The sequence below is a fragment of the Anaerococcus sp. mt242 genome, assembly GCF_016798225.1.
Lineage (GTDB): Bacteria > Bacillota > Clostridia > Tissierellales > Peptoniphilaceae > Anaerococcus.
Genome location: NZ_JAEUYX010000003.1, coordinates 1 through 57,671, shown reverse-complemented (window position 1 = coordinate 57,671; position 57,671 = coordinate 1). Strand labels below are relative to the sequence as shown.

Genomic DNA, 57,671 nt, shown 5'->3' with positions numbered 1-57,671 from the left:
CATCTACAATTGATGCAATAGGACCATTTTTTGAAGCAAATCCTTCTGCACGAGCAAGGATTACACAGTTTACTACTATAAGTGGGATAAATATACCAAGAGATTTGTATAAGGATGGTACATAAGCCCTAAGTACTAATTGAACTATGGTTACAAAACCTGCAATAATAACGATAAAAGCAGGGATTCTAATTTCATCTTTAATAAAATTTCTAAGTAGTGATACTACTAAGTTACTCATTGTAAGTACAAATATTACTGATAATCCCATACCAATAGCATTTTGCATAGTTGATGAAACCCCTAGTACCGAGCACATCCCAACTAATTGGACAAATACTGGATTATTTTTAAATATCCCATCAGAAAAAACCTTACCTAGGTTTACTTTCTGTTTTCTTTTACTATCTACCTTTGCATCTTCATCCACAAAAGGTCTATCTAATTGTTGTTCCATAAATAACTCCTAATTTAGACTAGCTAGAACTTCTCTAGCATCGTTAATTCCTTTTACAATAGTTGTAGTAGAAATAGTAGCTCCAGAAATTTTTACAATTTCATTTTCGCCACCCTCATCAGAAAAACCAACCTCATTATCCATGTTTACTCCAACCGTACCTTCTTTAAAGAAGTCTTGTTCCATTTCAGCACCAAATCCTGGTGACTCTGAGTGAACTAATGGAGCAAATCCTGTGATTTTATTTTCAGGATCAACACCGATTAAAAATTCGATATCTCCACCATATCCACCTGGAGAATTGATTTGGAATACATATCCATCTCCATCAGCTGTTGTTGCCTTGTAAACATTTTGAATTGTTTCTGGTTTTTCTACATCTATTTCTTCATAAGAATCTGCTGGATATACCACAGAAAGTGATTCTTTTAGTTCTTGAGCTTGATTTTCTGCAACTACTGGAGCAGTTAGGCTATTTGTAAAAGCTAGAGCCAATCCTACTACTGCTGTAATGGCAAATAATCTTAAACCTAATTTAAAATTATTCATTTGCTACTCCTTTTTTCTTGCTATAATCAACACCAAATACTTTTGGTCTTGTGTATTTTTCTATAATTGGCACCACAAGGTTTGATAAAAGTATAGAATAACTTACACCTTCTGGATATCCTCCAAATGCTCTTATTATCGCTGTTAATACACCAGCTAAAACTGCATAGACAATTTGTCCATTTGGTGTTACTGGGCTAGTTGTATAATCTGTAAGCATAAAGATTGCACCAAGTAATAAACCACCTGATAAAACATCTTTTAGGATATTATCAAAACCTGTAAATAATCCTGAAAGTAATGTTGCTGTTGCTATGTAAATAAGTGGCATTTTTATATTAATAACTCTTCTAATTAGTAAGTAAGCACATCCTAAAAGTAGGGCTAGGGCTGACACTTCACCAAGAGAACCAGGTATATTTCCTAAAAATAAATCCATTACAGAATAAGATTGTGGTTCTGAAAGTGGTGTTGCAGCAGAAAGAGCCGAGATAGTACTAACTGATTTTAAAGTTGCTACTCTTTGTGGTGGCACAAATGTTGACATTGACTCAGACCAAGAAGCAAGTAAAAATGCTCTTGCAGCTAAGGCTGGGTTTACAATATTTTGACCAATTCCTCCAAAGGCCATTTTTACAGCTACAATTGCAAAAACTGCACCTATTACTATTTGCCAAACAGGTAGTGTAAATGGCACATTGTAAGCGAGTAATATACCTGTTACAACTGCTGATAAATCTTTCACTGTTTGTTTTCTTTTTGTTGCCTTATTAAATAAATACTCTGATAATACACAAGCTAATACTGATGCCAATATTAAAATTAAGGCTCTGTATCCAAAATAATATACTGCAGCTATACCTGCTGGTATTAAAGCGATAATTACATCTCTCATCTCGCTTTGAATAGTATTTTTACTTCTCACATGAGGAGAAGATGTAACTAATAATTTTTCTCTATTTTCCATTTATCTACTCCTACTTACCCTTTCCTGCTTGTCTTATTTGACGTTTACCAAATCTAATCGCTTCAACAAGAGGTCTCTTAGATGGGCAAATATAAGAACAAGATCCACATTCTATACAATCCATAATTCTATAATCTTCGGCCTTTTCAAATTTTTCATTTAAAGCAAATTTGTGAATATAAAGTGGAAGAAGATTTACTGGACAAACATTTACGCAACGAGAACATCTGATACATGGTTCGATGTCTGCTGGGATTGCTTCTTCTTTTGTTTGTACTAAAATACAGTTTGTTGCTTTTTCTACTGGATTTCCTGAATTTGGTTGGGCAATACCCATCATTGGACCACCACTAATTAGTTTTCCAATTTCACCATTTAATCCTCCAACTGCATCTATTGCATAGTTAAAAGATGTACCTACTTTTACTAGAACATTTTGAGGATTTTTAACATTATGACCTGTAACTGTCATTACTCTTTCATAAAGTGGTTTGTCATAGTAGATTGCTTCATAAACAGCATTTACAGTAGAAACATTAGAAACTATAACACCTGCATCCATTGGTAAACCACCTGATGGTACAGTTCTATTTAGAGTAGCGTCTATAAGTCTCTTTTCATCCCCTTGTGGATATTTTGTAGCAAGTTTTACAACTTTTAAATCTGGCAGATTTGTAGCATTATTTGAGTATTCATTTAAGAATGCTGAAACTGCGTCAAAGGCTTTTGGTTTATTATCTTCAATTGCAATAATTCCTTGTTTTGCACCAGATGCTACTACTAATATCTCAAGGCCTTTTACGATATTTTCCGGTTTATTTTTTAGAATATAGTCATCGCAAGTAACGTATGGTTCACATTCAGCACCATTTACAATTACTGTATCGACTTCTTTTGCCGGTGTATATTTAATATGAGTTGGGAAAGCTGCTCCTCCCATACCAACAATTCCAGCTTCTTTAATTTTTTCTACAATCTCTTCTTTGTTTAAGCGAACGTTTTCGTTAAGTATGTACTCTTTTTCTTGATCGTAGCCTTCTGTATCTATCACAACTGCTTGAGCGTTTTTACCGGATGCTGTTTGTATATCGATTATGTCTTTTACAACTCCATTTCCAGATGAATGGATATTTGCTGAGAAATTACCAACAGCTTGCCCGATTAAATCTCCAATATGTACTTCGTCTTTTTTATTAACAAGACATTTACTTGGTGCACCAATATGCTGAGTAAGCGGAATCACTAGCTCATTTGGTGTAGGTAAGGTGTAAAGTTCACTATTTTCAGAGAGTTCTTTAAACTCATCAATGTGCACACCTTTCTTAAATGTCAAAGCATTTCCTGCCATATGCATCTCCTTAATATTTTTTTGTTCTTTTCTATTATAAATGAATTTGTGACATTCATCAACAATTATGCAATATTATATAAAAGTTCGCTGATGAATGTCATAAAATTATTATAGCTTAATTGTCCAATATCTGACAGTTCAGAATTTGTTGGTAATCCATCCTTATAAAATGTTTTATAAACATCATAGGTGGATTCTACCTTTGTGACATATTGTCTAGTTTCTTCAAATGGTATCTTTGAAATGTCTGGATTTTCCTTATCCAAAACTCCTTCTTTTATCCATTTATCAACGTTTCCTACTCCCCCATTGTAGGCTGCAAGAGCTAGCTTACGATTATTGTAATATTTCATTAGATAATCATAATATCCTACGCCTAGTTTTAGATTGTAGTCAATGTCGTTTAATTTTTCAGGATAATAGTCCATATCAATTACTTCTGCAGAGTGTCTTGCTGTATCATCTAAAAGTTGCATGAGCCCTTGGGCACCTTGATGACTGTGGGCATCATTGTCAAAGTCTGATTCTACTTTTACAATAGCTGCAGTAAGTAAAGGATCTACATTAGCCTCATCTGAGATTTCTGTGATTTGATCCTGATAGTTAATTCGTGTACGAGAAGTTTGGTAGGCTATTATGCCGTAGGATAGAGCTATTGCTAATAGTATTGTTAGCAGTATATATCCTATTAATTTTCCTATAAATTTTAATACTTTCATAGTAAATCCTTTTGCTTTAAGGTTTTTTTGAGCTCTTTTGTAAGATGCTCCACACTTGTGCTATTATCAAAAACTACATCACTATTTTCCTTCATGGTTAGTAATTGCTCTTGACTTTCTAATTTTGCTTTAGCATATTCAAGGCTGATTTTATCTCTTTGCATCAATCTTTCAAGTTGAATTTGATAATCAGCAACTACTAACCAGACTTCATCTGCATCAAATCTTTCATCCATTTGAAAAAAAAGCGGAATTTCTATAAAAACTACTTTTTCATCTAGGAGTTCTATTTGTCTTTCAATCTCATTTAATATATTTTTGTGAGTTAGTTGATTTAATTTTTTTAACTTTTCTCTATCAGAAAAAATTATCTGTGCTAGCTTTTTTTTATCTAAGCTATCATTATTGAATGCTTTCTCAAATTCATCTGAAGCTCTTATTGCTTCGAAATTTTTCGCTCCCGGAATTAGCAAGTTTCTGTTGACCTCATCAGCAGATATAACTTTAAAATTCATTTGTTCTAAAAGCTTGCACAAGGTTGACTTCCCAGATGCAATTGTCCCAGTGATCACAATTTTATTTGGACTCATACATACTTTCTCCAGTGTCTATTTCAACTAATAAAGGTACTTTAAGATTTGTTGCTGATTCCATTGATTCTCTTAAAATTTCCATAGCCTTCTCTTTATCTTCAATAGACGATTCAAGAATAATTTCATCGTGAATCTGAAGGATGATTTGAGCATCAAGATTTGCTTTTTTTAGATTTTCGTCTGTCTTTATCATAGCAATTTTGATAATATCTGCTGCAGTACCTTGAATTGGAGTATTTAGGGCAACCCTTTCTCCAAAGCTTCTTACATTAAAGTTTTTTGAAGTGATCTCTGGTATATATCTTCTGCGGTTAAATAAGGTATCTGTAAATCCATCTTCGCGTGCTTGCTTGATTATATTATCCATATATTTTTTTACATTTGGATATCCTTCAAAAAATCCTTCTATATAGTCTTTTGCCACAGGTCTTGGAATGTTTAAGTTTTGCGACAAACCATAATCACTTATTCCATAAATTATACCAAAATTTACTGCCTTTGCATTGTATCTTTCAACTTTAGACACTTCATCAAGCGGTCTATTAAAAACTTCTGATGCTGTTTTTGTATGAATATCAACCCCATTTATGAAAGCATCTATCATATTTTCATCTTCTGAAAGTGAAGCTAAGATTCTTAACTCAATTTGAGAATAATCGGCATCTATCAAAACTTTTCCGGGACTTGCTTTAAATGCTTTTCTGATTTTTCTGCCTTCTTCTGTTCTTATTGGTAGGTTTTGTAAATTTGGCTCTGTAGATGAGAGTCTACCAGTAGATGCAATACTTTGTCTAAAAGTCGATCTGATTCTTCCATCTTCATCGATTGCACTTTCAAGACCTTCGATGTAAGTTGAACGCAATTTGTACATTTCCCTATATTGCTCAATTTTAGGGATTATTAGATGTTCATCGCGTAATTTTTCTAAAACCGAAGCGTCAGTTGAAAATCCAGTTTTTGTTTTCTTAATAACAGGCAATGCCAAATCTTTAAATAAAACCTCTCCTAATTGTTTTGTAGAGTTGATATTAAATTCAGAACCAGCCAGTTCATAAATTTCACTTGTAAGTCCTTTTAAAACCTCATCGATTTCAGCTTTCAGCTTTTCTAAAACATTAATATCGGTTACAAAACCAGCTATTTCCATGCTAGCTAAAACTTTAGAAAGCTTGATTTCAATATCTTGGTAAAGGTCATACATTTTATATGATTTTAATTCTTCTTCTAGTTTTTCTTTTGAATTTTCTATTGTATAAAGGACTGATGCCATGTATGAGTTTAGCTCATCTTGGTCAATGTCTTCATATTTTTTAGTTTTTGCACCCTTGCCAATTAAATCCACTTCATTTATCACTTCAAAATCCGAATAAGTTTGGCTTAAAGTTTTTACATCATAAGATGACCTAGATGGGTCAATTAGGTAATGCATGAGCATAGCATCATTATAAGGTAGCGCCAAATCAATTCCTAATTTATCCAATAAAACTACATCTTCTTTTATATCAAATGAATTTTTGATTATAGTCTTGTCTGCGAAAATTTCTTTAAAGTTTGTTATAAAATTCTCATCAGCTTTTATAATATAAGCTTTGCTATTGGCTGTTTTTATAGCTAGTTTATAAATCACAGAATGGATGTAATTTTCCCCATTATACAATGATTTGAAAGCAAATTCTTTATTCTTTTTGATATCATCAATTAAATCAGTATAATCATCAGTTTCGGTAAACTCAAATTCTCTATCAGTATCTGCTAGGTCTACATGACCTTCTATTTTTTCTAAAAACTTATTAAAATTATATTTTGAAAACTTTTCTTTAAGAGTTGGATAATCTGGATCGGTTAATTGCAAGTCAGATAAAGCTATTTCAACTGGAGCATTTTTTACTATTGTTCCAATTTTTTTGCTCATGTAGGCTATAGATTCGCTATCTATTAAAGTTTGCTTGGTTTTTTTACCAGAAATTTCATCAATATGTTCGTATAATCCCTCAATGGACCCGTATTTTTGAATATAGCCCACTGCTTTTTTGGGACCAATTCCATCTACACCAGGAATGTTATCAGATTTATCTCCTTGAAGACCTTTAACATCTATTAATTGTTGGGGTGTCAAACCATATTCTTCTTTTATAGTTGATAAGTTATACTCAACCATATCAGAAATGCCTTTTTTAGTGAGATAAACTGTAATATGCTCATCAACTAACTGTAAATAATCACGGTCTCCAGTTATGATTACAACTTCATAACCTGCATCTTGGCCCATATCAGCATAGGTTCCAACTATATCATCAGCTTCAAAACCATCAAGGTCAGTATAGGCTACTTTCATAGAATCAAGTATATCTTTTAAAATTCCAAACTGATAAGAAAGTTCGCTTGGCATCTTATCACGAGTTGCCTTATAATCTTTAAACTCCTCATGTCGGAAAGTTTTACTAGACCTATCAAAGGCAACTAGAACAGAATCTGGATTATATTTATCAAAAGCATTTTGGTACATAGTTAAAAAACCATACACACCATTGGTCATGACTCCATCGTTGTTTGTAAGGTTTGGAAGAGCAAAAAACGCCCTAAAAATCAAACTAGAACCATCTATTAGCATAAGTGTTTTACTCATTTGTCACTCCTTAGTAATAGTATAACGTAAAATGTGGATATTTTAAAGATTTGATTAAAATAGCATATGATTTTATAGGTTTGTAAAGTCTTTTAAGAAATCATATAAAAAAACCTCGTAATCTAATTGACTACGAGGTTTTTATATATTATTTTTATAGACTCTTGGTCCTATTTTAACCGTATAGGCTTTATTGGTGCCGGTGGTGGGACTCGAACCCACACGCCCTGGTGGACAACAGAGTTTGAGTCTGTCTCGTCTGCCAATTCCAACACACCGGCTCAATGGTTACCTATTAATTATAACACTTTTTACTTTCTTTGCAAATTGCAATTGGCTAGTTTTTTTCTTATGTTTTTGTCAAAATAGATTTTCATTGATAGGATCCCTATAGCAAATCCTATCACAGCTCCTGCTATTACATCTGTTGGAAAGTGAACGTATAAATATAGTCTACTTAAAGCTATGAGCAAGGCAAGTATACCAGTGAATATTTTTATCATTTTTGATTTACTCATAAAAAATATAATCGTAAAAAATGTAAAGGCATATGATGTGTGCCCTGATGGAAAAGATCCATCTTTTAATTTAGGTACTAGTAATTCAATATTATTAACATAATCAAAGGGTCTGACTCTTGCAAAAATATTTTTTAGCAAAAGATTAACTATAATTATATTTAGCATAAATCCTATTACCATGACCTTAGCCATAGACTTGTACTCTTTTGTTGACATAAAAATTATAATAAATGCAATCCAAATTATAGACAGATTTCCAAGATTTGTTATAGTTACCATAAACTTATTCAGGCCTGGTGTCGATAATTTATGAATCGCATCTAGAATTCCTATTTCAAAACTAGTCCAAGGTCCCATTAATAATCTACCTCACTGCTAATAGTCGCCATGGTTGCATCATAGGCTTTTTGTATCCTATCTCTTTGGGACTCGTCAACTTCATCATAATATTTGCCACCTTCTAGGAAATCTTCACATAAGTAAGTTCTTACACTGCGGCCATATTCATTATAAGTCATGCCAACCCAGAGTGGATATGCTTCGATTTCATCTATTGATGTTGTGCCGTTAGCTAAATCTTTTGATAACTTAAAACTATAAGCAACTGATTGTTCTGTTCTGATATCATTTACCGTTTCTAAATTTTGGATGCTAATGAAATTGCCGCAAGCATAAGCTATAAATCCTTTTCTCCCATCCTCAGTTTCATATTCTTCATAAGGCTCTACTACATGTGGATGATTTCCTATTACAAGATCTGCTCCCCAATCAATCATCTTTCGTCCTAATTCTATTTGACTAGGATCTGCATTTGAACGCAATTCTATGCCCCAATGAGGATATACAACAACAAAATCAGTATCCTTTGCTTTTGCTTTTTTGATGTCATCCTTGATTTGATCTTCATGTAAATAATTTACTTCTGGAACTTCCTCACGTACTTGGAATAAATCTTCTTTCCCGTTACAACCAAAGGTGTAGGATAAAAATGCAAGCTTAATATTACCTACTTCTTTTATAATAAATCTAGTATCATCATCCTCAGCACGTGTACCAACATGGTCTAGTCCTGCATCTTGGATAGCTTCAATTGTGGTATTGACTCCCTCAATATCATTGTCTAGCGAGTGATTGTTAGCAGTTGTTACAATATCAAATCCAGCTTCTTTTATAGCGTCCAAATATTCTGCTGGTGCATTAAATCTTGGGTGGCCCGCATATGGAACATTTGGATCTGTTGTTGTCTCATAGTTAGCAATTGCAATATCTGCATCGCTTATAAAATCCGAAATATACATAAACGAATCAGAAAAATCATAAGACCCACCGCCCTTGTTGTAGGCATATTGAGTTTGACCCATATTTGCCATAAGATCTCCGCCGGCTTTTAAAGTAATGGTTTCGATTTTTTCTTCTTTACTTTCTTCTACTTCATCTGATTTTTTAGTATTTTCAGCGGCAACTTCATTATCTACTTCTTTATCATCTTGCTTTGCAAGATCATTTGAATTTAAATTTTCAATAAGGTCAGTTGTTCTTATTGGCTCATTACTTTCTTCCTTTAGCTCTTTTTGGCCACAAGCAGCAAGTAGCAAAATTGAAAAAATAAAGGTGAGTGTTCTTTTTATATACTTCATATTCCCTCCAAATATATACTACATCCATTGTAACCTATAAGCTTAAAATAAAGCAATAAAAAAACACCCATTGCTAGGTGCATTTTAATGTAAGCTATTATATGCGTCTTTTTTACCCTTGCTATATAAAATAATAAATACTGCTATGGCAATAATTAATATTAATATTGAGTTTATATATTTATTTGAATTTGTAGCAAGCATCGATGTTTTTGTGTGAATTAGATAGTAGATAATCGGAACTAAAATTATTAATAAAATTGCAATTATAAGATCTTTTCTAAATATTTTCCTTCTAGATTCTGTCTCTAAATCTATAAATTCACTTGCAGAAACAGTATATTTATTGGCTTGTTTGTCTCTTAATTTTCTTTTGGAAAAATTACTTGCAATTATCATAATCAAACCAATTAAGAAAACTATAATAGATGGTAATATCCTATCTTCTATCTTTTCAGAAGTTATTAGTAAATATGGAATTATTGATACAATAATGATAAAAAAACCTAGGGCAAAAAGTAATGAATAAATATTATGTCTATTTACGTATTTTCTAACTGATTCGGTGTCCTTATATTCTGATTGAAAATTATCGTTCATAATTATCTCCTTTATGGATTTATACCCACAATGGATTGCTAAAGTTAATTATAGACAGCAATTTTCCCATAGGGACCATTTACAATATTTATACTTGTATCAAAAATATTTGTTAATTTATCCCCATCCATTACCTCATCTACAGATCCTTCTAGGACTAATTTTCCATTTTTCATAGCAAATATCCTATCTGAATATTGGGCTGCTACATTTATGTCATGGATTACCAAAACAAAAGTTTTTTTCAAAGTGTCACAAGCACATCTTAGATGTTTCATCATTGAAACTGATCTTGCCACATCAAGATTATTTAACGGCTCATCTAGCAAAACATATTCTGTTTCTTGGGCTAGGACCATTGCAACATAGGCCCTTTGTCTTTGTCCTCCAGATAATTCATCCAAATACCTATTTTCAAGAGCTTTTAAATCAAAAAAGTCTATATATTTTTCAATTATTTTTACATCTTCATTAGTAAGTCTGCCTTGGCTATAAGGAAATCTTCCAAAACTTACTAGTTGCTTTACGGTTAATTTGCTGATAAAATTATTTTCTTGTTTTAAAATTGAAATTGTCTTTGCCATTTGATTTGGATTTGTATTATCAATATCCAGACCACCTACATTTATTTTTCCGGCATCCTTTGGCAAAAGTCTACCAATCATCATAAGTAAGGTAGACTTGCCTGCACCGTTTGGGCCGATTATTGAGTTTATACCGTTTGTTTTTATATCAAGACTAACTGGACCTATACTAACTTCATCGCTATATTTTTTTTCTACATTCTCTAAACTTATCATAATTTTTCTTCCTTAAATATTAAAATAAGGAATGAAATCCCTCCTATTAATTCAATCAAGACTGAAACCACTCCGTTTGCATTGAATATGTGATTCATAATAAAATATGAACCAGCTAATATATCAAAGGCAAGTAGTATTGCCATAATCATCAGGTATTTATGGTCATAAGTTTTCGCTAGTTCATAAGTTAATGTAGCTACTAGAAAACCATAAAAGGTCATTGGGCCAACAAGGGCTGTTGAAATACTAATTAAAATCGCAACTGCTATCAATGATAGAAAAGTTGCTTTTTTGTGGTTTAGACCTAAATTTGTAGCCACATCCTTGCCAAGACTTAAAACATTTAGCTTTCTCATATTTAAAAATACTCCCAGTGTCACAAAAAAGATTATTCCAATTGCTAGGGGGAAATATTCTGTATCAGAATTATTTACAGAAGCAAAAAGTTTTGCTTGCAAAATATCAAATTCTGATGGAGAAAGGAGCCTACGCATAAAGGCTGCTATTGCTCTAAGCCCTTGGCCTAAAATAACTCCTATTAAAAGCATGAGTTCAATATTTCCATCTTTTTTTGCAAAAATCCCCATAAACAAAAATAAGCAAAGGCCAACCATAAGGATTATCTGAAATATAAAATAACCCTTACCTCCTATGACCAAAAATCCTGTTATTCCTAAAAAATACATGATTGCTGTATTTATTGTGGAATAGATAGCCTCAAAGCCTAAAATCGATGGTGTTATAATCCTATTATTTGTTACACTTTGAAAAAGTATGCTTCCAACTGATTGACAGATAGCTGCTATTGCCATGGCAATAATAGCATTTTGCCTGCGTTTAATAATTGGTAAAAATGATGGTGAATCAATTGGGACTGGGTTCTTATAAACAAGGAGCCCATATGTTGTTAAAATAGCTAGCAAAGATAAAATTACCAGACATATAAAATATGATTTTTTTTCTTTTTCTGATCTAAAACTACTCATAAAAGAAGATTTACTTTTCATATCTTAAATCTCCTCATATTTAATAAAATAATTATAAATATAATTGAACCTGCGCTTCCTAAAATAAGTGATACGGGTAATTCAAATGGTGCAATAATCGTCCTTGAAATAATATCTGCTGCTAGCATCACCATCATGGATACCAAACAAATCCAAGGTATATTTTCCCTTAGATTGTCTCCTCTATAGATGGAAACAATGTTTGGCACTATTAGACCTAAAAATGGGATATTGCCAATCACTGCAGAAACTATCCCACAAGCTAATGCAACTAAAATATTAGCCCTTAATATAATCTGATTATAATTAAGACCAAGATTTGTTGTTATATCCTCTCCAAGCCCTGCAATTGTCAGCTTATCAGCATACCTATAAATAACTATTGTAATTATTATTATAAAAAATAAATATTCGTAGCGACCACGTTGGACTGGGGCAAATGATCCTTGAAACCAAACTTCTATTACCTGAGTCATATTGAATTCTAGGCCAATAAAGGTTGAAATTGCAGAAACAACTGCTCCTAGCATAATACCAACAATTGGCACAAATAGGGATGATTTTAATTTTATATTTCTAAGTAAATAAAAGAAAACCATAGATCCAATAAATGAAGCTATGATTGCACCTGTCATTCTTTGAAGCAGGCTAGGCTTTGGAATTAAAATATAAACTAAAACAAGGCCTAGACCAGCCCATTCAATAGTTCCAGTTGTGGTTGGTTCTACCAATTTATTTTGTGATATTAGCTGCATGACAATGCCCGATAGGCTCATGGCTACTGCTGAAAGCATTAGGGCTAAGGTCCTTGGAATTCTTGTTATAAATACCATTTCAATAGAATTACCCTCTTTAAAAATATCATAAGCTCCTGTAAAAACAGAAGCTATGGCAAGGACTATTACTAACCCTAGTGCAAAAATATAGGGTTTTGTAAATATTTTTCTTTTTGTATTTTCCATCTTATTTGCTAAACAATTCTGCTAAACCATCAAATATCTTTGTATAAGTAATGATTGATTCGTTGGTGTAGGTATCATTTGGAGCGTAATAAATTTTATTGTTTTTAATGGCTTCAAGGTCCTTTAAGGCTTCTGATCCTTCAATTACTTCCATAGCAGGTTTTGCATTTTCTTCGCTAGCTACTCCGGCATCACGGTCTAAGACCATTAGATAATCTGGTTTTGATTCTGCAATTGCTTCTACAGAAATATCATCTCCCTTATGGTCTGAAGAATCATTTTTCACATCTAAAGATGGTTCTAGTTCTAATATTTCATAAACCGGACCCCAAACTCTTCCATATTTTGGAGCTGAATATCCAATTTCTCCACCAGAAACTACCATTCCCATTACACTGCCACCCTTGTAGGCATCTTTTGCTTTTTCAATTGATTCTTCAAGGTCTGTTATTAGCTCATTTGCCTTATCTTCCTTAGAAAAGATTTCTCCTAAAATCATTGTAGAATTTGTAAATCCTTCTATAAGATTATTTCCTGGAGAATTTGCTTCTTCTGAGACATCTGTATCTAAATCAATTACAGAAGCATTTGGTACAATAGCTTTAATATCCTCATAGTAATCAGCAAATCTTTGACCTATAATTACTAGATCTGGATCAGTTGCTGCGAGTAACTCTAGATTTAGTTCTCTGTGGTTGCCAATATTTTCTATACTATCATCTTTTAAATAAGAAGATGTCTCTGGCATAACATCTTTTGGTGCAGCTACTAAATCAACTCCCATTGCTTCTAAAACTTCAAAGTTTCTGCTATCAAGAGCAACAACTTTTTTTGGATTGCGGGCTACTTCTACTTCACCATGGGCATCTGTTATAGTAATAATATCTGATTTTTCCATGCTTGATTCAGTATCTTTTGAATTTTCATCAATACTTGGCGAGTCTTTTTCAAGCTCTTGACTAACTTCACTTTTGGGGGCAGGATTTTCTGCTTTAGTATTTTCGGTGCCTACATTATTTTCACAAGCTGATAAAGCCAGTGCAAGTATTGCTATTGACATGATTTTTGTATTTTTCATAAATACTCCTTAAACATATTATTAATGATACTGATTATCATTAGCAAAAGTATAACATACCCTAGTAAACTAGTCAAGATTAAGAACTAATATATTTTGTTACAAAATCTCTCTATTTAGATTGTCAATTAAATTTATTAAAAATACTCTAATTTCAATAAAAAAACTTCCTAAGTCTCTAGGAGATTTAGGAAGTCTACATTTTCTATTAATATAATTTTGCCCCAGCTGGGATATTATTGCTTACCATTAGGACATTTAGTTTTTCTTCACCGTTTTGCTCATGTACTGCTGATAGAATCATACCTTGAGATTCCTCACCCATCATTGCTCTTGGTGGTAGGTTAACTATGGCTACTAAGTTTTTGCCGATTAACTCTTCTGCTGTGTAATGTTTTTTGATACCTGATAGGATTGTTCTTGGTGTGTCAGATCCATCATCAAGGGTAAATTTAAGAAGTTTGTTTGATTTTGGTACTTCTTCACAATCAGTTACTTTTACAACTCTAAAGTCAGATTTTGTAAATGTATCAAAGTCTATATCATCATAGAAATCTTCTGTTTTTACACCTGTAAAGTCTATTACTTCATTAGTTTCTTCAACTGTTTTTGTAGGTGCTATTTCATTGCTTTCTACAGCATTTTTGCCAGTTGGTTTCATAGTTGGGAATAATAGGACATCACGGATTGAGTGTTGGCCAGTAAGCAGCATTATCACTCTATCAATACCTATACCAAGGCCACCTGTTGGAGGAAGTCCTACTTCTAGAGCATTTACAAAATCGTGATCCATCATTTGTGCTTCATCATCACCTTTTTCACGTTTAGCAACTTGAGCTTCAAATCTTTCTCTTTGATCTGCAGCATCATTTAATTCTGAGAAGGCATTTGCTACTTCTTTACCATTAATAAATGCTTCAAATCTATATGTTAATGATTTATCATCATTTTTTCTTTTAGCTAGTGGTGAGATTTCTACTGGGTAGTCAATTATAAATGTTGGTTGGATTAGCTTATCTTCTACAAATTCTTCGAAGAATTCTGCGATAATTTCTCCACGTGCATCTTTTACTTCAACGCCTTTTTCTTTTGCAATTGCAACTGCATCTTCATAGGATGTGATTTCGTTAAAGTCGATACCAATTTCATTTTTAATAGCATCAATCATAGGTATTCTAGCCCATGGAGCTTTTAATTCTATTTCTTGGCCGTCATATTCGATAGTGGTTTTTCCTAAAACATTTGTAGCAACTGTTTCTACCATATGTTCGGTAATTTCCATCATATCTTCGTAATCAGCATAGGCTTGGTAAAGTTCCATTGCGGTGTACTCAGGATTGTGAGTAGCATCCATACCTTCGTTTCTAAACATTCTGCCCATTTCATAAACTTTATCAAATCCACCGACAATTAGTCTTTTTAGGTAAAGTTCGTTTGCAATTCTTAGATACATATCGATATCTAAAGTGTTGTGGTGGGTTATAAATGGACGTGCTGTAGCTCCCCCTGCAATTGTATTAAGAATTGGAGTTTCTACTTCTATAAATCCTCTACCGTCTAAAAATTTTCTAATTTCAGTAATGATTTTGCTTCTTAAGTAGAAAACTTCTTTTACTTCTGGATTTACAATAAGGTCTAGGTATCTTTGTCTATATCTTAAGTCAGGGTCTTTTAGTCCGTGCCATTTTTCTGGCAATATTTGTAAGGATTTTGTTAGTAATTGAGGATTTTGTGTTTCAATTGAAATTTCACCTTGATTGGTCTTAAATACATTTCCTTCTATACCAACGATATCACCAATATCGTATTTTTTAACTTGTTTGAATTCATCACCGATAACATTTTTACGATTTACAATTTGGATTGTTCCAGATTCATCTTGGATATCCATAAAGCTCATGTTTCCGTGACCACGTTTTGCTCTTATACGACCAGCAATTCTTACAGACTTGCCATCGTAATTTTCAAAATTATCTTTAATTTCATTTGCAGGTGTGCGGTCCTTAAAGTTTACAATTTCGTGTGGATCTCTGCCTTCTTGCTTAAGTTCTTCAAGTTTTTCTCTTTTAATCTTAAGCATTTCATTTAAATCTTTGTTGTTATCAGTCATCATTTCTCCTTATTTAATGTCTTTAATAGTGAAATACATTTTGCCGTTTGGAGTAGCTACTTCTACCCTGTCTTCGACTTTTTTACCTAAAAGTGCAGCACCAACTGGTGATTCATTTGATATGAAACCTTTTATTGGATCAGATTCTGCTGTTCCAACGATTTTGTAATCCAAAGTTTCATCAAATTCTTCATCATATACTGTCACTGTATTTCCTACCCCAACTTCATCAGAATTTAAGTCTACTTCGATAGTTTTTGCATTTCTTATCATATCTTCAACTTTTGCTATACGACTTTCGATTTCACCTTGTTCATTTTTAGCTTCATCATAGTCAGCATTTTCTGATAAGTCACCAAAACTTCTTGCAATTTTGATTTTTTCTGCAATCTCTGGTCTTCTTTTGGTTTTTAAGTACTCTAATTCGTCTTCTAATTTTTCTAAATATTCTTTAGAAAGTATAACTTCTTTATTTTCTGCCATTTCATCCCTCTAAAACATTCTTATATTCATCTAATAAATCAAAAATCTCTTCTTTTGTTTTTAATTTATTAACTTCATCTCTAACTTTGCTTGAATCTGGTAAACCCTTGATGTACCAGCCTACATGCTTTCTCATTTGATTTACTACTAGTTTTTGATCTTTAAATTCTAGTGATAAATCGTATTGCTCTCTAATCTGATCTATAATCTCACTTGGAGTTATTGGAGTATAGTCTCCAGTTTCTAGATATTCCTTAATGTATTTAAATAAAAATGGATTGCCCATTGCTCCTCTTGCAAGCATAACGCCATCAGCATTTGTCTTTTCGATAATATTTTTAAAATCATCTACAGTAAATACATCACCATTTGCAATTACTGGTATAGTAAGAGCTTCTTTTAATTTTTTAATATCATCCCAATTTGCAATTCCACTATAATGTTGTTCACGTGTTCTGCCGTGGAGGATGACATAATCTACTCCATTATCCTCGCAAATCTTACCAATTTCAATATAATTTTTTAAAGATTCATCTACGCCTGATCGAAATTTTACATTTATTTTTTTATTAGTTGATTTTACTAAAGTTTTTGTAATCTTATCTACTAGATCAGGTTCTTTCATTAGGGCAGAGCCTTCCCCATTTTTAAAAATTTTGGGTGCAGGACAACCCATATTAAAACTTAAATCGGTAATATTTTCAAGTGGGTTTATCTTATCTTTAATAGCCCTTTCTATTTTTTCTGGATCTCTACCAAAAATTTGGACATTTGCGTGTTTTTCTTTTTCTGAGATAAAAAGTATCTCATCAGTTTGCTTATTATCATAGACCATGGCATTAACACTTGCCATTTCTGTAAATGTTTTATCAGCACCATATTTTTCGCAAATTATCCTAAAGGCTACATCAGTAACTCCTGCTAGGGGAGCTAGCATTAACTCTTTATTTTTTAATTCGGTCATAAATAATTTTTAGCCCATCTAGCATTAGATCAGGTTCTATATATTCGATATATTTTGATTCATGAGCAATTAATTCTGAGTATCCTCCAGTTGCAATTACATTTATTTTCCCACAAAGTTCATAATCATTTACAAGATCTTTTTCTATTTGTTCGATTACTCCATCTATTAGCGAAATATAACCATACACAATACCTGCATTCATACTTTCAGGTGTAGTTCTTGCAATTGCTGTTGTTGGATTTCGAAGTTCTATTTTTGGTAATTGAGCAGTCATTCCAAAAAGACCATCTTGGGCAATTCGGATTCCTGGAGCTATCGACCCACCTAGGTATTTTCCTTCTTTAGTAATTACATCAAAAGTTATTGCTGTACCCATATCAACAATTATCGCCGGACCACCGTATTTGTTAAAAGTTGCAACTGCATTTACAATTCTGTCAGCTCCAACATCCTTTGGTGATTCATAATCATTTATAATTCCAGTATCGGTTTTATAATCAATAATTATTGGATCTTTACCAAACATCTTTCTATTGCACGATTGCCATGCATACATGATATCTGGAACTACTGAAGAAATTATGGTATCTTCAATGCAATTTTTTTTAATCTCATGAATTATGAACATATTAAAAAGGGTAGCTACCAATTCGTCGCTGGTGCGTTTTAAATTTGTAGCCACTCTATATCTGAATTCTAATTTACCATTGTTAAAAACACCAAGCACAGTGTTGGTATTTCCAATATCTACTACTAGAAGCATCTATTCTCCCCTTAGAGTTTTATAATCAAATTTAACCCTAATATGATACGATATTTTTTGTGATATTCAAGCTATTTACCTAATTTATATTTTCTAATTAGATCATTAAGAGGCTTGATATCCTCACTTTTTACTTTTGTTGCTTCACTAGTATCTTGCCTATCTTTTTTTACTGCCATTACAAAATCATTTTTTTCTTTATCAAATCCCCATTTTTTAAGCTCTTTGTAGGTATAAAAAGTAGAATTAATTAAGATTCCATTTTCTGCAACATATAATTTATTTTGCTGAGCCACTAAGAATACAATTGCTAGGACAACCATTACTACTGACATATAGATAGCATTTTGGTTATTTTGTTTAATTCCTGCTATTAAGTTAAAAACTCCTGTTGCAAGTAAAAAGGCTAATAGTACCCATTCAAAAGTGGTAGATGGTCTATCAAATTTATTAATATCTCCTGCAAGTAGCTTTTTATTTTTAAATGATTTATAAATTCTATAAATAAAAAATGCAATAATTGCAATATACATTATCAAAACAAAGTTATCTAAATTATTTTTTCCCTTAAACATAATATCTCCTTAACAAAAAATAGGTCAATTGACCTATCCTTCATAAACTGATCTTTTTAGTACGCCGATATATGGCAAGTTTCTATATTTTTGATCATAATCAAGACCAAATCCAACAACAAATTCATTCGGTATTTTAAATCCATACCAATCTGGTTTTATCTTAACTTCTCTTCTTTCTGGTTTATCAAGCAAAGTTACAATCTTAATATCTTTTGGATCCCTTTTTTCTAAATTGTTTTTAAGTTTCAAAAGTGTATTTCCAGTATCGATAATATCTTCAACTAACAATACATTTTTATCGGTAATATCAGTATCTAAATCTTTTAAAATCTTAACATTTCCACTAGAAGTAGTGCCACTTTCATATGAAGAAACAGCCATAAACTCTAAATTTATATCAAGCTTTATATGTTTTGCAAGCTCTGACATAAACATAACTGAACCCTTTAAAATAGCAACCATTATCAAAGTATCCTCATCTTTGTAATGCTCATTTATGTTTGCTGCTAATTTTTTGATTCGAATATTTAAGCTTTCTTCATCAATCAAAATCTTTTCTATAATTTCGTTTGTATCATTAATCATCTTCAACCTCTATTTTTAAAATGTTTTTTGTACCACTATCGACCTTAAATTGTTCAGAAATTCTGTATCCTACTATCCAAATTATATCATCATTTGATAAAATTATAGGGATTTGATCCCTAATGCTTTTATCTATCTTTTCATCTATAAAAAAGTCTTTTAACTTTTTTTTGTGATCCATGCCAATCGGCCTAAATTTATCTCCATTTTCTCTTGTTCTAATTGTAAGAGGGAAAGAAATTTTGTCCAAATCAAAGTACCCTACATTTCTCGATTTATCTTTTTTTCCAAAAACTATGGACGTTTTAATTTTTCTACCATTAAAAACTATTTCTTCATCCAAATTAATTTTTTTTATGACACTATAATTCTGTTCACGATTTAAAATCATCAATTCATAGCTATTATAATTTTTTTGAAATACTAGTTTATCTTTTATAATTTTCTTTCCAGTTTGAAGATTCTCTATATTTATGAAGTCTTCTATATTCTCCTTAGAAATATTTTTAGTATCTCCTGTAAGTTTAAAAATTGCTATTCTAATTAAGCGAGTTTTTATAGGATAAGATATGTCTTCAAATTTTCCTTTATCAAATTTTACAAAATAATCTTTTTCATTTATTACTATTTCTTTATACTTTTTATCAATAATTTCATCTATAATAGCCAAATCATTTTTTATTATATCTGATAGATTAAAAAAGTTATTTATTGCATTTGGATTAATCTCACTAATTTTTGGAAAGATTTCATTTCTTATGTAATTTCTACTATAATCATTTTCTAAATTAGTTGCATCAATGGCATAGGAAATATTATTTTGATTTAGGTATTCTAAAATTTCTGATTTTTTAAATGATAAAATTGGTCTTATAATGTTTTTATTTTTATAATCCATGCCAGCGAGTCCATCTAATCCTGTCCCACGTGCCATACGAAATAGCATTGTTTCTGCTTGATCGTCCATATTGTGAGCAACGGCAATTTTTGAATTTCTATAAGAACTTGCTATATCATTAAAAAATTCATATCTTAGCCTTCTGCCGGCATCTTCTGGGGAGATTTTATTTGCTTTTGCAAGCTCATCCATACTCGCTTTTCTGACTTCTACCTTTAGCCCTAGCTTTTCTCCAGTATCTATTACTAATTTTTCATCAAAACTAGCTTCTTTTCTGTGTAAGTGGTTTAGATGAGCGAGGATAATAGTAAGATTATATTCATTTTTTATTTCATTGAGAAGATATATAAGAAATTGACTATCTGGTCCGCCACTGGAGCCTATTATTATGGTATCATTTTTATCTATTAAATTATATTTATTTATATTTGATAAAAATCTATTCGTTACTGTCATTATTTGTTTCTTGATCTAATTCTTCTGTTTTTTCTTTATCTTCTTTGTTATCTTTTTCTTCTTCATCTAGTATAGGTTTCTTTCCCTTAACCATTCCTAGTCTTTCTTTCGCAATTTTTTCTTTAAATTGATCAGTATTTCTAATCTCATAATCACTTTCTAGCGATGTTATTTCTTCATTTACTGCATCTAATTTTTTCTTAGTAGAATTTATCTCAGAATTAAGGGTGTTTATCTCTGCATTCATCATATTGTTTAAAAATACATAAGCAATAGTGCTAAGTATTAGTATGAGAAAAATGCTTAATAAAAATCGTCTATTTTTAGCCTTTCTCTTTTTTTGATAAGATTTTGCCCTAGCCATCTATCACCTCATACATTTCTTCTGCAGTTGTTTTTTTAGCTCCATCTATTAGATCTATAACTTTTATTTTTAAATTACTCTTTCCAAATACAATCTCGATTATATCGCCTTCTTCTACCACAGAACCTGGTTTTGCGAGATTTCCATTTATAGATACTCTACCATTTTCACAAGCTTCTTTTGCTACTTGTCTACGCTTTATTATTCTTGAATTTTTTAAAAATTTATCTATTCTCATAGCTTAATTTTACTATAAGGGAGGATTTATATCTAGGCAAAAAAATAAAAGCCCAGGATGGCCTGGGCTTAAAAGATTATTTTTATAGTAAGTTATCGTCTTCTGAATCTACTTCTTTAACATCACCAGATTCAACAACGTCTAATCTTTCTTTTCTAACTGTATCAGAAACTTTTTCGTTTTCTGTAACTGTTTCTGTATTTACATCTACTTCTTCTGTTACGTAAGCTTCTTTATCTACAGATACTTTTTCTTCGTGAATTGGAATTCTAATTTCTTCAGCTGTTTCATCAAATTGGTATCCATCAGCAGCTGTTCCATCTACTGCATGTCTTTCAACTGTTACTCTTTCTTTTTCTACTGGTACTTCGATTTCTTGAGTTTCAGTTACAACTTCTTTTTTAAGTCCGATTTCACCAGTTTGAACTTTTTCTTTGTTAACTCTTAATCTTTCTTCGTGAAGTCTGATTTTATCTCTTTTTGATAGGTCATCTCTTTCTAGTATATCTTCATCAATGTAGTCTTTTCTTTGTTCATAAGCTGTATCTACATATTCTGGATCTTCTAAATAGTCATCTCTTTCGATAGCTAGTACGTAGTTACCACTTTCAACAGCTCCAAGAGCTTCATCAGAAACTGTTCTATCAAATCCAAAATCTCCGAAGTAAGCTGGATCTAAATCTTCACCTGTGTAGTAAGCATAGATTCCGTTGTAGTCTGGATCTAGTGTGTCTCTATTTGCTCTATCAGAAATTCCATAGTATCTTAAGTTATCATTATTAAATTCGTTAGCAGAAATAACTTCAAGTTCACTGTCGCTAAAACCTTGAGCTCTTAGCTGATCAATTCTTGCTAGTAATTCATCTTCTGTTCTAAATGTTTCAAAATTTGCCATTATATATCTCCTTTTGATTTTTAACTTCTTAGACTCTCGTCTATATCGTTCTAGTAGCTATATACCCCCTAGAAAAAATTATTAAACATAAATATCAAACTTTTTTTAACTCTACAGTTATTTATATATGTTTATCAATATCTTCAAAATTTAATTTGGAATCATCGACCTTAAGTACTTCTCTTCTTACTGGTACCGTAATCTTTTGCATTTCTATATATTTTTCACGTTTAATAACTATTTCTTCTACAACTACTTTTTCTTTTTTTACACGTATTCGCTCTTCATGAAGAGGAATAGTAATAGTTTCACCATTTTTTAACTTTTCTAAATATTCATCATTTAAATTTAAAGTTTCCATGTGACATCATCCTTTCGCATCGCAGTTTATTAATTTATACCCACAATTTTAAAAGTATAGTAAATATGGTGATGATATGAATAATATTTTACATATAGATTGCGATGCTTTTTATGCATCTTGTGAAGAAATTAGAAATCCCAAGCTAAAAAATTTTCCTGTAGCTGTTGGCGGACTTACAAATAAATCAATTATTACAACTGCAAATTATAAGGCAAGAAAATTTGGCATCCACTCAGCAATGCCTGTTTTTATGGCAAAAGAACTTTGCCCAAATCTGATTTTAATACCTGTGGATCATCCTTATTATAGAAAAAAATCTGAAGAGGTATTTAATATAATTAAAAAATATGCGGTTAATTTTGAACAGGTTTCTATAGATGAGGCCTATTTGAGAATAGAAAATCAAAATCCATTTGCTCTTGCAAAAAAAATCCAAAATGAAGTTTTTATAAAAACTCAAATTAATGTATCTATAGGTATATCCTATAATAAATTTTTAGCAAAACTTGCCAGTGATTGGAACAAGCCTCATGGCATAAAAGAAATATCTAGGAAAGATGTTCCAGAAATCTTATTAGATCTTGATATAAAAAAAGTCCACGGTCTTGGTAGCCACGGAGTAGAAAAATTAAAAAAAATTGGAATTTATACTATAAAAGATTTACTAAGACTTGATAAAGACTTCCTAATAGGTCTTTTTGGCAAACATGGTTCCTATATTTATGGGGTCATCCGCGGTGAGGATGATAGAGAAATAAATCCCAGCCGTCAACGAAAGTCACTTGGTCGCGAACGTACTTTTAGAGAAAATACAAATGATATAAATATTCTTAAACAGTATCTAAAAGAAATATCTGAAAAAGTCGAAAATGATTTAGAAAAAAAAGATCTGCAAGGCAAAACAGTAAATCTTAAACTTAAAAATAGTGATTTTAAAACAATTACACGAGCTATAACCCTCCAAGAGCCCATTTATAAAAGAGAGGATATATATAAATCAGCTAGCGAATTATTAAACGAGGTTTACAAAAATGAATATATAAGGCTAATTGGCATCTCACTATCCAAATTATCTAATCGCAATAGTAACCAATTATCTTTTTTATAAAAGAAAAAGTACTGGATTTAACCAGTACTTTTTTTAATTTTACACATCTAGGCTTTCTTGAGTATCTTCCTCTTCGAACAAATCGCCTTCTTCTGATTGGCTTAATGATGCTCTTATTTTGCCTTCGATTTCATTCATGATATCTTGATTGTCTTCAAGATATGTTTTTACATTTTCACGACCTTGACCAAGCTTTTCTCCACCGTAGGAGAACCAAGATCCAGCCTTATCAACGATATCCATCTCTACAGCTGTATCTAGGATAACCCCAGACTTTGAAATACCAGATCCATACATGATATCAAATTCTACTACCTTAAATGGTGGTGCCACCTTATTTTTTACAACTTTTACACGAGTACGTGATCCGATAGAATTATCACCTTCTGTAATAGTTTTTATTCTACGAATATCAAGTCTAACTGATGAGTAGAATTTAAGGGCACGTCCGCCTGTTGTGGTTTCTGGAGATCCAAACATTACCCCAACTTTTTCTCTTAATTGATTGATAAATACTACTGTTGTGTTTGATTTTGCAATAACACCAGTAAGTCTTCTTAGAGCCTGACTCATAAGTCTAGCCTGTAAACCTACGTGGCTATCTCCCATTTCCCCTTCAATTTCTGCTCTTGGTACTAAAGCTGCAACTGAGTCAATAATAATTAAATCTACAGCTCCAGAACGCACTAAAGATTCAGCAATGTCTAAACCTTGCTCACCTGTATCTGGTTGGGATAGGATAAGATTATCAATATCTACTCCTAAATTTCTAGCATATTCTGCATCCATGGCATGCTCAGCATCTATAAATGCACACATATGGCCTTGTTTTTGATCTTCTGCAATCATATGAAGGGCAAGGGTTGTTTTACCAGATGATTCTGGACCAAATATTTCTATAACCCTACCGCGTGGGATACCACCTATTCCAAGTGCAATATCAAGATTGATGGCACCTGTAGGTATAGCTGAAACTGCAACTTTTGGAGCCTCGCCCATTTTCATTATTGAGCCTTTACCATATTTTTTTTCAATATTTTTAAAGGCTTGGTCTAATGCTTTTTGTTTGTTATCATCCATATTAATCTCCTATATATTTTCTAAGTCCAAAACTTCTTTGTTTTTGATTATATAATCAAGTCCTGAAATAATCGTTAGGATAACTGCTATATAAAATACATATATTCCTATATTATTTAAAGTAGTATTGTTTACTAATAGTAAAACTAGTGCTATCATCTGGTTAGTTGTTTTTAGTTTTCCCCATTTGCTAGCTGCAATAGTTATACCCTTATCGGCTGCAAGTGTTCTAAAACCTGTTATAGTTAGCTCTCTTGCTATAATAATTATTACCGCCCAAGCAGGTATTATACTTCCTTCTACCAAAACTATAAATGCCGCCATGGTTAATAATTTATCTACCAATGGATCAACAAATTTACCAAATGTTGTAACTAGATTGCGGCTACGAGCTAGGTGGCCATCGAGTGCATCTGTTAAAGATGCAATTACAAATACTATTGCTGCAATATTATATGTACTCCCATACATGTAATACAAAACTAGAAAAACCGGAATTAAAAGTAATCTTAAAACCGTAACTTTATTCGCTATATTCACCTAAATCTCCTTCAAAATAAGACCTATCTACCAAGACTTTTCTTGGTTTGCTACCCTCATATGGGCCTACAATTCCTTTTGCTTCAAGCTGGTCTATTATCCTACCAGCTCTTGCATATCCAATTCTAAGTTTTCTTTGTAAAAGCGAAACTGAGGCTGTATTTTCGTCTATAATTATTTTAGTGGCCTCATCAATTAGTTCATCTTCATCATCTACTTCTTTTACTTGAGAATTTTCTTCAACTGTTTCAATGGCTTCTTGATTGTAATCAGCCTTGGTTTCTTGTTTTATATAATCAACCACATCTAAAACTTCTGTATCAGATACAAAAGCTCCTTGGATTCTTAGTGGCTTCATAGAATCACTTGATGCATAGAGCATATCACCCTTTCCTAGAAGCTTTTCTGCTCCAGATGTATCCAGTATTGTTCTAGAGTCAGTTTGGCTTGTAACTGCAAAGGAAATTCTAGATGGAATATTTGCCTTAATTGTACCGGTAATTACATCAACTGTTGGTCTTTGAGTTGCAATTACTAAGTGGATTCCGCAGGCTCTAGATTTTTGAGCTAGACGCATAATATAATCTTCCACTTCACTAGCGGCCGTCATCATTAAATCAGCAAGCTCATCTATAATAACTACTATATATGGTAAATTTTCCATAGATTCATCAGTTTCAGCTGCTTTTTTATAGCCTTCTATATCACGGACATGGTATTTTTGAAAGGCCTTATATCTTTTTTCCATCTCAGATATAGCCCAAAATAGCGAAGAACTAGCTTTTTTAGGATCTGTAATAACTGGCATTATCAAATGTGGTATGCCATTATAAACTGAAAGCTCAACCACTTTAGGATCTATCATCAATAATTTTACATCATCTGGTGAATGTTTGTACAAGATACTCATTATTATAGTATTGATGCAAACTGACTTACCAGATCCAGTTGCCCCAGAAACAAGTAAGTGTGGCATTTTTTCTATGCCAGAAACTACTGGATCACCAGCAATTGACTTACCCATAGCAAAAGGTATTTTTGACTTGGCATTTGCAAATTTTGATGTAGATATTATTTCCTTAAATCCTACTATTTCTTTGCTATCATTTGGAACTTCTATACCAACATGACTTTTTCCAGGAATAGGGGCTAAAATTCTAATTCCACTAGTTGCTAGAGATAAGGCCAAATCATCCGCAAGGTTTAATATCTTACTTACCTTTACCCCTCTTTGTGGTTTTAATTCATAGCAGGTTACTGTAGGTCCTATGTCAATTTGAACAACTTTTGCTTCTATACCAAAACTTTCTAAAGTTTCTTCTATGGCTAGGGCCTTTTCTTTTATTTCGCCCTCATCAATTGATCCTGCATCTGACCTATCTTCTAGTAAATCAGCTGGTGGATAATTGTAATTATCAAATTCTTTTTTAAAGCTATCATCTAAGTCTTTCATCTCGATTTGCTTTGACTTATAGCTTCTTACTTCTATCTCATCATCTTCTGAAAAATCGTAAGCTTTGATTGGTTTTCTTTTTGGTTTTATTTCTCTTTCAACTGGATGATCAATCTTTTGGGATATATCAGTTTCTGTAATAGCTTTTTCTTCTAAGGTTGGTCCAAGATTGTGGTTGTCATTAGCTACAATAATTTCTTCATCACTTGTATCAGCATTTTCTGTATTTTCTCTTGATAGCTGTCTTTTTTCTTTTAGCCTATTAAAAAATTCTGTAATCTTAGTTCCAATTAGAATTAAAACATCTCTAAACTTTCTAATAAATTCTCCATAAGTCAAAGGACTAATCCCTATAACAAATAAAAATATAGAAAGTACAAACAATATATCAAGTCCCAGGCTTCCTAGAAAACTAATTATATAATATGCAAAAAATCCACCAATTAGTCCTCCAGAGTCAGCTGCATTTTGGATGCTATAATCCATTGACCAGCTTAAATCATTTCTGACAAAAGCTTTTGAGAAAAATGATAAAGTCATTATAAAAAGTAAATACAAAAACAAAAAGTTTTTAATATTTTCTTTGTACTTATCCCTATAAGCAAATAAAAAACTTACAAATATAATTACTGGAAAAGCCAATGCAAGTTTTCCAAATGTTCCTTTAAAAGCATTTGTTATAATATTTCCAACTTTTCCTGTATTTGATGAAAATATAAATATAAATAAAATTAAAGATAGGCCCATCATTACTAATGAAAATACATTAAAATCAAAGGCCCATTCTCTCTTTTTCTTAGCTCTATTTTTTGGAGGCTTATTTGTAGATTTTTTTCTTATTCTATTGTCATTTTTAGTGTTTGTCATAATTACCTCACTATAAATTATATATGAAATGAATAAAAAAATAAACCTTGGTAAAGATAAAAGGCAGCTAGTAAAACTTAGCTGCCCAAAGAATTTATTACTCAGTCTTGGTTTTTTCTACATTCATTTTTGTAAATATGGTTATTATAATAAAAACAATCGAAAATCCAAGTAATATAAAGGTATTAGTATTGAAAAATGAGTAATTTAAATCTGTATTTATATTTTTAATATTTGCCACATAGTAAAAGGAAGGGAATATTTTTCCTAGTTTACTAGCGAAATCGCCTAATAGTTCTTGTGGTACAAATATTCCTGTCAAAAATGATGATCCCAGAGAAAATACATTCATTATTCCTGTAATTGTATTTTGATTCTTTGCAAGTTTTGATATCATTACCGCAAAACATACAATAGTTGCTGTAAATAATAGTGCATTTGCCATCATTTGCACAGTTGGTTTTGAAAACGTGAAATCTTTAAAGAATATACAATAAAAAATCATATAGACTAACCAAATCCCTAGACCACAAACTATATGGCCAAGGATTATTTGTAAATTTTGCTTAGATTTTTTAAGAGGAGATATTAAATTTCTTTTGTTAGTACTTTCTTTATTATAAGTAAGACTTATAATACCAACCATCATTATGATCTGGCTCATAATTACATATCCAAGCATCCTAAAAAAGTATGGTGCATTATCTTTTTGATTTTTTACAAGCGATTTAACTTCCACATCGATATCTTTGTCAAAATTTTCTTTTGCATTTTTTATAGCTTCTTTTGTCGAAAATCCTGCTTTTTCAAATGTATCAATTTGATTTAAAAATGAATTTATTTCATTTTTTGCATAAAGTGTATAGGAATTATCATAAACTTCTTTAAAATCAAGCTTACCATTCTCATCAAAATCTTGAGGTATTGTTAAAGCACAAACTATCTCTTCGTAAAATAATTTGTCATCAACCTTATCATCATCAATTTTTACTAGATTGTGATTTTTATCTATGAAATCTACAAGAGCCTTAGACCTATCAGTATTTGATTGATCATTTACATAAATCGGCAATTTTAAATTACTATATTTATCAACAGGATCACCAGATTTTGTAAATATAAAAATTAATACTAAAAATATTACCGAATACAATAAGAGTGACTTAATATGACTTTTTAATATCTTAAAATAATTTTTAAATACTATCATACTGCTTACCTCTAGTAAATATATATGTTAGGACTATAAAAGATAATGTTACTGCCAAAAGCCAAGCTATATTATTGTAAAATCTGTCAAAGGTGTCGTAATAGTACAAGGAATATATCCCATCACTAATAAGAGCAACTGGATTTAATTTATTTATGATTGAAGCATTATCAGCAATCATTACTTTGACATTCGAAACCATCATGCCAGCTAAAAAAGACATTAATAATGACAAAGCTAAACCAATTCCAGATTTGATTTCAATATTAGCTTTATTGCTAGAACCAATTAGCATACCCAAAGATACTCCACAAAGGGCACCTATGCCGGTAATCAACAATAGTTCTACTAATTTCTCAGAAAAATCAACCCCTAATATTTTATTGAAAATTATTATAGTTACTATTGATATTAAAAAATTTAGAATAAATCCAACACACATGGATGCAAATAAGCTTACTTTTTTATTTACTGGAGATATTGCATTTCTTTTTGCAACTGTAGATAGATTTGCTTCATATTGGTGGATTATTTCAAGCCCCCAAGAATAGCCATATATTAATTGATAAGCAATCAAAGCAAAGAAAAATGTCATCATTGGATCTAATTTTTTTCTAGGACCCTTAATATTTAAGTAGGACTTTTCTTCTAGAATAGTATCGAAATCAGGATTTGGATTTTTTTCAAGGATTGTTTTTATCATTGATTCCCTCATATTATAATATCTTAATAAACTTACCAAGATACTTTCAAAAACCCCATTTTTCTTCACAATAACTTTGTCTTTTTTATCGATGTAGGCCTTGATTTCTTCCTTGTCTAAATCCTTATCATCATCGACTGGAGATATATCTAATATTTCTTCTTCTATCATATTATCAGTGAAGTTCTTAAAATTTTGATCATCCAATAATTTTTCATTTACTGCAACTTTTATAGGCTCAAATTCATCAGCATTTACAATATTTCCAAGTGCTAATTTAAAAAACACTCCAAGAACTAGAGGAAATATTAAGGCCCAGAATAATAAAGATTTTTGTCTAACAAAGACCCTAAATGTCTTTTTAAATTCATGGAAAAACATACTAGTCCCTCAATTCTTTACCAGTTAGTGATAAAAATACATCATTAAGTGAGGGAGACTGGCTAGTAAGACTGTCATAGGCCACTGAATTTTCATTTAAAATACTAATTAGCTTTATTAAATTATCCTTTCCATGGCCAAAGCTTAGATGATAAAAATTGTCCTTAGATTCAAAATTAACAAGAGTTTCCATTGATTTTATTTTCTTTATTACAGAATCATCTAGATTTTCACTAACAAAAGAAACTTTTTCGTTTATAGCAATTATATTTTTTAGACTATCAGAGCTGCCTTTAGCAATGACTTTTCCCCTGTCAATTATTACTATATCATCGCATAACTCCTCGACTTCATCCATGTAATGAGATGTATATATTATAGTAGCCCCATTCTCGTTTAACCTTTTAATGCCTTCTAAAATATTATTTCTAGATTGAGGATCCACAGCTACAGTCGGCTCATCAAAAATTATTATTTCTGGTTTGTGGGCTATACCACAAGCTATATTGAGCCTTCTTAGTAAACCACCTGATAGCTCCTTTGGTTTGAAATTTAAAAAATCATTTAAAGCTACTAAGTCGATAGTTTCGCTGATAAGTTTTTTTCTTTGCTCTTTATCTTTTATGTAGAGGCCACAAAAATAATCGATATTTTCATAGACACTTAGCTCATCATATACACCTACATCTTGAAACACTGCACCAATTTTTTCTTTTATATCATAAGATTCCGGTGTCATTTCTTTGCTATAAATTTTAATTGACCCTTTATCTTTTTTTATAAGGGCTAAAAGGCAATTTATAGTTGTTGATTTTCCAGATCCATTTGGGCCTAAAAGTCCTAGTACCCTGCCTTTTTTCACATCTAAATCCAGATTATCAATGGCTTTTATTTTTTTATAAGATTTTTCTAATCCTCTTATTTCAATTATATTTTCCATAGGCTCCTCCTAGGGAAATTATATCATCATTTAATAATTAATCTAATATATAAAATAAATTTTACATTTTTTAGTGGGTACAAAAAAATCGGCATTAAGTTTTACTTAATAACCGATTTATTTTTTTATTATTTATTTCTTGGATCTTCATCAGCTGGCCATGCCCCAGCTTTTGGATTGTTTTTGTAATCTTCTTTTTCTTCTCTTTCTGGTTTTTCTAAAAGAGCTTTTCTTGATAGGTTAATTCTGCCTTGTTTGTCGATTTCTGTTACCTTTACAGTAACTTCATCTCCAACTGCAAGTACATCTTCTACCTTGTCAGTTCTTGTATGGTCAATTTGAGAAATGTGAAGAAGTCCTTCTTTTCCAATTGCAATTTCGATAAAGGCACCAAAATTCATAATTCTAGTAACTTTTCCTGTGTAAACATCTCCTACTTGTGGGTCAGTAACAATTGCGCGAATCATTTCGATTGCCTTTTTACCACTTGCTCCATCAGTTGAAGCTACTGTTATGTGTCCATCATCTTCTGTCTCGATTGTTACACCAGTCTCATCGATAATTTTATTAATTGTTTTACCACCTGAACCTATTACATCACGTACTTTTTCTGGATCAATATCAATTGTGAAAAGTCTTGGTGCATAATCAGATATATCTTCTCTTGGTTTTTCAATTGTAGATTCGATTAAATCAAGGATTTGCATTCTAGCTTCTTTTGCATTATCAAGTGATTCCTCTAAGACTTCACGAGTAATTCCTGCAATTTTCATATCCATTTGTAGGGCAGTAACTCCATCACGAGTTCCAGCAACTTTAAAGTCCATATCACCAAGGTGGTCTTCTAGACCTTGGATATCTGTAAGAATTGAAATAGATTCGTCTTCTTTAATAAGTCCCATTGCAATACCAGCAACTGGTTTTTTAATTGGAACACCTGCATCCATTAGTGAAAGTGTAGATCCGCAAATTGAAGCTTGAGAACTTGAGCCATTTGAGCTTAAAACTTCTGATACAACTCTGATTGTATATGGGAAGTCACTTTCATCTGGCAATACTGGCACTAATGCTCTTTCTGCTAAGTGACCGTGACCAACTTCACGACGTCCTGGTGCACGAAGTGGTTTTACATCTCCTACACTAAATGGTGGGAAGTTATATTGGTGCATGTATCTTTTTTGAATTTCTTCACGATTTAAACCATCAATGATTTGAACATCCGCTGGTGAACCAAGTGTAGTTACTGATAAAACTTGAGTTTGTCCACGTTTAAATAAACCTGATCCATGTACTCTTGGTAAAAGTCCTGCTTCTGCTGAAAGTGGTCTGATTTCTTTAAGATCACGACCATCTGGTCTGATTTTATCAATTGAAATCATACGACGCACTTCAAGTTTCATGATATTATCGATTACTCTGTGGATTTCATCTTCACTTTCTGGATAATCTGGTAAAAATCTTTCTTTTGCAGATTCTTCTATATTAAACATAGCTTCGCCACGTTCCATTTTATCAGTTGTTCTGATAGATCCTTTAATAGCTTCAGCATATTCTGCTGTAATCTTTTCTTCAAGCTCAGATGGCACGATAACTTCTACCATATTTTTTTCTTTACCGATCTCATCAATTATTCCTTGAATAAAGTCAGAAATATGGCCGATTTCTTCATGGGCAATAAGCATTGCTTCAAGCATTTGTGCTTCAGTTAGCTCATTTGCACCAGCCTCAACCATGTTTATAGCTTCTTTGCTACCTGCTACTGTAAGATCTAATTCAGATTTTTTTCTTTGTTTTTCATTTGGGAATACAACAAATTCACCATCTACAAATCCAACAGAAACAGCTCCTACTGGACCGTTAAATGGTATATCAGAAGTCCCAAGTGCAATACTTGCCCCAATTGTTGATAGGCAATCTGGCTGATTATCTTCATCCATTGATAGAACTGTAGCAATTACTTGCACATCATTGTAATAATTTTCTGGGAAAAGTGGACGCAAAGGTCTATCCATTTGGCGGGAAATTAGGGTTGCTTCATCAGATGCTTTACCTTCTCTTTTTAAAAAACCACCAGGGATTTTGCCAACTGCATATAATTTTTCCTGAAAATCACAAATTAGTGGAAAAAAGTCTATCCCTTCTCTTGGTTTTTCACTAGCTACTGCTGTTACTAAAAGAGAGGTATCACCACATTTTATGTAACATTCGCCATTAGCCTGTTCTGCAAATTTTCCTATTGTTACATCAAGCTCATATCCATGATTTGATGTATAAATATAATTTTTCTCCATCTTTTCTCCTAAAAAATAAGGCGGGATATACCCCGCCAATCTACTAACCTCTGATGCCTACTTTTTCGATAATAGCTCTATATCTTTCGATATCATTATCTCTTAAGTAGTTTAATAACCCTTTTCTACGTCTAATCATTTTGAAAAGTCCTCTTCTTGATGAGTGGTCTTTTGGATTAGCTTTTAAGTGTTCTGTCAAATCTTTAATTCTATAGCTTAAAATTGCTATTTGAACTTCTGGAGATCCTGTATCTCCTTCTTCTAATTGGTATTCTTTAATTAGTTCTGTCTTTTTTTCTTGTGATAACATAATTTTTCCTCCTATATGTTGCATTTGCCTTTGACCGTGTAAAAGTCGAGGTTGCATTTACAAAGCCAAGGTACCTAAGGTATTATACCAATAAAAAAAGCATTTGTAAAGCTTACAAATACTTATTATTTATGGTTTCAATTGCTCTTTTTTTATCCATTTCCATCTGATTTATTAATTCATCAACCGAATCAAATTTCAAATCATCACGGAAAAATTCCAAAAACTCAATTGTTATATTTTCTCCATATATATCCTGATTAAAATCGAGGATATATGTTTCTATTTTTCTATAATCATTTTCAAAAGTAGGATTAGACCCAACATTGCTTAAAGCAAAGTGATTTTTCCCCTTTACATTTACCCTAGTTAGATAAACTCCATCTTTTGGGATTGTGTAAGAAAATTTCATTTTAAGATTTGCAGTTGGGAAATTTAAAGTGCGACCTCTTTTATGACCATCCACTACTTGTCCTATTATTTTATATGGTCTTGCTAAATATTTATTTGCTTTTTTTATATTGCCACTTTTTATAAGCTCTTTTATATTTCCTGATGATATTTTCTCACCATTATCAAGTTCAAAATCTATAATGAATGTCTCATAGGCAAACTCATCTTCAAAGCGAGCTAAGGTTTTTATATTACCTTCAGCATTCTTTCCAAAATGGTAGTCCTCGCCTATGACAATATATTTAGTATTTAGCTTTTTATATAAAATTTGTGAGATGAATTCTTTAGGACTTAGGGATCTAAATTCCTCATTAAAATCAAGGATGCAAAAGGTATCCATGCCCATATTTGCAAGTATTTCAATCTTATCATCTAAACTTGTCAAATAATCTTTTTCATCATGTAATGTTTTCTTGCTATTTTCTTTAAAAAGTAAAACAGATGGGACCAGATTAAGTTGTCTTGCAATCTCCAAATCTTTTTTTATAAGCTTTTGATGGCCTATGTGGATACCATCAAAATTACCTAAGGCTATAGCCTTGGGTTCAAAGTCAGTCATGCCCCTATCTAGGTCATATATTTTAATATTATTTTTCATAAAATACTTTCTCCATTTTTAGAAAATATTTGTCGTTGTCTTTGTGGGTCTTGCCAAGTCCTATAAAATCATCTTCAACATAGACTCTAATCAGTTTATCAAAATGGCACTTATCAATATGCATGGTCATTCCATTTGTAGCCTGTTTAAGATATGATTTATCAAGAACAATCTGTGGATAGTCTTTTAAGGCATAGTCTACTGGCATTAGCTTATCTAAAATTTCCTCTTTGCTCATTTTAAGTAAATCTTCGGAATTAATAGCATCTTCTATATAAAAATCACCAACTTTAGAACGAGTCAAACTATTTACATATGCGAAAGAACCTAAAGATTCTCCCAAATCATCAATAAGAGTTCTAATGTAAGTGCCTTTTGAGCAAGTAATCTTAAATATTGCTTTTGGAAAATCAAAGCCAATTATTTCAAAAGAAAAAATATTTACTTCACGTTTTTTTCTTTCAACTTCGACTCCCTTTCTAGCCAAATCGTAAAGTTTTTGACCATTTACTTTTAAAGCTGAATACATGGGTGGGATTTGTATAATTTTGCCAGTGAAGTTTTCCATCTCATTTTTTAATTCTTCGATAGAAAAAACTTTATCAGAAGTATCCACAACTTCCCCATCATAATCAAGAGTATCAGTTCTTTTTCCAAAAATAGCTTCTGTAATATATTCTTTTTTCTCATCCATTAAAAAATCTGAAACTCGAGTAGCTTTTCCAATTACAATTGGCAAAACTCCACTAGCTTCAAGATCCAAAGTACCAGTATGGCCCACTTTTCTTATATCAAGAGCCTTTTTTACAAGGCTTACGCATTTATTAGAAGAAATGCCTACTTCTTTATTTATGTTTAAAATTCCACTTATCATCTATATATTTTGTAAAATTTCACGCGCCTTAGCCGCTGCAGACTCTAGACTATCATCGAAAATTGAAAAACCACTGGCATTGGCATGGCCACCACCGCCGTTTTCTCTGGCAGTTTTTGATATATCAACGCCTTTTGATCTCATAGAAACCTTGTACTCACCATTACCATATTCTTTTAATAGCATGGAAATACTGATGCCTTCTAAATCTCTTAAGGTATTTGCAATGTGTTCGCTATCGCCCATTTGCACTCCATATTCATCTACCTTATCGATTGAAGCAACAGCAAAAACCCTATCTCCCATAAATTCCGCATTGGCAATAAGGTCTGTTTCAAATTGTAATACATTTATAGGTTTATTTTGATAAAGGGCTGAGTAGATTTTTTCCTTATCTGCTCCTAAATCAATTAATTTTCCAGCAATTTCAAATGTTTCACGATTTGTATCATAATACATAAATCTGCCAGTATCAGTTACAATTCCTGTAAATAATAGGTTTGCCGTTTTTTCATCTAATGGTAAAGCCATTCTTTCGATTATTTCAAAAATTAATTGGCAAGTTGCAGGAGCTTCTGGATGGATAATATTTAAATCTGAAGTGATTTTACCACCTAGGTGATGGTCAACTACTGCAGTTTTTTTAGAATTTGATGCAAGTGGTTGAGCATCTCCTATTCGGTCTAACTCTGATGCATCAAGGATTAAAAGCAAGTCATATGAATCTTTATAATTATTTTCATAAAATTCTAAATCTGGTAAAAATTTCAAATAATTATCGATAGTATCATGGCCTACTACTTGTGTATCTTTACCATAATTTCTAAGTGCTCTTGCAAATGCTAATGATGATCCTAGGTTATCCCCATCTGGATTTACGTGGGAGACAACCCCGATTGTCTCTGCATCATCTATTAGATTTTTAAGTTTTTCGATATTTTCATTACTAATTATCATTTTCTTGGTGAGCCCTCTCATCTTTTGCGATGGTTTCTTTGATTAATTTTTCCATATATGCACCATATTCGATTGATTCATCAAGTTTGAATCTGAATTCAGGCATGGAACGAAGTCTCATTCTATCACCAATTAGCATTTTGATGTAGCCTTTTGCTTGGTTTAGAGCATCTAGGACATCATCTTTTTTGCTAGTATCTCCTAGGACAGAGATGTAGCAATCAGCAAAAGAAAGGTCATTTGTGACCCTTACTTCGATTACTGAAACTCTTGCTGTATCTGATAGTCTTGGATCATTTAAATCATCTCTAATTATTTTTGATAATTCTTTTTGGATTTCTGCTCCAATTCTTTCAGTTCTTATTTTTTTCATTCTTATTCTCTTTCTTTTTCGACTACTTCGTACGCTTCCATAACATCTCCAACTTTGATGTCATTAAATCTGTTTAAGCCGATACCACCTTCATAACCATTTGCTAGTTCTTTGGCATCATCTTTAAATCGTTTCATTGATGTGATATCCCCATCAAAGATAACTACGTTGTCACGAAGAAGTCTAATTTTTGCTCTTCTTGGTACTGAACCACTTGTTACCATAACACCGGCAATAGTTCCGACACTTGGTACTCTAAATGTATCACGTACTTCTGCACGACCTAGGACTTCTTCAACAAATTCTGGATCAAGCATCCCTTTTATAGCTTTTTCTACATCTTCTATTGCTTCATAGATTACGCTATATGTTCTAATTTCAATACTATTATCTTTTGCTCTTTCCATTGCCCCTTGGGTTGGACGAACGTTAAATCCGATAATGATAGCATTTGAAGCTTGGGCTAAAAGTACGTCTGATTCTGTAATACCACCAACAGCTCCAGCTACTACTGAAACTTTTACTTCTTCATTTGAAAGTTTTAGAAGTGATTGGCTCATGGCATCTACAGTACCTTTTACGTCTGTTTTTACGATAATATTTAAGTCTTTTAGCTCACCTTCAGCTGCATCACCTGATATATCTTCAAGGCTTGCACCTTTTGCCATAAGACGTTCTTCTCTTTTTTGTTCTTCAGCACGTTGTGCATATGCCCTAGCAGTTTTTTCATCTTCTACTGCAAATAATTTATCTCCAGCTTCTGCTACATCAGATAAACCTAAGATTTGTACTGGTACAGATGGGCCTGCTTCTTTGATAGCATTTCCTTTTGAGTCAAACATAGCACGGATCCTACCTGAAGCTGATCCAGTAAGTACATAGTCACTTGCATGTAATGTACCTTTTTGTACTAGAACTGTTGCAACTGGACCACGAGCTTTGTCAAGTTGAGCTTCGATGATAAGACCAACAGCATCTCTATCTGGGTTTGCTTTTAGTTCTCTCATTTCTGCTACTAATAGAACCATTTCTAGTAAATCTTCGATTCCTTGGCCAGTTTTTGCAGAAACATCAACTGTGATGGTGTCCCCACCCCAATCTTCTGAAACTAATCCATATTCCATAAGCTCTTGTTTTACTCTATTTGGATCAGATTGTTCTTTATCCACTTTATTTACTGCAACAACTATTGGAATTTCAGCAGCTTTTGCGTGGTTGATAGCTTCTACAGTTTGAGGCATAACCCCATCATCAGCTGCTACTACTAAGATTGCAATATCTGTTGATTGAGCACCCCTCATTCTCATTTCAGTGAATGCTTCGTGGCCTGGAGTATCTAAGAATGTAATAGGTCTGCCATCTAAATCTACAGAATAAGCACCGATATGTTGTGTAATACCACCAGCTTCTCCGCTTGTTACGCGTGTGTTTTTAATTGCATCAAGGATAGAAGTTTTACCATGGTCTACGTGTCCCATAACTGAAACTACTGGTGCACGAGTAATTAAATCTTCTTCTTTATCTTCATAATCTAGGTCCATCGCTTGTTCTTCAATTGCAGAATATTCTTGTTCTAAAGTAATTTCTTTTCCAAAATCCATTGCTATTAATTCTGCCTGTTCAAATTCGATTGGGTCATTTAGACCTGCCATTACACCAAGTTGAATTAATTTTCCTATAACTGCATTTGGATTTTCGCCAATTTTTTCTGCAAAAGCTCCAACATTGATAACCTCAGGGATTTCTATTTTATCATTTGCTTCATTATTCTTAGCTTGTTGGTTATTAGACTTGTTTGATTTTGATTTTCTATTTTTCTTTTTACGATTTTTGTTAGGTTTATTTACTTCATAATCATCGTTGTCATCATTTTCAAAGTTTTTCTTAGATTTTGATTTTTTTTGATTTTTTGATTTATTAGATTTTCCGATTTTTTGTTTTGATCCGTGCATGCTTTCATCATCATCGTATTCATCCATATCATCGTACTTATCATTATTGCTAGTATTGATATTTTTCATATTTGATTTTTTATCTGTAGCCTTATTTGATTTTTGATTATTTTTAAGTTCTGTATTATTGTCTTTATTTTCTACTCTTGGTTTTTCTTTTGAATTCTCTTTATTATCAGATTTAGAATTTTCATTAAAGTACTCTTTAATCAATTCAAGATTATCTCCACTTACATTTGACATGTGAGATTTAATTCCCAATCCAAATTCCTTATTCAAAAGTTCAACCATTTCTTTTGCTGGCATTCCTTGTTTTTTTGCTAGTTCGTAAACTCTTATTTTATCAGCCATCTATTTCACCTCATTTTACTTCATAAGCTTCTAACTCCTCGTAAAGTTTGTCATCTATTTTTTGTTTAAATACACGATTAAGCTTATTATTTTTCCTAACATCTGAAAGACACTCACTATTTTTACAAATATAAGCACCTCGTCCGTTAAGTTTGCCACTTTCATCAATAACAACCCCTAATTCCTTGTTGTTTACAACTCTTAAGAGGTCATTTTTATCGTAAAGATTTCCGCAATTAATACATTTTCTTTGGGGAATCTTTTTTGTTTTTTTCATTTTCTACTGATCCTCATCTTCTTTATCACTTTCCCTGTGTGGGATAAGGTCAGATTCATCAGTATATACTTCATTGAGTTGACTATCATCTACATCGATTTGATTAGAAAGTTCATCGTTTTCTTCATCATAGATTTCTTCTAATGTATCGCTTGTGATGTCTTCTACCTGTTCATCAGATAAATCATCACTAGCATCTTCAATAATTTGTTCGTCAACGCTTGACATATCATCAGTAATTTCGTTTGGATTTTCTACTAAATTTTCATCTATCATAATGTCTTCATCTTCCATTTCTTGATTTAAACCCAAAATTTCATCGATATCTTCATTAGTCATATTATCGAAGTCCTCTTTTGATTTTATATCTATTTTCCAACCTGTAAGTCTTGCTGCAAGTCTTGCGTTTTGGCCTTCTTTGCCTATAGCAAGTGATAGTTGTTGGTCATTTACTACAACTAGTGATTGTTTATTTTTTTCATTTGTCAAAACTTCTATGATATCTGCTGGAGATAAGGCATTTGAAATGAATTCTTCAATATCTTTGTTATAGTTTATGATATCTATTTTTTCATTTTGAAGCTCTTCAACTATTGAATTTACACGAGCCCCCTTATAGCCTATACAAGCACCAACTGGGTCAATTGCTTCATCATTTGAGAAAACTGCAATCTTTGTACGAGAACCAGCTTCACGAGCAATGGAGTAAATTTCAATTACTCCTTCTGTAATTTCTGGCACTTCTAGCTCAAAAAGTCTTGTTACAAGATTTTCGCTTGTACGAGAAAGGATAATTTGTGGTTCTTTTGATGAATTTTTAACATCTTTAATTAAAAACTTCATTCTCTCGTTGGGAATATATTTTTCATTCACCACCTGTTCCTTAACTGGAACGATGCCCTCGATTTTATCAAGGTTTACATAAAGATTGTAGTTATCTTGTCTTTGGATAGTTCCTGTTATCATTTCGTTTTCACGATCTAGGTACTCTCCATAAACAGAATCTCTTTGTGCATCTCTAATTTTTTGGATGACAATATTTCTAGCTGTTTGTGCTGCAACTCTACCAAAGTTTTTTGGAGCAATTTTTATTCTTGCAACATCCCCTATTTCTAAATTGCTATCAATTTCTTCTTTTGCTTCTTTTAGAGAAATTTCGTTTATATTATCATTAACATCATCTACAACTTCTCTTAAGGCAAAAACCTCTATATCCCCAGTTTGTTTATCAACTATAACATCTACATTTTCTGCGTTATCATAATTTTTTTGATAACTTTTTACTAGGGCTTTTTCTAATGCATCTAAGATTACATCCTTATCAATGTTTTTATCTTTTTCTAGCTCCTCTAAGGCTAGTATAAACTCTTCATTCATCAGTTCTCCTTAAAACACAATCTCAATTTTTATTTGTTTTATATCTTCTTTTTCTACTTCTATTTCCTCTTGTTCATTTAAAGAAAATACATAAGTTTTTTCATTTATTTCATCTATATAGCCTACAAAGCTTTCACCATTTTTCATTACTACTTTTAAAAGCTCACCAGCGTTTCTTTCAAGGTCCCTATCAGTTTTTAGGGGTCTTGATAAATCTTGGGATGAAACTTCTAAATAGTATTGGCCTTTTATTAAATCAAGTTCATCCAATTTTTCATCTAAAAATGTACTTACCTTTTCACAATCATCGATTGTAATGCCGTTTTCATTATAGATAAAAAATGTTAAGGTTTTGCCATCCTTTGTTGTTTTAAATTCTATATCAACTAATTCATATCCTAAGTTTTTTATATCATCTTCAAAGGTTTCTTTAAGGTTTGTTATTAAATCCATCTTACCATCCTTTGCCTATACATATTAAAAGAGCGGATACCTTGCCCACTCTTTGATAGAAATATTATACTGCAAAGCTTACTTTATTCAATAATATATAAGCTAATGGAAGCTCAGATTTTATTGATAATTTTTTTACGAAAAATTTGCTTTTATCTGTTAATTGAGTTTATAATATAGCTATATAATACATATTATTTTGATAGGAGGTTTATATGTTATTATTCTTAATTGGTATTTTCATCCTCCTAGTTGGTGGTTACTTTTATTCAAAATACGTTGAAAGCCAACTAGATTTAGATGATAGACCAACACCAGCTGTTTCTAAAGCTGATGGTATTGACTTTGTTGCTATGCCAAAATGGAAAAACTGGCTAATTAATCTATTAAATATTGCAGGTACTGGCCCAATTTTAGGACCTATTCAAGGTATCCTTTTTGGAAAAATTGCCTTTTTAGCAATTCCAATAGGTTGTGTAATTGCAGGTGCCACCCACGACTTTTTAGTAGGTACTATGTCAATGAGAAATGGTGGAGCTCAAGTTCCAAAGCTTGTTGGTAAATACTTAGGTAATGGTACTAGAAAAATTTATAATATAGTTATAGGAATCTTACTTCTTTTAACTGGTACTGTTTTCGTTTATACACCTGGAGACTTACTTGCAAATGATGTTATGGGTCTTGCTGATGGTTCAAAAGGAATTTGGATTATATACGGGATTATTTTCTTATATTACATACTTTCTACAGTTCTTCCAATAGACCAACTTATCGGTAGAATTTATCCACTATTTGGTGCATTTTTAATTATTTCAGCTGTTGGAGTTTTATTTGGAGTTCTTACAAAAGGAGCTTCTCATCTAGAGTTTCAAGGAGCAGGATATTTAAGTGAACACCCACTTGGCCAAAGATTTATACCAGCATTCTTTATTACTGTTGCCTGTGGTATACTTTCTGGTTTCCATGGTTCTCAAGTAACATTAGTTTCAAGAACAGTTGCAAGTGAAAGAGAAAACAGAGCTACATTCTACTCAACAATGATTGCTGAGGGTGTTATAGCTATGGTTTGGGCTGCTGGTGCAATGGTTATATTCTCACAAGGAATTGTTCCATTAGATACAAGAGCTACTTTAATGGTAGGAGAAATTTCAAAATATTTCATGGGTAACATCGGTGGTCTTCTAGCAATTATCGGGGTTATCGTACTTCCAATCACATCTGGAGATACTGCATTTAGATCATTAAGATTAATCGTAGCTGAAGAATTAAATATCGATCAAAAAGTTCCTGTAAAAAGAATTGCTGTTGCTGCAGTACTATTTATACCAGCTATTTTAATCCTGGTTTGGGCTAAAAACGATCCAAACGGATTTAACTTATTGTGGAGATACTTCGGATTTACAAACCAATTAGTAGCAATCTTTGCTCTAGCAACTGCAACAAGCTATCTATTAAATAACCATAACAATTACTGGATTGCATTAATACCAGAATTATTCTATGCATTTATTGTATTCTCATTTATCATTTCTGATAAGGGAGTAGGATTTGGTGCTGATTATAATATTGCATACATCTTAGGAGCAATTATCAGTTTAGTAATAGCTGTTCTAACAGTTAGAAAAGCTCGCAAAAATCAAGATAGAATTGCAAATATTATATTAAACTAACAATTAAATTTGAGGAGATTTAATCTCCTCATTTTTTTAAAGGATTTTAGATGAAATTTATTTATAGTGAAAAAGCTAAAAATTATATAAATAAAAATAATATTAAAAAAATTTTTATAAGAGAAGATATCGAACGCGGAATGGGTTGCTGTGATTTAGGATCTATAAAGTTAAAAATCAGTCAGAAAGGTGGTAATGAAGAAAATTATAAAAAAGAAGTTTCTGATTTAGTTACAACCTATTATGACCCAAGACTTGAATCCTTACTAGTCAATTGTCCTCAAGTAGAGATATCAGTTTTTGGAATTGGAAATAGAAAAAGTTTCTATACCGCAACTGAGTTTTCACCTTTAAATTCATAAAAAATTCCATTTTTAAAAAAATGGAATTTTTTATTTGCTATTTATTTATATCTATAATCCTATCGCATCTTCTAGCTATATCCATATCATGGGTTACAATCAAAATAGTTTTATTATAAGCACTTCTTAAATTTAAAAGTAGAGAAAAAACCTCATCGCTCATAATAGGATCTAAAGATCCAGTTGGCTCATCTGCCAAAATTAAATCTCCTGGTTTTAGTACACATCTAGCCAAGGCTACTCTTTGGGCTTCTCCTCCAGATATAGTATTTATTTTTTGCTCTACTATATCTAAGATATCAAGCTTATCTAAAATTTCATTTATTTTTTTAGATTTTTCTTCATCTTTTATACTTACATACTCCATAGAAATTAAAAGATTTTCTCTAACAGTTTTTTCACTTATCAAAGCATTTGTTTGAAAAAGATAATTTATTTCATTTCTCCTTAGTGATGTAGCTTCTTTACTATTAAGATTAGGAAGTTTTTCTCCCTTTAGTAAGATCTTTCCACTATCATAAGTTTCTAAAAGTCCAATCATATTTAAAAGAGTTGATTTGCCTGAACCACTTTTTCCAACTATCGCTACTATCTCATTTTCATCTATTGAAAATGATAAATCATCTATTATTTTTCTATTACCATAAGACTTAGAAATATTATTTAATTCTATATGTTTCATTTTTATCCCCTATTTTAAAAACTCTACTAACATTTCAAACTGATTTTTATTGGTAAACTTTCTTAATAGTATAAGCTCAATTAAAGCAAAAATGATACCAAAGCATATACCAAATATTGACCCATTAAATATTGCAATTATTAAGTTTATAATACTTGCAACTATCACCATTATATAAATTGGCTTATATATTTTTTTATTATCATAGCCTAAGAACTTTTTGATATTTACTTCTTCTAGGTATATCTCCCTATAAAGGTTTATGAGTGCAGATAATATCGCTGCCGATATCCCAAAAAACAGTAAGCCAACTAATAAAAATGTAAAGATAGCTTGGGTTAGACTTCTAATCATGCCACCTATCAGTTCTCTTATCTGAACAAATTCAGGTTTATTATCATCAATATTATATTTTTTATAGTATTCATTATTTACAAACTTATCATAAGCCTCTTGATTTAATTTTATTTCTGAATTAGTTTCTCCACCAGTTACTAAATTTAATGTTTCAAGAACACTCATATTATTAGTATTAACATAGTTTATAACTGGATTTTTAGATGTAACCGGAAATTCTTCACCAAACATTTCATCATCAATGTTGCTTGGATAGGCAAAATAATCTTTATTATTATCATAGCTAAAGAACTTAATCCCTTTAAACTTTATATCAAAATTTTCCCTATCGCTATCATCAGTGTCATCAAGAAACATTTTTTCATCCATCTCTGTTAAAGATGTCTCCAAGGACTTTCTATCTTCTTTTGAAAAACTTTTTGGTATCAGATAAACTCTATAACCTTCATTAGCAAAATTTTCCATTTCATCTGTCACTTTTACTTGCATATCATCTTCTATATAATTTTTATTAGCAGTAAATAAGAGATAAGAAAAATTAGGTGCATGATTATATAGCCCCATTTCTTTCACTTCTTTATTCCAATTTTTTCTACGAAAGTCTGTACTTATAAATTTAACTCCATCATCATTTTCTATAGACTCATAAAATTTATAAAAATCTCTGTGAAAACTCATAGGAGTACGAGAGTGATCACCCTCAAAATCATCTCCTTCGTAAAAAGAAGTACTTACATAATAATCAGATACATTTTCCCATTCATTTTTAGTAACTATCTGATCTTTTAACTCGATTATCATATTATCTATATCCATAAAGGATAAGGCACTTGTTGAAGTATTAAATATCATAAATAAAATTATGCCAAAAATAAGTAAGCCCTTTTTTGATGTCCTGCCATGGATAGCATCTATTGGCTTAACAGTTCTTAAGATTAGTGATATTAAAAATTCAAAAAGTAAAAATATAGCTAGATTTATTATCCCTGCTAGCAAAAATACCGAGTAAAATTTTAAAGTATTAAAGCTTCCCATAGTTAAGATAAAGCCATAGGGAATAAATAAAAGTGGTGAAAAATATGCTATTTTATTTACAGGTTTATATATACTTTTTATATAAGATTTTTTAGACCAACCTTGAAGGAGGTAAACTCCCATATTCTTTAAGGACGATACTGTTGTAGTAGTTAAAATTGTTATAATTATTAAAGTTAATACTGCATAAATAATTATAAAGGTAAGGGAAGATCCACCTCCCATTATAGCTGATCCACCATTTGAGGTTTTAATATCATCTACACTTAGTCCGGTTACCTTAGATAATCCTTCATAAAATCTATTTACACCTTCATCGTCTAGGCCAACTAGCTTATATTCACCATTAAACCCTCCAATTTTTCCAGTTCCGGTTAAATTTATAAAAAAATAACTATCCCCTAAAATAAATCTAGGAGTGGACTCTATCATACTATAATCTCCTCCTAGCAGACCAATAGTCCCACCCTTATCTAAATTTTTAAAACTATTATCTGAAGCATATTGCTTATCCAAAAACTTTAAATTTAATTTTTCTTTATTAGCCTCATAGTTCCCACTCATCCAATAGCCATGAACTAATTTTTTTCCAGTATAGTCAGTACCTTCGACTTTTTTTATCATTAAGGCCTGGTTTTCCTTTAAAAAATCATCTATGTAATCTCCTACTTCATTGCCTTTAGTTATATCAATATTATTTATAGAGATCTCTTTGTAATCGCTAACTAAATTATCAAAGTTTTCCGTATATTTTTGATCTAAATAAAGGCTTGTTACTACAGCAAATATTATTGATTGTATGACTATCAAAACTATAAGTAACTTGTAACTTGCACTCCTTTTCATAATAACCTCCAAATTCAATAGCACCAGTGTGTTATGTTTAGTATAACACCTTACTTATAGTGAGTCAATCATTTTTAGTTTTATCAAAATATATATTAGAAATTCTAAATAAAAAAATTAAAACAAAAAAACTGCTATTATAAAAATAGCAGTTTAAAACTAAAACATCCCATCAAATAAGCTCATTTGATTTTCTTCTTGGATGCCATCTATAATTCCAAAAGTTTTTAGGCTTTCTAGGGCATTTTTATTTACTTTTGTTCTTTTATTAAAATCTTCAATAGATATGAACTCTCCCTTTTCTCGTTCTTCTACTATATCTAGAGCCATAGCCTCTGATACATTGTCTACAGAACTTAAAGGTGGAATTAAATATCCATTTTCTTCGTTTAAGATAAATTTTATAGCATCTGATTTGTACAAATCAGCCTTATCAATTTTAATATCTCGGGCATACATTTCTTCTGCAACTTCTAATACTTTTCTGATATTTTCATCTCTTGCAGTTAAGTCAAATCTCTCTTTATAACTACTTAGAGCTGTTTGGATAGATCCTAGACCATTTATTATTATTGAATATACAAAATCATTAACTTTTGTATTAAAGTATGTTGCATAAAATGCTGCTGGATAATAAACTTTGTAATAAGCTATTCTATAACTCATCAAGCAATAGGCTACAGCATGAGCTTTTGGGAATAGATATTTTATTTTTAGGCAAGATTCTATATACCATTCAGGTACACCGTTATCTCTCATATAATCTACTTGTTCTTCTGATAAAGCCCTACCCTTTCTAACAATTTCCATGATTTGGAAAGACTTTTTCTTATCAAGACCTTGCTGGATAAGGGAGTTCATTATGTCATCACGGGTTGAGATGATTTCATTAAAGTTTGCAATTTTTGCCATAATTAGATCTCTGGCATTATTATTCCAAACATCTGTACCATGGGATAGTCCTGATATACGGGTCATTTCTGAAAACTTTGTTGGATAAGTTTCTTTAAGCATGCCCCTTACAAAATTTGTACCAAATTCTGGAATTCCCAAGGTACCTATTTCATTATTTGAAAAATCATGTTTTATATCTAAGGGATCCGTTGATGAGAAAATCTTCATTACATTTGGGTCACCCATTTTTATTTTGAGTGGATCTGTACCTGTTAAATCTTGTAAGGCACGGATGATGGAGGGCACATCATGGCCTAGTAAGTCGAGCTTTAATAAAGTTTCATGCATCATATTGTAGGTAAAATGGGTTGTCTTAATATCACCTGCCGGATCATCTGCTGGATACTGGATAGGTGTTATATCAAAGATATCTATATCATTTGGCACGACTATAAGTCCGCCAGGGTGTTGGCCTGTAGTTCTTTTTACATCTTTAAGCCCTCTTTGAAGTTTTCTAATTTGAGCATTGGTAAATTCTTCATGGTATTCTTCAGAATATTTTTTGATATAACCAAAGGCCGTGTTATCTTGGATAGCTCCTATGGTTCCTGCACGAAATACCTTGCCCTCACCAAATAATTCTTCAGTAAATCTATGGATGGTTGGTTGGTATTCACCAGCAAAGTTTAAATCTATATCTGGCTCCTTATCTCCCTCAAATCCTAAGAAAACTTCAAATGGGATATTGTGCCCATCTTTTCTTAAAGGAGTTCCACATTTTGGACAATCCTTATCTGGATAGTCTATTCCGGCCCCTAACCTATCTTCTTCAAAAAATTCACTGTGTTTGCAGTTTGGGCAAACATAATGAGGCGACAATGGATTTACTTCTGTAATATCTGCCATTGTTGCCGCAAAAGAAGAACCAACCGATCCTCTAGATCCTACTAAGTAACCGTCTTCGTTGGATTTCCCTACTAGGTCTTTTGCAATTATATAAAGAACTGCATATCCATTTGAAATTATGGAATTAAGCTCTTTGTTTAGTCTATCTTCTACAATTTTTGGCAGTGGATTTCCATAGATTGAGTAGGCTTTTTCAAAACAAGTATTTCGAAGTTTTTCATCTGACCCATCAATTACTGGTGGGAAAGTACCAGGAGGAATAGGTCTGATATCCTCAATCTCATCAGCAATTTTTTTAGGATTGATAATTACAATATCTCTTTGCGTATCCTTATCCAAATATGAAAAACCTTCCAACATCTCATTTGTAGTTCTAAGATAATATAGTGGTTTGTTTTCATGATATCTAAAATATTGGCCTTTATGAAGGATATTTCTTAATATATAATCATCTGGTTTAAAATATCTTACCCCACCTGTAGCTACCACTAATTTATTATTTGCATTTCCTAGTTCAATTATTTTTTTGTTTATATCTATGACTTGGTCAAGATTCCTAACCCTACCTTTAGAAACTTCATCGGCAAAGATGCCAAGTGGTTCAACTTGGAAAAAGTCAAATAATTCTATTAATTCATCAATCTTTTCTTGTGGATAGCCATCAAGTAGATACTTAAAAAGCATACTTTCATGTCCACCACTACCAATTATAAGACCTTCCCTATGCTCTTTTAAGATAGATATCGGTGTCTTTGCTTCATTATTAAAATTTTTCATCCTTGATTTTGAAATTAGCTTGTATAAGTTTTTTAGACCGATTTCATTTTTTGCATAAACAAGGGCAGAAAAGTTTTCATATTTTGACTTTGGATAATGAGTTTCAAGCTTATTTATAGTTGATAAATCAAGATCTTGCTTCATTATCATTTCATACATTTTTATAAAAATTTGAGCTGTAGCTCTTGCGTCATCACTTGCCCTGTGGTGGTTAAAGGATGGAATATTTAATTTTTTAGCAATCTTATCTAGGGAAAATCTACCCATATCTTCAAAAAGAGCTCTGGCCATAGGCAAAGTATCCATATAAATAGGATCAAAATTTAGCTTTAAGTTTCTAGCGTTTTCTCTTACAAAACCAATATCAAAGTCTGAGTTTTGTCCGACTAGGATTGCATCACCCGCAAATTTTAAAAATTTAGGCAAAACCTCATCGATTTTTGGCTTATCCATTACCATTTCATTTGTAATACCAGTTAGTTCAATAACTTTTTCTGGGATTAATTGTTCTGGATTTACTAGCTCATTAAATTCTTCTGTGATTTCTCCATTTTTTATTCTAACAGCACCTATTTCTGTGATTTTATCGGCAAATCTTGAAAGACCTGTAGTTTCTAAGTCAAAAACTACAAATTCTTGGTCTTTTATATCTTTTGTAGTTGGGACAGGATTAGATGAAAGATTGGTTAAAATTCTTAATTCATCTTCTACAAGCAAAAGTTCAGCACCCGGCAACATTTTCTTTCCAGTCTTACTTATTGCATCGTATAAGTCTGGCAAGCCTTGTAAGGTTTCTGTATCTGTAATACCAATTGCCTCCCATTCCCAATCTGTTAAAACTTTTAAAATATCAGTATTGTCTACAAAACCATCTAGATTTGTCATCTTTGTATGAACTTCTAATTCAATTCTTTTTTCATAGGCGGTATCTGTTTTTTTGCTGATAAGTGCTTCTTTTAAAATATTTGCTGTAAAAATTTCTTCGTGGGCATAATCATCATAATTTAGTACACCCTCAACTTGCACAGCAACGCCATCTCTTAAAAGTCTTAGCTTTTCTTTATTTTTTTCAGATGAGAATATCTTACAAGAAATAGCATCAGTGCTATCCTCTAGGTCAAATGTATAGATAAAATAATGATTTTTGGTTTCAAAAACATCAAGATTATAAACAGTACCGATTAGTGAAACACGTAATCCCTTTTTATCATAAATTTCTGCTATGGGAATCACATCATTTTTTATCTTGCCACCATAATCAAGACCATCAACAGGTTCGATTTCTTTTTTTTCTTCCTTATGGCTAAGGTTTATAGCATGGCTTATACGGGCCTGAAGATCTTTTTCTTTTTGATTTAGAAGATCTGAGACAGCATCTTGCTCACAATTTTCAGAAATATTTTCTACTAGCTCTTTTGGTTTTGAACCTAAGTCCTTATCCTCGATAATTTCTACCTCGTTTATGTCAGGCTCAACTTCATTGCCACATACATCCTCATTAATATCTGGAGATAAGTTTACAAATTCAATTGTGAGTGTTACAAAGGATAAAAAATCATCAAGCTCTACCCTTACCTTATCATCAAAATGATCTAGGTCTGACTCAACAGTTAATTTTAATTCATTGGTATTTTTATAGTATATTGCATTTGTAATAGTGTATTCATTTTCTTTGATGTCAACAAATCTGCTTAAATCAATCTTCATTCTTATAGCTTTCTTTTAATACATCTAAAAGTGTATCTACTATTTCATCTTCCTTTACTTTTTTAATTGTCTTTCCATCTTTAAATAAGAAACCCATACCATTTGCAGCAGAAATTCCATAATCGGCTTCCTTGCTTTCGCCAGGTCCATTTACTGGACAACCCATAATGGCTACTTTGGCGTCGATATTTAATCCAGAAGCTTTTTCTTCTACTTCTGCTACTATTTCTTCAAGGTTAACTGTAGTTCTTGAGCAAGTTGGGCAAGATACAATATCTAAACCATCACGACGTAAATTTAAAGCTTTTAGAATTGCTTTTCCAGCTTTGATTTCTTCAACTGGATCGCCAGTTATTGAAACTCTGATTGTATCTCCAATACCATCTTTTAGTAAAGATCCAATACCTATTGATGATTTTACAAGGGCTTGGTAAAGTGGTCCTGCTTCTGTCACTCCTAAATGAAGTGGATAATCTACTAATGAAGACAATTTTCTATAAGCATCTATCATGATATTTACATCTGATGATTTTACAGATATTTTCATATCATAAAAATCCATATCTTCTAGGATTTTTATCTCTTCTATAGCGCTAGCTACTAGGCTATCTGCATTTACTCCACCAAATTTATCTACTATTTCACGGGAAATAGAACCAGAATTTACACCAATTCTTATTGGAATATTTTTGCTTTTACATGCTTCTACAATTTCACGTACCTTATCCTCGCTACCAATATTTCCTGGATTGTATCTTAGACAATCACAACCATTTTCAACTGCAGCTAGGGCAAGTTTGTAGTCAAATTGGATATCAGCAACAAATGGCAAATTAGTTCTTTTTTTGATTTCACTAATTGCTTTTGCATCATTCATATCATTTATGGCTGACCTTGAAATATCACATCCTGCTTCTTCTAGGGCATTTATTTGGCTGACAACAGCATCAATATCACTTGTTTTTGCAGTGGTCATTGATTGGATAGAAATAGGAGAGTCACCTCCAATTGCAACATCTCCTACATAAATTTTTCTAGTTTCTTTTCTCATTACATCTCCTTAAAAAAGTGTAAATATATCTTTAACTGTGATTATTAATATCAAACTGATTAATATTATAAAACCAACAATAGTAACTCTTTCTTCAATTTTTTTGTTAACCCTTTTTTTCGTAATCATCTCATAAAGATTGGTTACAAGCTTTGATCCATCAAGGGCTGGGAATGGTATCAAATTGAAAACACCAAGGTTTACGCTAATGTAGGATAAGAAATATAAAACATTCATAATCCCACTTTGAGCTTGGTTGCCAATTTCCTTTACTACACCAACCGGTCCTGATAAGGCACCAAATGATAACTTTCCAGTTATAAGCATGCCTAAAATATTAAATATCATTTTGAAATTGCGCCAAGTCTCACTAACTCCTAGACCAACGGCCTCTAGAAAACTAACATTTCTCATTTTTGAAGTGATACCTAAAAGTGGTATATCATTTTCAAAAGTTGGTGTAATATTATAATTTTTAGTCTCTCCATTGTTAGTATCTTTTACTTTAACTTCAACTGCTTTGTCTTTTGCGTTGCTAGCATAATAATCTCTAAGTACATTTGAAATATCAGTAAATTCCTTAATTTCCTTATTGTCTATAGAGACTATCTCATCATCAACACTGATTCCAGCTTCTTTTGCAGGTGAATTTTCAGCAAAACCCCCAACAAAATTTGTACTTGTTCCAGTATTAAATACTACAATAGTAAAAACTATAATTGCTAAAAGTAAATTCATGACTGGTCCTGCAAGTATAGTCAAAAATCTTTTGAATGCAGGCGCATTGTCATAGCTTCTTGGATCAGTCGAAGATTCTTCTTCACCCTCCATGGCACAGTATCCACCGATAGGCAAAGCACGTAGCGAATATTTTGTTTCACCATTTTGCTTGCTAAATATTTCAGGCCCCATGCCAACAGCAAATTCATTTACTTTAATATCTGATAATTTTGCCACAATAAAATGTCCAAACTCATGGATGGTTACCAAGGCTAAAAACATTATAAGGGCAATAATAATTGTTCCCATTTCTCCTCCTTACAAAACAGAAAATAAATAAAATAAAGGAGCGATAAATATCATAGAGTCAAAGCGATCCATGATCCCCCCATGACCTGGAATAAGATTTCCAAAGTCCTTTATTCCTGTCTTTCTTTTTATATATGATGCTACCAAATCACCAATTTGCGATAGTATAGCACCTAGTGCTGAAAATATAATTACTAAACTAATATCTAAATGAAGTCCAGAATAGTGATTATAAATTAAATTTAAAATCACAGCCCCAATTATCCCGCCAATTGATCCTTCCAAGGTTTTATTGGGACTAATATGACTTACTGATTCAATTTTTCTTTTACCAACAAGAGATCCAGTAAGATAAGCAAAGGTATCAGAACCCCAAGCAGTAAGATATAGCATCCATAAATATCTTGTATCATGAGTTTTTACAATAGAGCCCATAAGTCCTGCCACATAAATTAAAATAAATATATGTACTAGTATATCATCTAAATTTCTTTTTTCATCAAAGATTAATATGCCAAATATAATTGCAAATGAAAGGGTGATACTAACTGCAAAAAGTTCTCTTTCCTTGGCAAAACTTGCTGCCATAATTAATAAATTAGAAAAATAAAGCAAGGGCTTATTAAATCTAAATCCTATTTTACAAAAGGCATCTGTTAGCTCTTTTATTGCAATTAGCGAAAAAATTGTAAATCCAATTGCAAGACTGATTTTGCCAAAATATGTGATTGCAAATAACACAAGAAGGATTATAGCCCCACCCAAAGTTCTCTTAATTAGATTCATCAAGTGCTCCAAATCTTCTATTTCTATTTGCAAAAGCCTCAAGAGCCTTGTCAAGCTCGTCTTCATCAAAATCTGGCCACAAAACATCAGTAAAATATAATTCAGAATAGGCAATTTGATATATCAAAAAGTTTGATATGCGTAATTCTCCCCCCGGTCTGATCAATAAATCTGGATCAGGAATACTAGCAGTATAAAGATTTTCAGAAATTAAATTTTCTGTGATTTTATCAGGACTATATCCTTTTTCAACAATTTGTTTTACAGCATAGACAATTTCATCCCTGCCCCCATAATTTAGGGCGATGTTTATAAACAAAGACTTATTATTTTTTGTTTTTTCTAATGCCTTGTTAACTGCATCACGTGTTGCATCTGGTAAGGCAGACAAATCTCCCAAGAAATTAATTCTGCAATCTTCTTCCATAAGCTGATCTATCTTTTTTTCAACAAATTTTATCAACAGCTTCATTAAATAATCCACTTCACTAGCTGGTCTTTTCCAGTTTTCAGTAGAAAAAGCATATAAAGTAAGGTATTTTACCCCACGTTTTTTTGCATGAATTGCAATATCCACGACATTTTCCGCCCCCTTTTTGTGGCCAAAAGTTCTTGGCTTATTTTGTCTTTTAGCCCAGCGTCCATTGCCATCTAAGATAATTGCAAGGTGATTTGGTGTATTTAAAGTATCCATAATTCCCTCTTCTAAAAGTCTAGCAATATTATACCATTTTTTAAAGCAAAATTTGGAATCCACTTTGCAATTATTTACCAATATTTTTTCTTATGTTATAATCGGATTGGTTTAGATTTTTTAGGCAGGATACCTTTGATCCTAGCTAGTATAAAAATTAAAATCAAGAGTTATAAATAGAACGGTATCTATATCGAACCGTATCAGGAGGCAAAAATGAATAAAAAAACTCTATCCAGCAGAAAATTAACTACTGCTGCAGTTCTTGGTGCTATCACTATTGTTTTAGGACTTACCCCACTTGGACTTATTCCTTTAGGGATCATAAATGCAACAACAATGCATATTCCAGTTATTATTGCAGCAATTGTAGAAGGTCCTGTTGTTGGGGGACTTGTCGGACTTATTTTTGGAGTCTTTTCTCTGATAAATGCAGTAATAAGGCCAACACCTATTTCTTTTGTATTTTACAATCCACTGATTTCAGTCATTCCGCGTATTTTAATAGGAATTACTTCTTATTATGCTTACACATCTGTTAAGAAGTTTGATGATAAAAATTTAAAAACTGCATCAAAGATACTTTGGTCCTTACTTTTGATATTTTTAGCTTTTATTTTGTACAAAAATATTAAAAACGGGGCTTCAAAAGTAAATATTATTTTAGTAATAATTTTAATTATAGTTTGCTTAGGCCTATTTTATTATTCTAATAAAACAGCAACCAAAGATTTTCCTATAGCTATCGGTGCCTTTGTCGGATCAATGACTAATACTATATTAGTTTTAACTGGGATATATTTAATTTATGCTCAAAAATATGTAGAAGCTTTAAATATCCCATTAGAAAATGCCAGGTCAGCCATACTTGGTGTATCTATCACATCCGGTTTGCCAGAGGCATTTTTATCAATAATTATTACAAGTGGAGTAATAAAAGCAGTTTTAAAAGCGAGGAGATAAATGTTACTTGCAATTGACATAGATAATAAATTTACTAGTTTTGGGGTATTTGATGAGGAAGGTTTAATAGCAAATTTTAATTTTAAGACCGATCAAGATAAAACCGTAGATGAGCTTAATCTCTTAATTAAGTTGATGTTAAATGAATATAATATTTATTTTATAGATATTGATGATATTATAATTTCAACAGTAGTTCCAGAAATGGCATATACTTTTGAAAAAATTGCTGTAAATATTACAGGAAAAAAACCTATATTAATCTCTTCTGGCGTTAAAACCGGTCTTAACATAAAATGTGAAAATCCAAAAGATGTTGGATCTGATAGGATAATTAGAGCTGTCGGAGTAAATAATTTTGAAAATGATTTAATAATAATCTCTGCAGCAACTATAACCACAATAGATTTTATCAACAGCCAAAATCAATTTCTGGGCGGGGTTATTTTACCAGGTATTGATTTATATGCAAAATCATTAAATGAACAAAGCGCTAGGCTTCCAAAAGTTGAAATTTTAAAAAGTAATAAAGTCTTAGGAAATTCTACAAAAAAGGCAATACAAAACGGGATTTATCATTCTTATAATTTTTCTATAAATGGAATAATAGATAGAATAGTCATCCAAAATAAATTAAAAGTTGATAAGTTAAAAATAATCCTTACCGGTCCTTTTGTAGATATTTTAAATATAGAAAATTATAATTTTGAAATAATAGAAAATCTAGGACTTTACGGCTTACAAAAAATTTATAAATTAAATTAATAAAAAACTGCAGAAATTAATCTGCAGTTTTTTAATACTATTATTAAGCTTTAAAGTCTGGTTCTGGGTTTTTAGGTCCTCTTTCACCAAAGTTAAAGTCTTCTTTGTTTTTACCATAATCTACCATTACTTCTGGTGAATCTTCTTGGTGCATATAAACAGTGATTATTATTCCTTCATTTACATCATCAAGTGTTTTTAAAATTTCTTCAAGTTCTCCTTGTGTTCTTGCCTCAGCAGTTTTCATATTTGATTGACCCTTACTGAATGCTTGTGGAAGTAATGAGTAATCCCATTTTGGTATATCGTTATAATCTCTTTTCATGCCCATGATATAACGTTCAATTGTGTATCCGTCGTTATCGATTAGGAAAATAATTGGATTTTGTTTATTATAAATCATTCTTGATAGGGCTTGAGCACTTACTTGGAAGGAACCATCTCCTATTAATAGTATGTGGCGTTTTTCTGGACTTGCTAGCATACCACCCATTTGCATTGGAAGCATGGCTCCGATTGATCCCCAAATTTGACTTCTTACAAGTTTTACTCCATCAGGAATTTTTATTTCTGTAAGCCCATGACTAGCTGTACCAGTTTCTCCATAAACAACATCATTTTCTTTAAAGTATCTTGCAATTTGTGCATAGAAATCTTCTTGCATAATTAGTTTATCAGCTTCAAATTTGTATTCTTTTTCTTTTGTCTTATTTACACTTTCGATTTTTTCTCTTTGTGTAATGTTTTGTAGACCAAGTTCTACTAAGTCATTTACATAAACCGCTTCAAAGATTTCTTCGCCTACTTTTGTATAATCTGCATTGATAATAATTGCATCTTCTGGTAATTTTGATGTAAATTCCCCATTATTTGCTTGCATAAACACTGGCTCAATTGAAATTAGAAAGTCAGAGCTTTCAACCTTTTCTTGAACACCCTTATCTGATTCTTCACCTTGATAGATCCCTAAATATAACGGATGAGATTCATTATAATATGCTTTTGCTGTTGCAAGAACTGCAAATGGTACTTGGGATCTTTCGATTAATTCTAGCACTTTGTCAGCTACATCATATCTATCAACAGCTTCATCAATTAAAACAACTGGATTTTTAGCATTTACAAATCTCTCTGCAATTTTTTTAGCCGCTGCATCTAGCCTTTCATCATCAGATTTAGTTTTCTTTTTCTCAATTGGTTTTAAATCATCTTCGATTTTAATATCAAGGTAAGCAATATTTGAAGGTAGCTCAATATTTACAGACTTGCTGTATGTTACGGCTCTTTCAATTAACCTATCAATTTCATATCTTGCATTTTCGTGAGTAATTAAAACAGAATCATCCACAAATTCATTCATAGCACGACGAACATTTTCATAATCTCCATCGGCTAATGTGTGGTGGGTCATTTTTCTTTCTCTCATTGCAAATAGAGGTGGAGTACCAGAAATAATTATAATTGGTCTGTGTTCTGCAACAGATCCTGCAATACCACCTAGAGCATTAAGGTCCCCTACACTATAAGTAGTCATTAAAGCTGAAATTCCATTTTCATTTGCATACCCATCGGCCGCAAATGCAGCATTTAACTCATTAGACATACCTACAAATTCTATGTCTTTATCTTCTGAAATTTGCTCAAGGAATTCTAAGTTAAAGTCACCTGGTTCCCCGATAATGTGTTTTATATTTAATTCTTTAAGTCTTTTAAGAATATAATCTCCTATTGTAATTTTCATTATTATTCCTTTCTTTTCGTTGATTATCATTATTAATTACTATACCCAATATAGCAATCTTTACCAAAAAATATCAAGTTAATGAACCATTATAAATTTTAAATATTAATTTTGGCATTAAAAAAACTCCCAAATTTCTAAGGTGACCCCAAAAAGTTGGACTTAACATCAGGCATAGATTTATATCTGTGTCTGATGTTTTTGTTTGTACTTTTCCCTAGGGGAAAATCTATTTTTAAGCAGCATTCCTTCTTCTATATTCTACCGGTGATAAGTATCCTAATTTC

At 31.8% G+C, this 57,671-nt stretch carries 54 protein-coding genes and 1 tRNA gene (1 of these 55 running past the window's edge); 5 read left to right on the top strand and 50 right to left on the bottom strand.

Features of this window, described 5'->3' with window-relative positions:
• The 26 genes from rsxE to JNO63_RS02220 form a co-directional block, all read right to left on the bottom strand.
• Nucleotides 1-457: the 5' portion of an electron transport complex subunit RsxE gene (gene rsxE, locus JNO63_RS02345; protein WP_203126869.1), read on the bottom strand. Its footprint begins 224 nt before the window's first position; the window shows 457 of its 681 coding nt (coding positions 1-457); the start codon lies at nucleotides 455-457; its stop codon lies beyond the left edge, outside the window.
• Between the two features lie 9 nt (nucleotides 458-466).
• Nucleotides 467-1,006: an FMN-binding protein gene (locus tag JNO63_RS02340; protein WP_203126866.1), complete on the bottom strand. Its 540-nt coding sequence runs from the start codon at nucleotides 1,004-1,006 to the stop codon at nucleotides 467-469.
• Complete coding sequence (locus JNO63_RS02335) at nucleotides 999-1,973, bottom strand: RnfABCDGE type electron transport complex subunit D (protein ID WP_203126864.1); 975 nt, start codon at nucleotides 1,971-1,973, stop codon at nucleotides 999-1,001. The genes JNO63_RS02340 and JNO63_RS02335 overlap by 8 nt, the downstream gene beginning before the upstream one ends.
• A gap of 10 nt (nucleotides 1,974-1,983) precedes the next feature.
• On the bottom strand, nucleotides 1,984-3,321 hold the full coding sequence (gene rsxC, locus JNO63_RS02330; RefSeq protein ID WP_203126863.1) for an electron transport complex subunit RsxC: 1,338 nt from the start codon (nucleotides 3,319-3,321) through the stop codon (nucleotides 1,984-1,986).
• A 65-nt stretch (nucleotides 3,322-3,386) separates the two neighbouring features.
• Nucleotides 3,387-4,043, bottom strand: coding sequence for a lytic transglycosylase domain-containing protein (locus JNO63_RS02325; protein ID WP_203126862.1), 657 nt, complete (start codon nucleotides 4,041-4,043; stop codon nucleotides 3,387-3,389).
• Nucleotides 4,040-4,633, bottom strand: a complete 594-nt coding sequence (gene coaE / locus JNO63_RS02320; protein ID WP_203126860.1) for a dephospho-CoA kinase — start codon at nucleotides 4,631-4,633, stop codon at nucleotides 4,040-4,042. Before coaE ends, JNO63_RS02325 begins: the two co-directional genes overlap by 4 nt.
• Entirely contained in the window at nucleotides 4,620-7,262 is a 2,643-nt protein-coding gene (gene polA, locus JNO63_RS02315) for a DNA polymerase I (protein WP_203126859.1), read from the bottom strand. The genes coaE and polA overlap by 14 nt, the downstream gene beginning before the upstream one ends.
• 194 nt (nucleotides 7,263-7,456) lie before the next feature.
• Nucleotides 7,457-7,543, bottom strand: a tRNA-Leu gene (locus tag JNO63_RS02310).
• 30 nt (nucleotides 7,544-7,573) lie between these two features.
• Nucleotides 7,574-8,140, bottom strand: a complete 567-nt coding sequence (locus JNO63_RS02305; protein ID WP_203126850.1) for a phosphatase PAP2 family protein — start codon at nucleotides 8,138-8,140, stop codon at nucleotides 7,574-7,576.
• On the bottom strand, nucleotides 8,140-9,420 hold the full coding sequence (locus JNO63_RS02300; protein ID WP_203126848.1) for a CapA family protein: 1,281 nt from the start codon (nucleotides 9,418-9,420) through the stop codon (nucleotides 8,140-8,142). Before JNO63_RS02300 ends, JNO63_RS02305 begins: the two co-directional genes overlap by 1 nt.
• An 84-nt stretch (nucleotides 9,421-9,504) precedes the next feature.
• Nucleotides 9,505-10,020, bottom strand: a complete 516-nt coding sequence (locus JNO63_RS02295) for a hypothetical protein (RefSeq protein ID WP_203126846.1) — start codon at nucleotides 10,018-10,020, stop codon at nucleotides 9,505-9,507.
• A 44-nt stretch (nucleotides 10,021-10,064) separates the two neighbouring features.
• The gene (locus JNO63_RS02290; RefSeq protein WP_203126844.1) at nucleotides 10,065-10,820 is read right to left on the bottom strand and encodes an iron ABC transporter ATP-binding protein; all 756 of its coding nucleotides are present in this window, start codon (nucleotides 10,818-10,820) and stop codon (nucleotides 10,065-10,067) included.
• The gene (locus JNO63_RS02285; RefSeq protein WP_203126835.1) at nucleotides 10,817-11,830 is read right to left on the bottom strand and encodes an iron chelate uptake ABC transporter family permease subunit; all 1,014 of its coding nucleotides are present in this window, start codon (nucleotides 11,828-11,830) and stop codon (nucleotides 10,817-10,819) included. Before JNO63_RS02285 ends, JNO63_RS02290 begins: the two co-directional genes overlap by 4 nt.
• On the bottom strand, nucleotides 11,827-12,792 hold the full coding sequence (locus tag JNO63_RS02280; RefSeq protein ID WP_203126833.1) for an ABC transporter permease: 966 nt from the start codon (nucleotides 12,790-12,792) through the stop codon (nucleotides 11,827-11,829). Before JNO63_RS02280 ends, JNO63_RS02285 begins: the two co-directional genes overlap by 4 nt.
• A gap of 1 nt (nucleotide 12,793) precedes the next feature.
• The gene (locus tag JNO63_RS02275; RefSeq protein ID WP_203126831.1) at nucleotides 12,794-13,870 is read right to left on the bottom strand and encodes a siderophore ABC transporter substrate-binding protein; all 1,077 of its coding nucleotides are present in this window, start codon (nucleotides 13,868-13,870) and stop codon (nucleotides 12,794-12,796) included.
• A gap of 208 nt (nucleotides 13,871-14,078) precedes the next feature.
• Entirely contained in the window at nucleotides 14,079-15,980 is a 1,902-nt protein-coding gene (gene lysS, locus JNO63_RS02270; protein WP_203126829.1) for a lysine--tRNA ligase, read from the bottom strand.
• 9 nt (nucleotides 15,981-15,989) lie between these two features.
• Entirely contained in the window at nucleotides 15,990-16,463 is a 474-nt protein-coding gene (gene greA, locus JNO63_RS02265) for a transcription elongation factor GreA (protein ID WP_203126827.1), read from the bottom strand.
• A 1-nt stretch (nucleotide 16,464) separates the two neighbouring features.
• Nucleotides 16,465-17,427 carry a tRNA dihydrouridine synthase DusB gene (gene dusB / locus JNO63_RS02260; protein WP_203126826.1) on the bottom strand — a complete coding sequence of 321 codons (963 nt, stop codon included), beginning with the start codon at nucleotides 17,425-17,427 and terminating at the stop codon, nucleotides 16,465-16,467.
• Complete coding sequence (locus tag JNO63_RS02255) at nucleotides 17,408-18,193, bottom strand: type III pantothenate kinase (protein WP_203126824.1); 786 nt, start codon at nucleotides 18,191-18,193, stop codon at nucleotides 17,408-17,410. Before JNO63_RS02255 ends, dusB begins: the two co-directional genes overlap by 20 nt.
• A gap of 71 nt (nucleotides 18,194-18,264) precedes the next feature.
• Nucleotides 18,265-18,768, bottom strand: coding sequence for a DUF5673 domain-containing protein (locus JNO63_RS02250; protein ID WP_203126819.1), 504 nt, complete (start codon nucleotides 18,766-18,768; stop codon nucleotides 18,265-18,267).
• A gap of 33 nt (nucleotides 18,769-18,801) precedes the next feature.
• Entirely contained in the window at nucleotides 18,802-19,356 is a 555-nt protein-coding gene (hpt, locus tag JNO63_RS02245; RefSeq protein WP_203126817.1) for a hypoxanthine phosphoribosyltransferase, read from the bottom strand.
• Nucleotides 19,349-20,710 carry a tRNA lysidine(34) synthetase TilS gene (gene tilS / locus JNO63_RS02240; RefSeq protein WP_203126815.1) on the bottom strand — a complete coding sequence of 454 codons (1,362 nt, stop codon included), beginning with the start codon at nucleotides 20,708-20,710 and terminating at the stop codon, nucleotides 19,349-19,351. Before tilS ends, hpt begins: the two co-directional genes overlap by 8 nt.
• Nucleotides 20,694-21,074 carry a septum formation initiator family protein gene (locus JNO63_RS02235; protein WP_203126804.1) on the bottom strand — a complete coding sequence of 127 codons (381 nt, stop codon included), beginning with the start codon at nucleotides 21,072-21,074 and terminating at the stop codon, nucleotides 20,694-20,696. The genes tilS and JNO63_RS02235 overlap by 17 nt, the downstream gene beginning before the upstream one ends.
• Nucleotides 21,067-21,312: an RNA-binding S4 domain-containing protein gene (locus JNO63_RS02230; protein ID WP_203126801.1), complete on the bottom strand. Its 246-nt coding sequence runs from the start codon at nucleotides 21,310-21,312 to the stop codon at nucleotides 21,067-21,069. The genes JNO63_RS02235 and JNO63_RS02230 overlap by 8 nt, the downstream gene beginning before the upstream one ends.
• An 82-nt stretch (nucleotides 21,313-21,394) precedes the next feature.
• Entirely contained in the window at nucleotides 21,395-22,207 is an 813-nt protein-coding gene (locus JNO63_RS02225) for a YsnF/AvaK domain-containing protein (RefSeq protein WP_203126800.1), read from the bottom strand.
• A gap of 121 nt (nucleotides 22,208-22,328) precedes the next feature.
• The gene (locus tag JNO63_RS02220) at nucleotides 22,329-22,568 is read right to left on the bottom strand and encodes a DUF2382 domain-containing protein (RefSeq protein WP_203126798.1); all 240 of its coding nucleotides are present in this window, start codon (nucleotides 22,566-22,568) and stop codon (nucleotides 22,329-22,331) included.
• A 76-nt stretch (nucleotides 22,569-22,644) separates the two neighbouring features.
• On the opposite strand from JNO63_RS02220, the gene JNO63_RS02215 reads away from it, so the two are divergent.
• Nucleotides 22,645-23,679 carry a DNA polymerase IV gene (locus JNO63_RS02215; RefSeq protein WP_203126796.1) on the top strand — a complete coding sequence of 345 codons (1,035 nt, stop codon included), beginning with the start codon at nucleotides 22,645-22,647 and terminating at the stop codon, nucleotides 23,677-23,679.
• Nucleotides 23,680-23,718: 39 nt separating this feature from the next.
• On the opposite strand, the gene recA is transcribed toward JNO63_RS02215, so the two are convergent.
• From recA to rimP, 16 genes are all read right to left on the bottom strand, one after another.
• On the bottom strand, nucleotides 23,719-24,759 hold the full coding sequence (gene recA, locus JNO63_RS02210; RefSeq protein WP_203126794.1) for a recombinase RecA: 1,041 nt from the start codon (nucleotides 24,757-24,759) through the stop codon (nucleotides 23,719-23,721).
• Nucleotides 24,760-24,768: 9 nt separating this feature from the next.
• Nucleotides 24,769-25,299 carry a CDP-diacylglycerol--glycerol-3-phosphate 3-phosphatidyltransferase gene (gene pgsA / locus JNO63_RS02205; RefSeq protein WP_203126792.1) on the bottom strand — a complete coding sequence of 177 codons (531 nt, stop codon included), beginning with the start codon at nucleotides 25,297-25,299 and terminating at the stop codon, nucleotides 24,769-24,771.
• On the bottom strand, nucleotides 25,283-27,619 hold the full coding sequence (locus JNO63_RS02200; RefSeq protein WP_203126790.1) for a DNA translocase FtsK: 2,337 nt from the start codon (nucleotides 27,617-27,619) through the stop codon (nucleotides 25,283-25,285). The genes pgsA and JNO63_RS02200 overlap by 17 nt, the downstream gene beginning before the upstream one ends.
• A 97-nt stretch (nucleotides 27,620-27,716) precedes the next feature.
• Nucleotides 27,717-28,829, bottom strand: coding sequence for an ABC transporter permease (locus JNO63_RS02195; RefSeq protein ID WP_203126788.1), 1,113 nt, complete (start codon nucleotides 28,827-28,829; stop codon nucleotides 27,717-27,719).
• Nucleotides 28,816-29,913, bottom strand: coding sequence for an ABC transporter permease (locus tag JNO63_RS02190; RefSeq protein ID WP_203126786.1), 1,098 nt, complete (start codon nucleotides 29,911-29,913; stop codon nucleotides 28,816-28,818). The genes JNO63_RS02195 and JNO63_RS02190 overlap by 14 nt, the downstream gene beginning before the upstream one ends.
• Before the next feature lies 1 nt (nucleotide 29,914).
• The gene (locus JNO63_RS02185; RefSeq protein WP_203126784.1) at nucleotides 29,915-30,853 is read right to left on the bottom strand and encodes an ABC transporter ATP-binding protein; all 939 of its coding nucleotides are present in this window, start codon (nucleotides 30,851-30,853) and stop codon (nucleotides 29,915-29,917) included.
• 128 nt (nucleotides 30,854-30,981) lie between these two features.
• On the bottom strand, nucleotides 30,982-33,144 hold the full coding sequence (locus JNO63_RS02180) for a polyribonucleotide nucleotidyltransferase (RefSeq protein WP_203126782.1): 2,163 nt from the start codon (nucleotides 33,142-33,144) through the stop codon (nucleotides 30,982-30,984).
• 43 nt (nucleotides 33,145-33,187) lie between these two features.
• Nucleotides 33,188-33,454 (bottom strand): 30S ribosomal protein S15, encoded by a 267-nt coding sequence (rpsO, locus tag JNO63_RS02175; protein ID WP_203126780.1) that lies wholly within the window; start codon nucleotides 33,452-33,454, stop codon nucleotides 33,188-33,190.
• A gap of 112 nt (nucleotides 33,455-33,566) precedes the next feature.
• A complete protein-coding gene (locus tag JNO63_RS02170; RefSeq protein ID WP_203126775.1) occupies nucleotides 33,567-34,505 on the bottom strand; it encodes a bifunctional riboflavin kinase/FAD synthetase in 939 nt (312 codons plus the stop codon).
• Nucleotides 34,495-35,379, bottom strand: coding sequence for a tRNA pseudouridine(55) synthase TruB (gene truB / locus JNO63_RS02165; RefSeq protein ID WP_203126774.1), 885 nt, complete (start codon nucleotides 35,377-35,379; stop codon nucleotides 34,495-34,497). Before truB ends, JNO63_RS02170 begins: the two co-directional genes overlap by 11 nt.
• A complete protein-coding gene (locus tag JNO63_RS02160; protein ID WP_238390457.1) occupies nucleotides 35,380-36,336 on the bottom strand; it encodes a DHH family phosphoesterase in 957 nt (318 codons plus the stop codon).
• The gene (rbfA, locus tag JNO63_RS02155; RefSeq protein WP_203126772.1) at nucleotides 36,326-36,709 is read right to left on the bottom strand and encodes a 30S ribosome-binding factor RbfA; all 384 of its coding nucleotides are present in this window, start codon (nucleotides 36,707-36,709) and stop codon (nucleotides 36,326-36,328) included. Before rbfA ends, JNO63_RS02160 begins: the two co-directional genes overlap by 11 nt.
• A 2-nt stretch (nucleotides 36,710-36,711) precedes the next feature.
• Nucleotides 36,712-39,012: a translation initiation factor IF-2 gene (gene infB, locus JNO63_RS02150; RefSeq protein WP_203126770.1), complete on the bottom strand. Its 2,301-nt coding sequence runs from the start codon at nucleotides 39,010-39,012 to the stop codon at nucleotides 36,712-36,714.
• Nucleotides 39,013-39,022: 10 nt separating this feature from the next.
• A complete protein-coding gene (gene rnpM, locus JNO63_RS02145) occupies nucleotides 39,023-39,289 on the bottom strand; it encodes an RNase P modulator RnpM (protein ID WP_203126769.1) in 267 nt (88 codons plus the stop codon).
• A gap of 3 nt (nucleotides 39,290-39,292) precedes the next feature.
• Complete coding sequence (gene nusA / locus JNO63_RS02140) at nucleotides 39,293-40,666, bottom strand: transcription termination factor NusA (protein ID WP_203126767.1); 1,374 nt, start codon at nucleotides 40,664-40,666, stop codon at nucleotides 39,293-39,295.
• 9 nt (nucleotides 40,667-40,675) lie between these two features.
• Complete coding sequence (rimP, locus tag JNO63_RS02135) at nucleotides 40,676-41,119, bottom strand: ribosome maturation factor RimP (RefSeq protein ID WP_203126765.1); 444 nt, start codon at nucleotides 41,117-41,119, stop codon at nucleotides 40,676-40,678.
• A gap of 215 nt (nucleotides 41,120-41,334) precedes the next feature.
• On the opposite strand from rimP, the gene JNO63_RS02130 reads away from it, so the two are divergent.
• Nucleotides 41,335-42,789 carry a carbon starvation CstA family protein gene (locus JNO63_RS02130; RefSeq protein ID WP_203126764.1) on the top strand — a complete coding sequence of 485 codons (1,455 nt, stop codon included), beginning with the start codon at nucleotides 41,335-41,337 and terminating at the stop codon, nucleotides 42,787-42,789.
• Between the two features lie 50 nt (nucleotides 42,790-42,839).
• Entirely contained in the window at nucleotides 42,840-43,151 is a 312-nt protein-coding gene (locus tag JNO63_RS02125) for a hypothetical protein (RefSeq protein WP_203126763.1), read from the top strand.
• Nucleotides 43,152-43,188: 37 nt separating this feature from the next.
• Here the strand turns inward: JNO63_RS02125 and JNO63_RS02120 are convergent, their stop codons facing one another.
• From JNO63_RS02120 to JNO63_RS02090, 7 genes are all read right to left on the bottom strand, one after another.
• Nucleotides 43,189-43,833 carry an ABC transporter ATP-binding protein gene (locus JNO63_RS02120; protein ID WP_203126762.1) on the bottom strand — a complete coding sequence of 215 codons (645 nt, stop codon included), beginning with the start codon at nucleotides 43,831-43,833 and terminating at the stop codon, nucleotides 43,189-43,191.
• A gap of 9 nt (nucleotides 43,834-43,842) precedes the next feature.
• Complete coding sequence (locus tag JNO63_RS02115; protein ID WP_203126761.1) at nucleotides 43,843-46,071, bottom strand: hypothetical protein; 2,229 nt, start codon at nucleotides 46,069-46,071, stop codon at nucleotides 43,843-43,845.
• 159 nt (nucleotides 46,072-46,230) lie between these two features.
• Nucleotides 46,231-50,355 (bottom strand): PolC-type DNA polymerase III, encoded by a 4,125-nt coding sequence (locus JNO63_RS02110; RefSeq protein ID WP_203126760.1) that lies wholly within the window; start codon nucleotides 50,353-50,355, stop codon nucleotides 46,231-46,233.
• The gene (gene ispG, locus JNO63_RS02105; protein WP_203126759.1) at nucleotides 50,345-51,406 is read right to left on the bottom strand and encodes a flavodoxin-dependent (E)-4-hydroxy-3-methylbut-2-enyl-diphosphate synthase; all 1,062 of its coding nucleotides are present in this window, start codon (nucleotides 51,404-51,406) and stop codon (nucleotides 50,345-50,347) included. The genes JNO63_RS02110 and ispG overlap by 11 nt, the downstream gene beginning before the upstream one ends.
• Nucleotides 51,407-51,415: 9 nt before the next feature.
• Nucleotides 51,416-52,435 (bottom strand): RIP metalloprotease RseP, encoded by a 1,020-nt coding sequence (gene rseP, locus JNO63_RS02100; RefSeq protein WP_203126758.1) that lies wholly within the window; start codon nucleotides 52,433-52,435, stop codon nucleotides 51,416-51,418.
• 9 nt (nucleotides 52,436-52,444) lie between these two features.
• The gene (locus JNO63_RS02095) at nucleotides 52,445-53,221 is read right to left on the bottom strand and encodes a phosphatidate cytidylyltransferase (protein ID WP_203126757.1); all 777 of its coding nucleotides are present in this window, start codon (nucleotides 53,219-53,221) and stop codon (nucleotides 52,445-52,447) included.
• Nucleotides 53,208-53,915, bottom strand: a complete 708-nt coding sequence (locus JNO63_RS02090; RefSeq protein WP_203126756.1) for an isoprenyl transferase — start codon at nucleotides 53,913-53,915, stop codon at nucleotides 53,208-53,210. Before JNO63_RS02090 ends, JNO63_RS02095 begins: the two co-directional genes overlap by 14 nt.
• A 216-nt stretch (nucleotides 53,916-54,131) precedes the next feature.
• On the opposite strand from JNO63_RS02090, the gene JNO63_RS02085 reads away from it, so the two are divergent.
• Nucleotides 54,132-54,878: an ECF transporter S component gene (locus JNO63_RS02085; RefSeq protein WP_203126754.1), complete on the top strand. Its 747-nt coding sequence runs from the start codon at nucleotides 54,132-54,134 to the stop codon at nucleotides 54,876-54,878.
• On the top strand, nucleotides 54,879-55,643 hold the full coding sequence (locus JNO63_RS02080; RefSeq protein ID WP_203126752.1) for a type III pantothenate kinase: 765 nt from the start codon (nucleotides 54,879-54,881) through the stop codon (nucleotides 55,641-55,643).
• Between the two features lie 43 nt (nucleotides 55,644-55,686).
• On the opposite strand, the gene JNO63_RS02075 is transcribed toward JNO63_RS02080, so the two are convergent.
• Nucleotides 55,687-57,384, bottom strand: coding sequence for an alpha-keto acid decarboxylase family protein (locus JNO63_RS02075; protein WP_203126750.1), 1,698 nt, complete (start codon nucleotides 57,382-57,384; stop codon nucleotides 55,687-55,689).
• Nucleotides 57,385-57,671 lie beyond the last annotated feature (287 nt).

What these genes read in the sequence shown, in the direction of transcription:
- JNO63_RS02340 (WP_203126866.1), bottom strand. Translation starts at nt 1,006, where the DNA reads ATGAATAATTTTAAATTAGGTTTAAGATTATTTGCCATTACAGCAGTA.
- JNO63_RS02335 (WP_203126864.1), bottom strand. Translation starts at nt 1,973, where the DNA reads ATGGAAAATAGAGAAAAATTATTAGTTACATCTTCTCCTCATGTGAGA.
- rsxC (WP_203126863.1), bottom strand. Translation starts at nt 3,321, where the DNA reads ATGGCAGGAAATGCTTTGACATTTAAGAAAGGTGTGCACATTGATGAG.
- JNO63_RS02325 (WP_203126862.1), bottom strand. Translation starts at nt 4,043, where the DNA reads ATGAAAGTATTAAAATTTATAGGAAAATTAATAGGATATATACTGCTA.
- coaE (WP_203126860.1), bottom strand. Translation starts at nt 4,633, where the DNA reads ATGAGTCCAAATAAAATTGTGATCACTGGGACAATTGCATCTGGGAAG.
- polA (WP_203126859.1), bottom strand. Translation starts at nt 7,262, where the DNA reads ATGAGTAAAACACTTATGCTAATAGATGGTTCTAGTTTGATTTTTAGG.
- JNO63_RS02305 (WP_203126850.1), bottom strand. Translation starts at nt 8,140, where the DNA reads ATGGGACCTTGGACTAGTTTTGAAATAGGAATTCTAGATGCGATTCAT.
- JNO63_RS02300 (WP_203126848.1), bottom strand. Translation starts at nt 9,420, where the DNA reads ATGAAGTATATAAAAAGAACACTCACCTTTATTTTTTCAATTTTGCTA.
- JNO63_RS02295 (WP_203126846.1), bottom strand. Translation starts at nt 10,020, where the DNA reads ATGAACGATAATTTTCAATCAGAATATAAGGACACCGAATCAGTTAGA.
- JNO63_RS02290 (WP_203126844.1), bottom strand. Translation starts at nt 10,820, where the DNA reads ATGATAAGTTTAGAGAATGTAGAAAAAAAATATAGCGATGAAGTTAGT.
- JNO63_RS02285 (WP_203126835.1), bottom strand. Translation starts at nt 11,830, where the DNA reads ATGAAAAGTAAATCTTCTTTTATGAGTAGTTTTAGATCAGAAAAAGAA.
- JNO63_RS02280 (WP_203126833.1), bottom strand. Translation starts at nt 12,792, where the DNA reads ATGGAAAATACAAAAAGAAAAATATTTACAAAACCCTATATTTTTGCA.
- JNO63_RS02275 (WP_203126831.1), bottom strand. Translation starts at nt 13,870, where the DNA reads ATGAAAAATACAAAAATCATGTCAATAGCAATACTTGCACTGGCTTTA.
- lysS (WP_203126829.1), bottom strand. Translation starts at nt 15,980, where the DNA reads ATGACTGATAACAACAAAGATTTAAATGAAATGCTTAAGATTAAAAGA.
- greA (WP_203126827.1), bottom strand. Translation starts at nt 16,463, where the DNA reads ATGGCAGAAAATAAAGAAGTTATACTTTCTAAAGAATATTTAGAAAAA.
- dusB (WP_203126826.1), bottom strand. Translation starts at nt 17,427, where the DNA reads ATGACCGAATTAAAAAATAAAGAGTTAATGCTAGCTCCCCTAGCAGGA.
- JNO63_RS02255 (WP_203126824.1), bottom strand. Translation starts at nt 18,193, where the DNA reads ATGCTTCTAGTAGTAGATATTGGAAATACCAACACTGTGCTTGGTGTT.
- JNO63_RS02250 (WP_203126819.1), bottom strand. Translation starts at nt 18,768, where the DNA reads ATGTTTAAGGGAAAAAATAATTTAGATAACTTTGTTTTGATAATGTAT.
- hpt (WP_203126817.1), bottom strand. Translation starts at nt 19,356, where the DNA reads ATGATTAATGATACAAACGAAATTATAGAAAAGATTTTGATTGATGAA.
- tilS (WP_203126815.1), bottom strand. Translation starts at nt 20,710, where the DNA reads ATGACAGTAACGAATAGATTTTTATCAAATATAAATAAATATAATTTA.
- JNO63_RS02235 (WP_203126804.1), bottom strand. Translation starts at nt 21,074, where the DNA reads ATGGCTAGGGCAAAATCTTATCAAAAAAAGAGAAAGGCTAAAAATAGA.
- JNO63_RS02230 (WP_203126801.1), bottom strand. Translation starts at nt 21,312, where the DNA reads ATGAGAATAGATAAATTTTTAAAAAATTCAAGAATAATAAAGCGTAGA.
- JNO63_RS02225 (WP_203126800.1), bottom strand. Translation starts at nt 22,207, where the DNA reads ATGGCAAATTTTGAAACATTTAGAACAGAAGATGAATTACTAGCAAGA.
- JNO63_RS02220 (WP_203126798.1), bottom strand. Translation starts at nt 22,568, where the DNA reads ATGGAAACTTTAAATTTAAATGATGAATATTTAGAAAAGTTAAAAAAT.
- JNO63_RS02215 (WP_203126796.1), top strand. Translation starts at nt 22,645, where the DNA reads ATGAATAATATTTTACATATAGATTGCGATGCTTTTTATGCATCTTGT.
- recA (WP_203126794.1), bottom strand. Translation starts at nt 24,759, where the DNA reads ATGGATGATAACAAACAAAAAGCATTAGACCAAGCCTTTAAAAATATT.
- JNO63_RS02200 (WP_203126790.1), bottom strand. Translation starts at nt 27,619, where the DNA reads ATGACAAACACTAAAAATGACAATAGAATAAGAAAAAAATCTACAAAT.
- JNO63_RS02195 (WP_203126788.1), bottom strand. Translation starts at nt 28,829, where the DNA reads ATGATAGTATTTAAAAATTATTTTAAGATATTAAAAAGTCATATTAAG.
- JNO63_RS02190 (WP_203126786.1), bottom strand. Translation starts at nt 29,913, where the DNA reads ATGTTTTTCCATGAATTTAAAAAGACATTTAGGGTCTTTGTTAGACAA.
- JNO63_RS02185 (WP_203126784.1), bottom strand. Translation starts at nt 30,853, where the DNA reads ATGGAAAATATAATTGAAATAAGAGGATTAGAAAAATCTTATAAAAAA.
- JNO63_RS02180 (WP_203126782.1), bottom strand. Translation starts at nt 33,144, where the DNA reads ATGGAGAAAAATTATATTTATACATCAAATCATGGATATGAGCTTGAT.
- rpsO (WP_203126780.1), bottom strand. Translation starts at nt 33,454, where the DNA reads ATGTTATCACAAGAAAAAAAGACAGAACTAATTAAAGAATACCAATTA.
- JNO63_RS02170 (WP_203126775.1), bottom strand. Translation starts at nt 34,505, where the DNA reads ATGAAAAATAATATTAAAATATATGACCTAGATAGGGGCATGACTGAC.
- truB (WP_203126774.1), bottom strand. Translation starts at nt 35,379, where the DNA reads ATGATAAGTGGAATTTTAAACATAAATAAAGAAGTAGGCATTTCTTCT.
- JNO63_RS02160 (WP_238390457.1), bottom strand. Translation starts at nt 36,336, where the DNA reads ATGATAATTAGTAATGAAAATATCGAAAAACTTAAAAATCTAATAGAT.
- rbfA (WP_203126772.1), bottom strand. Translation starts at nt 36,709, where the DNA reads ATGAAAAAAATAAGAACTGAAAGAATTGGAGCAGAAATCCAAAAAGAA.
- infB (WP_203126770.1), bottom strand. Translation starts at nt 39,012, where the DNA reads ATGGCTGATAAAATAAGAGTTTACGAACTAGCAAAAAAACAAGGAATG.
- rnpM (WP_203126769.1), bottom strand. Translation starts at nt 39,289, where the DNA reads ATGAAAAAAACAAAAAAGATTCCCCAAAGAAAATGTATTAATTGCGGA.
- nusA (WP_203126767.1), bottom strand. Translation starts at nt 40,666, where the DNA reads ATGAATGAAGAGTTTATACTAGCCTTAGAGGAGCTAGAAAAAGATAAA.
- rimP (WP_203126765.1), bottom strand. Translation starts at nt 41,119, where the DNA reads ATGGATTTAATAACAAACCTTAAAGAAACCTTTGAAGATGATATAAAA.
- JNO63_RS02130 (WP_203126764.1), top strand. Translation starts at nt 41,335, where the DNA reads ATGTTATTATTCTTAATTGGTATTTTCATCCTCCTAGTTGGTGGTTAC.
- JNO63_RS02125 (WP_203126763.1), top strand. Translation starts at nt 42,840, where the DNA reads ATGAAATTTATTTATAGTGAAAAAGCTAAAAATTATATAAATAAAAAT.
- JNO63_RS02120 (WP_203126762.1), bottom strand. Translation starts at nt 43,833, where the DNA reads ATGAAACATATAGAATTAAATAATATTTCTAAGTCTTATGGTAATAGA.
- JNO63_RS02115 (WP_203126761.1), bottom strand. Translation starts at nt 46,071, where the DNA reads ATGAAAAGGAGTGCAAGTTACAAGTTACTTATAGTTTTGATAGTCATA.
- JNO63_RS02110 (WP_203126760.1), bottom strand. Translation starts at nt 50,355, where the DNA reads ATGAAGATTGATTTAAGCAGATTTGTTGACATCAAAGAAAATGAATAC.
- ispG (WP_203126759.1), bottom strand. Translation starts at nt 51,406, where the DNA reads ATGAGAAAAGAAACTAGAAAAATTTATGTAGGAGATGTTGCAATTGGA.
- rseP (WP_203126758.1), bottom strand. Translation starts at nt 52,435, where the DNA reads ATGGGAACAATTATTATTGCCCTTATAATGTTTTTAGCCTTGGTAACC.
- JNO63_RS02095 (WP_203126757.1), bottom strand. Translation starts at nt 53,221, where the DNA reads ATGAATCTAATTAAGAGAACTTTGGGTGGGGCTATAATCCTTCTTGTG.
- JNO63_RS02090 (WP_203126756.1), bottom strand. Translation starts at nt 53,915, where the DNA reads ATGGATACTTTAAATACACCAAATCACCTTGCAATTATCTTAGATGGC.
- JNO63_RS02085 (WP_203126754.1), top strand. Translation starts at nt 54,132, where the DNA reads ATGAATAAAAAAACTCTATCCAGCAGAAAATTAACTACTGCTGCAGTT.
- JNO63_RS02080 (WP_203126752.1), top strand. Translation starts at nt 54,879, where the DNA reads ATGTTACTTGCAATTGACATAGATAATAAATTTACTAGTTTTGGGGTA.
- JNO63_RS02075 (WP_203126750.1), bottom strand. Translation starts at nt 57,384, where the DNA reads ATGAAAATTACAATAGGAGATTATATTCTTAAAAGACTTAAAGAATTA.